Origin of the sequence: Bradyrhizobium sp. AZCC 2176 (assembly GCF_036924645.1) — a bacterium.
Lineage (GTDB): Bacteria > Pseudomonadota > Alphaproteobacteria > Rhizobiales > Xanthobacteraceae > Bradyrhizobium.
Window position 1 is genome coordinate 3,887,127 of record NZ_JAZHRX010000001.1, and the last position, 54,194, is coordinate 3,941,320.

Below are 54,194 nucleotides of genomic sequence, written 5' to 3' on the forward strand. Positions count from 1 at the left end.
GGATGTCGCGAATCCTTCCGCGAGAAGACTTTCATACGCGACCGTCACCGTCGATCGTGAAACCGTCAGCGCGGCGGCCAGTTCTCGCGTGGATGACAGGCGCTCTCCAGGCCGAAGGCGCCCGTCCAGAATTGCCTGCCGGATCTGACGGTAGATCTCGCCACTGAGGTCAGTTCGGCCAACAAGACTGACATGAAAAGCCACCGTCATGGGCTTTCGTTCCTTCGCATTGGACTGGCAACTTTACACAAAGATGAATGTTCCATCATGCCGCTTCACGGGTGTGGTGATGCAACCGCAGGTTCCGCGAGCGAGCGTTCGCGGAAGCCCGGAACAAGTCATCGCGATGCCATGATCGTGCACGTCGATGAGGTCACCATCCACGCGCAGCACCTGGCCCGAGACAAACACGCCGAGCGGTTCTGCAAACGCCTCCACGACCCGCGCGATTTCGTCGACGGTCGCGATGCGGTCGAGCGTGCCGGTGTTTCGACGATTCGGTTTTCGTCCACCGCGCGCGTTCCGATGAGCCGTCCGGCGCTGATGTCGCCGGGCTCATGCTCAAATCAATTGAACTGCACTCCGACGCGATACTCTCTGCGCCATACAACGCGGCATGGAAGCCGCAAGCGGTCATCTGGGATGATCAATGTGAATTCATCGGGAATGCGGAGAAGATCGGAAAATTCCAGCGCTGCACCGGTGCTGGATATGTCGCGAACAATGCATGGATATTTGTCGCCGCCATAATCCATCTTGGCAGCTTTCATAATTTTAACGCGTGGCGCAATCCGAGTTTCGACCACCGCAATATTCCTGATCCCAATACTCCGTGTGTAGCATGGTTACGTTAATCAGCTCCTAAACGACTTCGTCGACGGTAGCTATGCGGTCGAGCGTGCCGGTTTCGACCATTCGGTTTTCGTCTACCGCGCGGCGGCACCGAGGCCTGCGTGCCGTTCGGCGAAGGCCCGGTCAAGCCCGCGGCCCGCGTGAAAGGCAAGTCTGCGGCGGGATCGAGGCGTATCGCAAGCGATCGCGGGGCCATAGCCGGTTGAATCGGCTTTGCAATCCGGCCGGGCTTCGATCATAAAGGCGCCTGATCTTCAGCCGGCCCATTCGCCATCCGGCGACAATAAAAGAGGGAGCAAGTCTCGTGGCATATTCCAATACCCAATTGTTCATCAACGGCAAATGGCGTCCGAGCCAGTCGGGCAGGACCATCGCCGTGCTCAACCCGGCGACGGAGGAAACCATCGGCACCGTCGCGCATGCCGATCGCGCCGATCTCGACGAGGCGCTGGAAGCAGCCGCCAAGGGGTTCAAGGTCTGGCGCGCGGTGGCGCCGTTCGAGCGCTGCAGGATCATGCGCAAGGCGGCCCAAATCATGCGCGAGCGCAATGACGAGATCGCGCCACTACTCACGATGGAGCAGGGCAAGACGCTGGCGGAAGCCAAGATGGAAGCGATGGCCGCCGCCGACGTCATCGAATGGTTCGCCGAGGAAGCCAAGCGCGCCTATGGACGGGTGATCCCGGCGCGCGGCCCCGGCATCTACCAGATCGCGGTCAAGGAGCCGGTCGGCCCGGTTGCGGCCTTCACGCCGTGGAATTTCCCGATCAATCAGGTCGTCAGAAAACTCTCCGCAGGCCTTGCGGCCGGCTGCTCGATCATCGTCAAGGCGCCGGAGGAAACGCCGGCATCGCCGGCGCAACTGATCAAGGCGTTCGCCGATGCAGGCGTGCCTGATGGCGTGATCAATCTCGTTTACGGCGTGCCGTCGGAGATTTCGGAATATCTCATTCCGCATCCGGTGATCCGCAAGATCTCCTTCACCGGATCGACCGTCGTGGGCAAGCAGCTCTCCGCGCTGGCGGGCTTGCACATGAAGCGCGCCACTATGGAGTTGGGCGGCCATGCGCCGGCCATCGTGTTCAAGGACGCCGACGTATCCTCGGCAGCGAAGATTCTGGCGGCGGCGAAGTATCGCAATGCCGGTCAGGTCTGCATTTCGCCGACCCGCATGCTGGTGCAGGACGACGTGTTCCGTGAGTTCGTCGACAAGTTCGTCGAGGGCGCGAAGTCGATGAAGGTCGGCAATGGCCTGGATCCGGATTCCAAGATGGGGTCGCTCGCCAATCCGCGCCGCGTCACCGCTATCGAAGGCATGGTGCAGGATGCCGTAGGCAAGGGCGCCAAGCTCGAGACCGGCGGCGCCCGCGTCGGCAACAAGGGCTACTTCTTCGAGCCGACCGTGGTCAGCGACGTGCCGAAGGACGCGCGTGCCATGAACGAGGAGCCGTTCGGGCCGCTGGCGCTGATCTCGCGGTTCTCCACCTTCGACGAGGTGGCCGAGGAAGCCAACCGCCTGCCGTTCGGTCTCGCGTCCTACGCCTTCACCAGTTCGACCAAGACGGCGACCGCGATCGGTGCGGCGATCGAAGCCGGCATGGTCTCGATCAACAGCTTTGGGCTCGCGCTGCCCGAAGTGCCGTTCGGCGGCGTCAAGGATTCCGGCTACGGTTCGGAGGGCGGCACCGAGGCGATGGACGGATATTTCAACACCAAGTTCATCACCCAGACCGGGGTGTGAGCCAGATTGCGAAGCCAACGCGGTTGGTTTCGCTGATGTGACATGGTCCGGCGCTCCACCGGAGCGTCGGGCTAATGTCGCACCGACCATGCCAGAAGCAGGATGACGAGCACGATCAGGCCTGCGGACAGGCTCTTCCAGAAGACGAGCGGATCGCGCTCGTAGAGCGAGCGCCGTGATGCGACGGCCGGCTTCGCCCACATCGCGCCGTTCTCGAGCTCGTGCGAGAACTCGATGACATCGCCGTAGCGTTGCGCCGGATCGACGTTGAGCGCCTTGCCGATCACCGCGTCCAGCCAGGCCGGCAGGTCGGGGCGATGGCGGGCGAGGGAGGCGGGCTTGCCGAAGCGGGGCCGCGAGAATGGCTCGATCTCGCCATAAGGGTAGGCGGCGGTGAACATCCGGTACACGGTGACGCCGAGCGCATAGAGATCGGAGAACTCGTCGCCGGGCCGGCCGCCGAACAGCTCCGGCGCCATGTAGCTCGCCGTGCCCGGAATATCCTCGGCCGGAAAGTCCTCGAGCAGCGGAACGCGGGCGACGCCGAGGTCGACCAGCCGCAATCCGCCGGCCTTCAGCAGGATGACGTTGTCGGGCTTGATGTCGCGATGGATGATGCCGGCACGATGCAGGGTGGCGACCGCGCGCGCAAGCTTGGTCGCGATCCCGATGCCTTCAGCCAGCGAAAGCTGCGGCGAGCGGTTGAGCCGCTGTTCCAGCGTCTCGCCTTCGTAGAGCGGCATCACCGAGTAGAGGCGGGTTTGCCGTTCGGCAGGCAGTTCGACGATTTCTCCGATCCACAGGCTTCGCACGCGCGCCGCGACCCATGCCTCGCGGACGAAGGCGAGGCGGTAGGAGCCCTCGCTGGCCACGCGCGGATGCGGAAACTTCAGCACGAGCTCGCGGCCCTGCCGCTTGTCGATCGCCTTGAACAGCCGGCTGTAGCGACCGTCAGACAATATTTCGCCGAGCGTGAAGTCGTCGATGACGTCGCCGGTTTCGGGCAAATCCAGGATCGGAAGCGTTGCGATCGAGTGGGTGAGTTCGTCGCGGTCGGCGGGCGGCAGGTCGACGACGTCGAGCACCAAAGCGGTCATGTTATCGCTGGAGCCGGCATCGAGCGCCGCGTCGACCAGTGCGCGCGCCGATTCTTCCGGCGAGGTGCGCTCGCTCAACAATAGCTGCAGACGGTGATCGGCCAGCACGCCATGAACGCCGTCGCTGCAGATCAGGAGCCTGTCGTGCTGCCGCAATCCGACAGTCGCGTAATCGAAGCGGGCAAAATCCTCGAAGCCGATGGCGCGGTTGAGCAGATGCGCGAGATCGCCGCGGCCTGCGATGTGGTCCGTGGTCAGCCGCTCCAGGCGCCCCTCGCTCAGGCGATAGGCGCGGGTGTCGCCGATGTGAATGATGTGGCACATCCGCCGCGACAGGATGATCGAGGAGAAGGCGCAGCTCATGCCGCTGAGCAGGGGATCGGTGCGGCCTTGCGTATAGATCCAACTATTGGCGGCTTCCAGCGAACGCGATGCCCGGCGACGCACGCCGAGCGTTTCGGGTAGGGAATAATAGGCGTCGATGAAACAACGCACCGCGAGCTCCGCGGCTTCGCGCCCGCCCTTGTGTCCGCCGACGCCGTCGGCAACTGCGGCGACGATGTCACGGTTGCTCCCGCCGGACCGGCCGAGGCAGGTCCCGACGTAATCCTCATTGCCGGAGCGCTTGCCGGTCTCGCTGACGAAGCCGACGCGAACCCCGAGATTTCGTTGCGAACCGATCGTCACCCGCAAGACCTGCCGAGGTTGCAGCGCCGGTCGTTAGACCCGCGCTCCCGATGCGGCGCCCCAGGTGGTGCGCCAGCGCACCTTGACCATGGCAAGTCCGAGGAACCCAAGCAACGCCAGCAGGCCGAAAAACACGAAGCCCGCACCAAACCCGCCGGTCATTCCCTTGGCGATGCCGAGCGCCTTGGCCAGGAAGAAGCCGCCGATGCCGCCGGCGCAGCCGACCATGCCGGTCATCAGGCCGATCTCCTGACGGAAGCGGAGTGGAATGAGCTGGAACACGGCGCCATTGCCCATGCCGAGCGCGAGGACGCCGATGGAGAACAGCAACACCGAGATCCAGGCGATCCGCGGCATCTCGGTGAGCGCCCAGCCCGCAGGCGCAGGCGCGGCCGGCCCTTCCGGCATGAAGGCGATGACGAGATATGCCGCCACGACGACGCCAAAAAACATCGACAATGAGCGAATGCCGCCGATGCGGTCGGCGATCAGTCCGCCGACCGGGCGGAAACCCGAACCGAAAGCGACGATCAAGGAAACCAGCAATCCCGCCGCGACGCCTGACACGTGATATTGCACCGAGAAATACAACGGCAGCGCGTTGGCCAGTCCGACAAAGCCGCCGAAGGTGATGAAGTAGAAGAACATGAACCAGCGGCTGTCGGGATCGCGCAGCAAAGCACCGTAAGCCTTCAGCGAAACCGGTTTGCGCTCTCCGGGCGCATCCTTGGCGGCGTAGGCGTAGTAGGCGAGGATCAGCAACATCGGAACGAGCAGCACGCCGAACACGGCCTGCCAGCCCCAATGTTCGGCGATCGACGGTGCGAACATCGTGTCGAGCACAACACCCATATTGCCGGCGCCGGCGATTCCCATCACCACGCCCTGATATTGCGGCGGATACCATCGGCTTGCCTGCGGCAGCGCGACCGCGAACGAGGCGCCTCCGATACCGAGCGCGAGACCGAAGATCTCCACCGACAGCTTGCTCGGAAGGCCGAAGTAGCAAACCCACGCGGTCGCGGCGATGACGACGATTTGCGCGACAATTCCGGTCCGCTTGGCACCGTACAGATCGGCGAGAAGGCCCATCGGAACCCGCAGCAACGCGCCGGCCAGAACCGGGATGGCGACAAGCGTGAACTTCTCGTCAACGGCGAGGTTCATGTCGCGCACGATGTAGACGATCAGCGGACCGAGCGCGACCCAGGCCATGAAGCTGATGTCGAAATAGAGGAAGGCGGCGAGCAGCGTGGGCCAGTGGCCAGCCTTCTTGAATTCAGCAAACTTCATCGAGCAGCCTCGAGCATCGGCGCGTGACACCGCGCAAGCGCGGCGATCTCGGCACAAAGAGATGGATTTTTTGAAAGCGAGAGGTCGTCTCGTCGTTGAGACACACACTCCGTGCCGTAACGTCAGCAATTCGTGTGCCAGAAAAGCGAGCGCGCCACTTTGCCTGTATTTGCAGGGCCTTGCTGCGCGTTGATAACCAGCCTCGAACGCGCTCGCTGCTCCGTTTGTTGGCAAAAACAGCCGTTCGAACGTGCAGTGTGGTGTTTTATTATGCGGTGCTGGCTATTGGCGGAAAAATGCGCCTGAAAAGCCGCTTGTCGGTGTCGTGCTATTTCCGCGGGCAAATTGACGCCGGGTCATGGTTAAACATTCGTGTTGTGCACAATGGATAGCCCGAGAGGGTGATTTTTTGGGCATTCATGCACGCGCCGGTGCAGCCAATGAAAGATTCATCGTGCGTTGCGCCCGAAAAACTACGGGACTGGCGTTGGCACGTGTCTTGAATACAGAAAATCATCGATCGTCATAGTCGACGATTATCTGCCCGCCGATGGGCACTCCCAATCATTCGATATTTCTTGCCAATCGACGATGCAGAACTGCGTCGCCGAGTGAGACCATCGGAACCCGGATTAGAAGGCAGAGCATGCTCGAGAAAATAAACAAGCAAAAGTTGGTGGTGATCGGCAACGGTATGGCCGGCATCCGCACGGTAGAAGTGCTGCTGGATCGTGCCCCCGACCTTTATGACATCACCGTCTTCGGTTCCGAGCCCTACGGCAACTACAACCGGATTCTGCTGTCGCCCGTGCTCGCCGGCGAGAAGACGGTCAATGACATCATGCTCAACACGGAGCAGTGGTACGAGGATAACGGGATCACGCTGCGCAAGGGCGAAATGATCGAGATGATCGATCGGCGTACCTGCGAAGTCGTCACCGCGGAAGGCGCGCGGGTGCCTTACGATCGCCTGCTGATCGCTACCGGCTCGAACCCGATCATGTTGCCGCTTCCGGGCAAGGACCTTCCGGGCGTCATCGGCTTTCGCGATATTCAGGACGTCGAGCGCATGGTTCAGGCCTCGACGAGCTACAAGAACGCCGTTGTGATCGGCGGCGGTCTGCTCGGCCTCGAAGCCGCCAACGGATTGATGAAGCGCGGCATGAACGTCACCGTCGTGCATCTGCTCGATACGTTGATGGAGCGCCAGCTCGATCAGGTCGCGGGCGGATTGCTGCGCAAGTCGCTGGAAGAGCGCGGCATGGTATTCAAGATGCCCGCGCAGACGGAAGCGATCCTGGGTGAGGACCGCGTGACCGGCGTGCGCTTCGCCGACGGCGAGGAACTCCCCGCCGATCTGGTCGTGATGGCGGTCGGCATCCGTCCGAATGTCGAGCTGGCGCGCAAGGCAGGGCTCTACTGCGAGCGCGGCATCGTCGTCTCCGACACCATGCAGACCTATGACGGGCGCATCTATGCGGTCGGCGAATGCGTGCAGCATCGTCGCCAGACCTACGGTCTGGTGGCTCCCCTGTTCGACCAGGCCAAGGTTTGCGCCAACCACCTCGCCATGAAGGGCTTTGCCACCTATGACGGTTCGGTCGTTTCGACCAAATTGAAGGTGACCGGGATCGACCTGTTCTCCGCCGGCGACTTCGCGCCGGGTGCGGACAAGGAAGAGATCGTCATGCAGGACGCTTCCCGCGGCGTCTACAAGCGGATCATTCTGCGCGACAAGAAAATTGTCGGCGCTGTGCTCTATGGCGATACCATCGACGGCCCATGGTACTTCCAGCATCTGCGCGACGGTACCGACGTTTCGCAAATGCGCGAGCGGCTGGTGTTCGGCGCCGCCAATCTCGGCGACGGCGGCCACAGCGGCAAGAACTCGGTCGCCGCCATGAGCGACGACGCGGAAATCTGCGGATGCAACGGCGTCTGCAAGGGCACGATCGTCAAGGCGATCAGCGAAAAGAAGCTGTTCACGATCGACGACGTGCGCGCCCACACCAAGGCATCGTCGTCCTGCGGCTCCTGTACCGGCCTGGTCGAGCAGGTTCTCGCCTTTACGCTCGGCGGCGACTATTCGGCGGCCCCGAAGGTCAAGCCGATGTGCGCGTGCACCGATCACAGCCATGACGACGCGCGCCGTGTCATCATCGAGAACTCATTGAAGACCATCCCCGATGTCATGAGGTTCATGGACTGGAAGACGCCGAACGGGTGCCATTCCTGCCGGCCTGCGCTGAACTATTACCTGCTCGCCACCTGGCCCGGCGAGTATCGGGACGATCAGCAGTCGCGCTACATCAACGAACGCGTTCACGCCAATATCCAGAAGGATGGGACGTATTCGGTCGTGCCCCGGATGTGGGGCGGCGTCACGACGCCGGATGAATTGCGCGCCATCGCCGATGTTGCGGACAAGTTCAAGATTCCGACCGTCAAGGTGACCGGTGGACAGCGCATCGATCTTCTCGGCGTGAAGAAGGAGGATCTGCCCGCGGTCTGGGCCGACCTCAATAATGCGGGGATGGTGTCCGGCCACGCCTATGCCAAGGGCCTGCGCACGGTGAAGACCTGTGTCGGTTCGGAATGGTGCCGTTTCGGCACGCAGGATTCGACCGGTCTCGGGATCAAGATCGAAAAGTTCATGTGGGGCTCGTGGACGCCGGCCAAGGTGAAACTTGCGGTGTCCGGTTGTCCGCGCAACTGCGCGGAAGCAACCTGCAAGGATGTCGGCGTCGTCTGCGTCGATTCCGGGTTCGAGATTCATTTTGCCGGCGCCGCCGGTCTTCACATCAAGGGGACCGAGTTCCTGACCAAGGTCGCGACCGAAGAGGAGACGCTCGAAATCATCGCCGCATTGACCCAGCTTTATCGCGAGCAGGGCTGGTATCTGGAGCGCATGTACAAGTGGTGCGATCGGATCGGTCTCGATGCGATCCGCAAGCAGGTGGTCGAAGACGTCGTCAACCGCAAGGCGCTGTTTGGCCGCTTCGCCCATTCGCAGCAATTCTCGCAGAGCGATCCGTGGGCGGCGCGCGCCCAGCGCGGCGTTGACCGCAACGAATTCACCCCGCTGGCGGAGCTGGAACTCGCATGAGCACCTGGATTGAAATCGGGGCGCTGAACGATATCCCCGTTCTCGGTTCGCGCGTCGTGCGAACGGCGTCCGGAGACATCGCGGTGTTCCGGACCGCCGATGACGAAGTGTTCGCGCTCGACGATCGCTGTCCGCACAAGGGCGGACCGCTGTCGCAAGGCATCGTCCACAACAAGCGCGTCACCTGTCCGCTGCACAATTTCGTCATTGAGCTCAAGAGCGGTACGGCGGTCGCGCCGGATGAGGGATGTACGCGCGCGCATCCGACCAAGGTGGAGAATGACATCGTCTGGCTTTGCGTCCAGACGGCGGCGGCCGTGCCCGCCGAGTGAGGGTGATCGCCCGTGCCAGTGAAGACAACCTGCCCGTATTGCGGCGTCGGCTGCGGCGTCATCGCTGACAGAGATGCCTCGGGCGCGGTAACCGTTCGGGGCGATCCGCTTCATCCCGCAAATTTCGGGCGGCTGTGCGCGAAAGGCTCGGCGCTCGCCGAGACCATCGGCCTCGAGGGGCGGTTGCTGGCGCCCGTCGTCAATGGGCAGGAAGCGACCTGGGATGCGGCGCTCGATCATGTCGCGGAGGGGTTTGGCAGAGTCGTCCGCGAGCATGGGCCGGATTCGGTCGCCTTCTATGTCTCCGGCCAGATTCTGACCGAGGACTATTACGTCATCAATAAGCTCGCCAAGGGCTTCATCGGCACCGCCAATATCGACACCAATTCCCGGCTGTGCATGGCGTCGAGCGTGGCGGGGCACAAGCGCGCGTTCGGCAGCGACACTGTTCCGGGCTGCTATGAGGATCTCGAAAGCGCCGATCTTCTGGTCCTCGTCGGCTCCAATGCCGCCTGGTGCCATCCGATCCTTTACCAGCGCATGGTGGCGGCCAAGGCCAACAACCCTGAGTGCCGTATTGTCGTCATCGACCCACGGCGGACTGCGACATGTGACGGCGCCGATCTGCACCTGCCGCTTCGCTCGGGCAGCGATTCGGTGCTGTTTAACGGATTGCTCGCGCATCTTGCGTCGCGCGACGCCATCGACAGCGCGTTCGTGGATGGCTCCACTACCGGCGCCGAAGCCGCGTTGCAACAGGTCGCCGGCCAGACGGTTGCGCAGACCGCCGAAATCTGCGGCCTCGCCGAGGGCGCGGTGGCGTTGTTTTTCGACTGGTTTGCCAAAATCGAGCGGGTCGTCACGCTCTATTCGCAGGGCGTCAACCAGTCGAGCAGCGGCGTCGACAAGGTCAATGCAATCATCAACTGTCATTTGTTGACCGGCCGTATCGGGCGGCCCGGCATGGGCCCGTTCTCGCTGACCGGACAACCCAACGCGATGGGTGGACGGGAAGTCGGCGGGCTGGCCAATCAACTCGCCGCCCACATGGAGATCGAGAACCCGCGACACCGCGATATCGTCCAGCGCTTCTGGCAGTCGCCAATCATCGCGGGCAAGCAGGGCCTCAAGGCCGTCGACATGTTCGACGCGATCGCCGACCGGCGCATCAAGGCGGTCTGGATCATGTCCACCAATCCACTGGTCAGCCTGCCGGATGCCGATCGCGTCCGTCGCGCGCTCGATGCGTGCGAACTTGTCGTTGTCTCCGATTGCATGCGCGATACCGACACGACGCGTCATGCCCACGTATTGCTGCCTGCGCTCACCTGGGGCGAAAAGGACGGCACCGTCACCAACTCCGAACGCCGCATCTCCCGGCAGCGGCGGTTCCTGCCGGCGCCCGGCGCTGCAAGGGCCGATTGGCAGACGGTCTGCGACGTCGCCCGGCGCATGGGTTTTTCGGGGTTCGACTATCCGAACGCTGCCGCGATCTTCCGCGAGCACGCGAGACTCTCCAGTTTCGAGAACGACGGGACGCGCGATTTCGATCTGTCGGCCCTGAATACGCTCGACGATCGCGCCTATGATGCGCTTACGCCGATCCAGTGGCCGGTGACGCGCGAATATCCGACCGGCACGCCGCGGATGTTCGAAACCGCAAACTTCTTCACGGCAGACCGCAAGGCCCGTTTCGTGCCGGTGACGCCGCGTGCCGCCGTCAACGCGACCAGCCGGGACCATCCGCTGGTGCTCAACACCGGGCGGGTCCGCGATCAGTGGCACACCATGACGCGGACGGGAAAATCGGCGCGGCTGCTGGCGCATGTTTTCGAGCCATGCGCTGAATTCCATCCCGACGATGCGCGCATGGCAGGCGTCGAGAATGGCGGGCTTGCGCGACTGACCAGTCGCTGGGGCGAAATGGTGGCGCGCGTTGTCGTCACCGCCGAACAGCGGCGCGGCTGTGTCTTCGTGCCGATGCACTGGAACGGCGAATACGCCGGCGACGGCCGGGTCAACGCGCTGGTCAATCCAGCGACCGATCCGATCTCCGGGCAGCCGGAGTCCAAGCACACGCCGGTCAAGGCGGCTGCTTACCTGCCGAAATGGCATGCCTTCATCCTTAGCCGGCAGGAGATCGAGCGTCCTGCTGCGGGCTACTGGGTTGGTGGGCTGTCAGGCACCTGCTGGCGGATGGAACTCGCTGGCGACGAGCGGCCGCCGAGCTGGCGCGATTGGGCGCGGGCGCAGCTTCGCGTCGGGTATGACGACATCGAGTGGATCGCCTATCGCGATCCGAAGGCCGGCCGTTTCCGCTACGCGGCCGTTCGCGCCGGCCGGCTGGAAGGTTGCGTATTTATCGCTCCCGATCACAAGCTGGTCTCGCGGTCGTGGTTATCAGGGCTATTCGCCGAGCAGGCAATATCGCCGAATGCGCGGATGTCGCTGCTGACAGGGCAGCCGCTCGATGCCAGCCAGGATGTCGGGCCGATCGTGTGCTCGTGCTTCGGCGTCGGACAGCATCAGATCTCGGCCGAAATCCAAAGGGGGGCGGCCAGCGTCGAAGACGTCGGCCGGCGTCTGAAGGCCGGTACCAATTGCGGTGCCTGCAAGCCGGAGATCGGCAAGCTGCTGCGCGGCGCGGCCGTGCGGGACTCGCAGCCGGCATGAACCGCTAATTCTTGATCACGTAGAGCGGCGTTCGCAGCGTTAGCTGGTACGACGGCTTCGGTGCCCATGCGATCTGCGCAGTAATACCGAACAGACGATTATCGTTGTCGTCCATGCGGTCGAGGTCGAACCGCACGATCGGCTGCGTGAAGGCTGGAAACGGCGTCAGGTTCAGAAGCTGCGCGCCGCCGAAGTGCTGCACGCCGAAGCGGCCGGTGAATTTCCAGTTGTTGTCCCACTGATAATAGCCGCCGACATAGCCCATGATATCCGGGCTGACGCGGGCGAGCGGGGTATCCACCAGGACCCTGGTGTATTGCGCGCCAGCGAGCAGCCCGCGCGTCTGATCCGCGTTCAGCGCATAGTCCGCTTCGAGAATGGCGTTGTAAGCCGTCGTAGCCAGCGGGGCGTCCGAAATCGACCGCGTCACGTTGGACTGAACGGTGATGGTTGGAAACATGCCACCGTTCTGCTGATAGATGTCGGCCTGGAATCCGACGGTAAAGGCGTAGACCGAGAACGTCGTCCAGGGATCGCTACCGGCCTGTGATGTGGCTCCGCTGACGCCGCCATAGACTGAGAGCCGATCGTTGACATCGACGGTCAAAGGCAGGTCGACCGAGAGGCTTTGGCTGGACGGCGAGGTAAGGCTTCGGAGCGAGGAAAGGTTCGAAAGCCTCGACAGCAAGGGTGGCGCGCTGAATCCGATCGAGAGCGAGCCGGCGGGCAGCGTCGCGTAGATGGTTCTCATATCGAGATAGAAGTTCGGCAGGGTTGGCTTGGTTGTTGTCTCCATCTCATCGTCGTCATCGTCCTTTCCAAGGGCTGCGCCGGAAAGGCAGAACGACAACAGCACGCCCAGCGCTATGCCTCTGGCGGATCGCGCCGGGGAGAATGGCAGACCGCGCGGTGCAGTGGATCTGGTAAAATTCGTGCTCAATCGACGCCGCCTTTGATCGGCCAAGATGACCACTTGGCCGCGGCGGACACAAGAAGCCACGACTACGCGGGCTCCGATCTCATGACGGGTGTGGCGCGTTTGCGCCGGTGCGTCGTCGTCGTTTTCGCGGGCTGACTCCTTATCGGGGAGGTGAAGTTCTGCTCGACCGCGAGATCGCCGAGAACACCAGCGCAGCGACGATACCAGACAGCAGCGAAGCCATGAGAACGCCAAGCCGGACTTGCTTAAGGACCGCTTCGTCGTCGAACGCCAGCGTGCCGATGAAGAGGCTCATGGTGAAGCCGATGCCGGTCAGGACGGCCATTGCATAGAGTTTTGTAGTCGTGGTCCCTTCCGGCATCGCAGCCAGGCCCAGCCTGATCGCAAGCATCGAAGCGACAAACACCCCGACCTGCTTGCCGACGAAAAGCCCTGCGATAATGCCAAGCGTTATCGGCTCCGCCAGCTTTGACAAGGTCAATCCGTGAAGCGATACGCCGGCATTCGCGAAGGCGAAAATCGGCACGATGGCGAAAATCACCCACGGTCTCAACGCGTGTTCGGTATCTTCGAGCAGGCTATGCCCGTCGCGTCTGGTCAGCGGCATCGCAAGGCCGACAGCGACGCCGGCCAGCGTCGCATGCACGCCGGATTTCAGAACGCAGACCCAGGTGAACAATCCCGCGATCAGATAGAACGATGGCCTGCGCACATCGAGCAGGTTGAGAACCGCGAGCGCCACGACGCCAAGTGCGCCGAGCGCCAGTGCCAGAACCGAAAGGTCGGCGGTATAGAAGATCGCGATGACGACGATCGCCATCAGATCGTCGATAATCGCGAGCGCCAACAGAAAGGTCTTCAGCGAAGCCGGCACCTTGCGTCCCAGCATGGCGCAAACACCCAATGCAAAGGCGATGTCGGTCGCCGCCGGTATGGCCCAGCCGCGCAACGCGTGGGCATCGCCCCAGTTCACCGCGGCAAAGATCGCGGCCGGTGTGACGAAGCCGCCGAACGCGGCGATCACGGGCAATGCGGCCTGCTTTGCGCTCGACAGCGCGCCCTCGATCGCCTCGCGCTTGATCTCGAGCCCTACCAGCAGAAAGAACACCGCCATCAAGCCGTCATTGATCCAGTGATCGACGGTCTTGCTCAGTCCGATCGATCCGATCCGGACCTCGCCGGTGGTCCGCAACAGCGCCTCGTATTGCGGCCCAAGGGGCGAGTTTGCAACGATGAGAGCGGCGATGGCGGTAAGGCCGAGAACGACGCCTCCATAGAGACCCGCGTTGTCGGATTCGCCAGATGCCGGAGCCTTGGCCGTCATGAACCAGCCTTCATGAACCAGCCTTGCCGGCCGTATTGATGGCGACCGACAGCGCGAGCTTGGTTTCCTCGACAATATCCTCGACCAGTTCTTCCCGGCTGACATGGGCAACCTGGCCGGTGAGCAATCCCTGTTCGGCAAGCATGATCACGCCGTGCAGCGAAGCCCAGACCTTCAGGGCGCTACGCTCGCGCAACAGCCCCACGGCGGGGACCTCCAGCGCTTCCACCAGGAGTTCGAAGGTTTCCATTGCCGCGCTGTGCAGCTCGCTGCCTTTCGGCGCACATGCCATGGTTCGCGAAGCGAACATCAGGCGATAGATGCCGTTGCGGCGCAGGCCGAAATCAAGCGTGAGCTGCGCGAAGCGCGACAGCTTCGATTGCTTCGACGGCTTTTCGATCGCAGTACGCATCATCGCGCTGAACTGGCGGAACGCTTCGGCCGTGACGGCGGTCAGCAGCGTCTCGCGATCGGCAAAATGCTTGTAGGGCGCCGGCTGCGAGACGCCGAGTTTCTTGGCAAGCGCGCTGATGCTGATCGCTTCGGGGCCGCCGAGCTCGACTTCGTGCAACGCGGCCTGAACCAGGGCATCGCGGAGATCCCCATGGTGATAGGCGTTGAGCGCTTTGCGTGCGGGTCGAGGCGGCATTTCAATGTCATGATCTATAACTTTTGACTTGACAGCACAACGGCAGCGCGAATGTAATATGATATAACTTCGCGGGTAGGCCGGCGGGTCTGTGCCGCCGTGCCGAAGGATGCCGACAGAAGAACACCGCGCGGCAAAGCGCGCCGCCAAAAGGGAAACGCTGCGATGGCTGGAAAGCTGAAAATCCGCGTCGACCAGGACAAATGTCAGGGCCATGCGCGCTGCAAATCACTGGCGCCCGAACTGTTCGACCTCGACGAATTCGGCAACGCACACGAAGTCGGCGACGGCTCCGTGCCCGCGGGCCTGGAAGACAAGGCATGGCTCGCTCAGAGCAACTGCCCCGAGATCGCCATCGAGGTGACCGAGGAATAATGCGCTCGCGCGATCTTTACTCCATCTGGATCTGAACGAACCAAGCAGAGGAATTGCTCCGATGTCCGATTCCGCCAGCATCATGCCCGAACATCCCCCGGTCACCGATTGGGTCAACGATTTCGACCACACCGATCCGACATGGACGGAAAACCCGTTCCCGATCTGGGAAAAGCTGCGCGCGGCGTCGCCCGTCGTTCACACCGATCGGTTTCTCGGCTGCTACATGCCGACCACCTACGAGGCGGTAAAGGAAATCGCCTACGACACCGACCATTTTTCGTCGCGGCGCGTCATCGTGCGCGACGTGCGGCCGGAGATCACGGCGAGGGCGCCGCCGATCACCTCCGATCCGCCCGAGCACAAGCCGGCAAAGCAATTGCTGCTGCCGCCGTTCACGCCGGATGCGATGAAGAAGCTCGAGCCGCGGGTGCGCGCGATCTGTAACGAGCTGATCGACGAGTTCATCGCCGACGGAAAATGTGACGCTGCCGCTCGCTACACCAAGCACGTTCCGGTTCGCGCCATCGCGCATATGCTCGGGATTCCCGAGAAGGACGGCGATCTCTTCATCAGGTGGATTCACGGTATCCTCGAACTCGGTATCAAGGATGACAACGCGCTGATGGAGGCGGTGAGGGAGATGACCGGCTATTTTGCCGGCCATATCGAGCATCGCAAGAAGCATCCGACCGACGACCTGATCTCGACGCTGATGAATGCGAGGGACAAGGACGGAAACCCGCTGGCGGACGAGCATGTGCTGGGTTCGCTGCGGCTGCTCCTGATCGCCGGCATCGACACCACCTGGAGCGCGATCGGCTCCTCGCTGTGGCATCTGGCGAAGACGCCGGCGGACCGCGAGCGCCTCGTCGCGGAGCCCGAACTGATGCCGCTTGCGGTCGAGGAATTGCTGCGGGCCTATTCGCCGGTGACGATGGCGCGCGAGGTGATGAAGGAGACGACCGTCAGCGGCTGTCCGGTGAAGCCCGGCAACATGGTACTGTTGTCGTTCCCGGCCGCGAACCGCGATCCGGCGATGTTCCCAGATGCCGAAAAGGTGGTGATCGACCGCAAGGAAAATCGCCACGCTGCGTTCGGCCTCGGCATTCACCGCTGCGTCGGCTCCAACCTGGCGCGCATGGAAATGACCGTTGCGATCGAGGAGTGGCTGAAGCGAATTCCGGATTTCAGGCTCGATCCCGCCGGCAAGGTCACCTGGTCGGAAGGCACCGTGCGCGGCCCGCGCCAGTTGCCTGTTCTGTTCGGCAAGGCGAGCTGAGCATTCGACGAGTACAGCGGGGAGGGCCGATCGTCTCGGCCCTCCTTTTGAGTTCTACTTGATCTCGATCTTGGCGGCGTGCCGGGAGGCAATTGCAGCGTGCAGATCATTTCTTCGAGCAGGTTGTAGGCCTGCTCGGTCAGACTTTCGGCTTCCGCCGTTTCTGACCCGGGTTGCTTGGATTTCTTCGCAGTTTTGGGCAAGGCGGCTGATCCGTCGCTCCGACGCGGGTTGGCGCGGATGGACGAGGAAGCCCTGATCGGGCTCGAGAATATCAAGCAGAACGTCGAGAAGCGTTTCGCCAAAGCCGGTCAGGCCTGACGCATGGCCGGAAATCGCGGGCTCGTCGTCCGAATCGGTGTGAAGAAGTGCCAGGGGCACGCACGTTGTCATGCGCTGGCGCCCGAGCTGTTTGAGCTTGATGAATTCGGCAACGCGCGTGTCCGCGGCTGTGGCCAAGTCTCCTCCGCTCTCGAAGACAAGGCCTGGATCGCCAGAGCCAATTGCCCGGAACTGGCGATCGAGATCGTCGAGGAGACGCATGTGGCAGGCTGATGGATTGACCGCGCGGCCGGTTGCAGCGATCATCGGGCGGTTCAAGGGCAACGATAGCGCGGAGCGTGCAATGACGGGTGAGCCGGAGACAGGCGGTCCGCGACCGTTACGCGAGATCGCGAGCTACCACGCCCATATCTATTACGATCCGGCGGCGTCGCGGGCCGAGGCCGAGCAGTTGCGAACCTGGATCGGTGAGCGCTTCTCGGTCACGCTCGGACGCTGGCACGACGTCAAGGTCGGCCCGCACGATCAGGCCATGTACCAGGTCGCCTTTGGGCGGGAGATATTCCCCGAGTTGGTGCCCTGGCTGATGCTCAACCATGGCAAATTGAGCGTTCTGGTCCACCCGAATACGACCAACCCGCGCCGAGACCATCTCGCCGATCCGATCTGGATCGGGCCGGCGCTCGCCGTGCATGCCGACAAGCTACCGGAGCACGCCGAGATGGAAGAGGCGCCTGCGCCGAATACCAATCCGATTCTGCGGCCCTGAGCGCGGTCGCGCTGGGGAATCCCGGCCCGGTTTACCATTACAGCGCTTGAATCCGTGGATTCGGCCGGTCATGATGGCAGCGAGCGCCTGTCTCGATTATGCCTTACTTTGGTTTGCATTATGGTGGGACTTATTCGGTGAATCCATTAGGAATCAGACGTGATTCCGAAGCGCCGAGCCGGGGACGGATGGATAGAAGGACGACCAGCAAAGCCGGGCTTGCTTCGAGCCGCGGTACCCGTTTGCTCCGCGAAGCGGCATTCGGCACAGCGGCGCTTGCCATGGCGCTGGGGCTGGCCGCTTGGGTGACCGATTTCGACCTGGCCGCCTGGATCAATCCCGCATCCGCGAATGTCGGCAGCACATCCTCATTCGACGAGCGCTTCGGCCCGGCCTCGGTGCGCCGTTCGCTGGCCATCAACTACCCCTGGCGTCCTGCCGCCCGCTCGGAGCGTTCGAATTTCGATGCGGAGTTCGGCCACATCGAAAGCCAGTTGGGCGGACCATTGCGTGAGGAGCAGAACGTCCAGCCCGAGCCGTCCGCCTCGACAGCCGAGGCGGCAATCCCGCTGCCGAGAGCCCGGCCGGTGCTGGCCAATCTTCAGTCGGTGAGAAGCGACCCAGCGCCGGTTTCGTCTGACAACCGCACCATGTTCGAGAAGCTCGCCGATCTGGTGCCGATGCGCTTCTCGCTGGCATCGCTGACGCCGGGGGACGGGCTGCTCGGCGAGCGCAAGGATCTGCCGGCGCTCGGCTATGACAGCCAGACGGCGGTCTACGACATTTCGGCCCGCGCCGTTTACTTGCCGAACGGCACCAAGCTCGAGGCACACTCCGGGCTCGGCGGCCTGATGGACAATCCGGCCTATGTCGACCAGCGCATGGTCGGCGCGACGCCACCGAACGTCTACGACCTCAAGCCGCGTGAAAAGCTGTTTCATGGTGTCGCGGCGCTGCGCATGACCCCCGTGGGCGAAAGCGAAATGCACGGGCGAACGGGCCTGCTGGTGCACAGCTATCTGCTCGGCCCCAACGGCGATTCCAACGGCTGCGTTTCGATCAAGGATTATGACAGGTTCCTGGCGGCGTACCGGAACGGCGAGGTCAAGCGCCTTGTCGTGGTGCCGAGCTTGCGCGAGGGCCTCACTGCGTCGCGGCGTTCACCGTCCCCGTCATGAGCGCAGTCGCAGGCGATGCCGCCGCTTCCGACACGCCGCTGCGTGCGGTTTTCAAGATCAACCTGAACGGCAAGACGGTGTCGATCGCAACGGTTGGCCAGGCCTATCGATTCATCACCAATCTCAGCGCGATCGAGTGGATCGAATTCCGCGCGCTGCACGCCGATGCCGTGAGGTCCCTGCAGGGCGCCGCTGATAATGCGATGCTGACCGTGCAGGCGACCAATGCCCTCCGTATGCTGTTCGTCCGCGCGAAGCTTCTGTGAAGGCGCTCACAGGCGCTTGAGAAATACGTCCGAAGGAAACCTCCGCAATGCCCGGAAGTCGCGCCGAGATTGAAGATGACCGCCTGATCCGCGAATTGCTGCAGAACTGGGCGATCTGGCGCGATGCCGGCGACTGGGAGCGTTTTCGCACCGTCTGGCATCCGGACGGCCGCATGATGGCGACCTGGACGCAGGGCACCGGCGACGAGTTCATCGAAATCAGCAAGCAGGCCTGGGCCAAGGGGATCAGCATCCTGCATTTCCTCGGTGGTATCTCGGTCGACCTCGCCGGACACCGCGCCATCTCGCAGACCAAGATGACGATCTCGCAGCGCGCTGAGGTCGAGGGCGTGCTGTGCGACGTGCTCTGCACCGGGCGGTTCTACGATTTCCTCGAAAAGCGCGACGGGCGCTGGGGCATCGTGCTGCGCCAGCCGATCTATGAGAAGGACCGCATGGACCCGGTCACACCAGGCGCAGCGCCTGTCCTCGACAAGGCGCTGCTCGAACAATTTCCGCCGGGCTACCGGCACCTCGCCTATTTGCAAACCCGCATCGGTTACGCTGTGAAGCGCGACATGCCCGGCCTGAAGGGGCCCGAAGTCGAGGCTTTGTACGCCCGGGGTACGGCGTGGCTGCAGGGCAAGCCGCTTAGCTGATCTCCCTTTAGCTGATTTCCTTGCGCACCGTGGCGGCTGCGTCGCACATCGCCTTCAGCTTTCCGAACGCGACGTGGCGCGGCATGTATTTCATGCCGCAATCGGGGGCGACGACAAGGCGATCGGCGGCGACATGGTTTAGCCCGTTGCGAATTCGATCCGCGACGACCTCGGCCGGCTCGATCTCGGGATTGCCGAGGTCGAGCACGCCGAGCATGATTTTCTTCGACGACAGATCCTTGAGCACGCCGAGGTCGAGTTTCGGCTGCGCCGCCTCGATCGAGATCTGCTCAGCCTTGGTATCGGCGAGCTCGGCAAGGAAGGAATAGCCGGCCGGCTTGGTCGAGCCGAGCACGACCGCGGCATAGCCGAAGCACAGATGCACCACGGTCGGCACGGTGATGCCCTCGAGCGCGCGGTTGATCGCTTTTACGGCATAGCGGCGGGCAAGGTCCGGATTGTTGCGTACCCAGGGCTCATCTAGCTGGATCACGTCGGCGCCGGACTTTTGCAGGTCGAGCGCCTCGGCGTTGACGGCGGCAGCGAACGCCATCGCCAGTTCCTCGTCGTCCTTGTAGAATTCGTTCTTGGCCTGCTGGCTCATCGTGAACGGGCCGGGCAGGGTGATCTTGGCCGCGCGATCAGTGTTCTGGCGCAGGAATTCCATGTCGCGCAGTTCGACCGGGCCGCGGCGTTTCACCGGGCCCGTGACGCGCGGCACCGGCGTCTGGTGCCCACTTCGCGAGGTGATCATCGCCGGATTTTCGTCATCGATGCCTTCGAGTGCGGTGGCAAACCGGTTGGAGTAGCTTTCGCGGCGGATTTCGCCATCGGTCACGATGTCGACCCCGGCGCGCTCCATGTCCCTGATCGCAACGATGGTAGCGTCGTCCTGCGCCTCCTCGAGATGTTGGGCCGGCAACCGCCACATCGCATGCATGCGCGTGCGCGGCACCACCTTCGACAGCATCGCGCGATCGACCAGCCATTCCGGCTGCGGATAGCTGCCGACAACGGTGGTCGGCAGCAGGTGCTTTGGCAGGTTCATGATCGTCTCCTTGCTCTTGCTATTTTGATTGCCATAGCGTTTTCGAGCGAAGTGGGTACCGGTTCGCGTGAAGAAAACGCGTCAACAGAAAACTGGTTCAGGCGGCGCGTGTCGCAGCAGCCGCAACCTCGTCCTTGACCGGATTGCGCAGCACGCCGATGCCGGACACCTCGACCTCGACCACGTCGCCATCCTTCATCCAGAGCGGCGGCGTGCGGTAGGCGCCGACGCCGCCGGTGGTGCCGGTCACGATGACGTCGCCGGGGACAAGTTCGGTGAAGGTCGAGCAGTAGGCGATCAGGGCAGGAACGTCGAACACAAGGTCGGAGATCGGCGCGGCCTGCACCTCGACGCCGTTGAGGCGGGTGGCGATGGTCTGCTTGCCGATGTCGGGGATCTCGTCCGTCGTGACCATCCACGGTCCGAATCCGCCGGTGCCGACGAAATTCTTGCCGGGCGCGAATTGCGAGGTGTGGCGCTGCCAATCGCGGATGCTGCCGTCATTGTAGCAGGCATAGCCGGCGACATGCGCCAGCGCCGTCTCGCGCGAAATGCGGCGGCCGGCCTTGCCGATGATGACGGCCATCTCGCCCTCATAGTCAAAGCGCTCCGACTCCAGCGGCCGGATCATCGGCTGGCCGCCGCCGACCTGGCTGTTGGCAAAGCGGGTGAAGATCATCGGATGCGGCGGGGTGGGATGGCCGCTTTCGGCGAGGTGCGTGGCGTAGTTGACACCGATACAGAAGATCTTGTCGGGATCTGGAATGGTCGGCAGCAGCTCGATTTCGGCGAACGCGTAGTCCGGCCGTTCGTTTTGCAGCGCGCTCAAGGCATTGAGCGCTCCGTCCGCGAGCAACATCTTCAGGGTCGGCCACTCCTTCAGCCGCTTGCCGGCGTCGATGACGCCGGCATTTGTCACCAGTCCGTAGGTTGCCGTCTGACCTGCCTTGAAACTCGCGATCTTCATTCTTCGGTACCTTCTTCGATCGAGGAAACATAGGGTTCGATGGATCGTACGATTTCGCCCGAACGGATCGGAACGCAATCGGGCGGAAAGTCCTGACGGAAACGTGCGCCTGCTTTCCCGGCGCGGTCGATAAAGTGTTCGAGATGGTTCATCGCGCCGCTGGGCAGGTCGTGCAGAACCATGAGGCTCCACGGCTGCGACCGGCACTGCTCCAAGGCCCGGTCGGCCCAGCCGTCGGGGTCGTCCCAGTCGCGCGGGATCGCGTTCCAGAGCACGCAGCTATGCTTGTTGCGCGTGAGATATTCGACCACGGAAGGTTTCAACAGCCGCTCGTCGAGATGGCCGCCGCCGCCGAACGGCCGGAACCAGCGATTGGCATGCGCGAGATCGCCGATCGCATCCTGCGTCCGGCCGATCTCGTGCTGTGCCGTTGCGGGATCGCGTTGCTGTCCGAGTGGCACCGTGTGCGTAAACGTGTGATTGCCGATCCAGTGGCCTTCGTCATGCGCCCGCGCCGCAAGTCGGCGGCGTTCGGGGTCGCCAAGCTTTTCGCCGATCACGAAGAAGGTCGCCTGGATGCCGCGTTCGCGCAGAACGTCGAGCACGCGCGGCGTCACGCCAGGCTCGGGACCGTTGTCGAATGTCAGCGTCAGGTCGAACACGCGTACTCCGTCAGGTCGCAGGCTGGATGGCGCCGGCGGTGATCTCGTCGGCGGCGCGCTGGCCGGCACGTGACCCCGTCTGCCAGATCGCGGCCCTGCGCTCGATCGATTTGATGACGGCGTTGAAGGCAATCGCCATCGCCAGCACCAGCAGCACGCCCGCGAACACATGCGGGCTGTCGAGAATGGTGCGGTAGCGGGAAATCAAGTAGCCGATACCGGCGGACGAAATCAGCATCTCCGACACGACAACGCCGACGATCACGAGCGCACCGCCGACGCGCAGCCCCGACAGCACGGTCGGGATTGCCGCCGGAATGATCACGCGAACCAGCCGCTGGCCCAGCGTCGCGCCCATGCTGCGCGCGGCCAGCAGTAATTGCGGATCGATGGTCTGGATCCCGGCCGCTGTGGCAAGCATCGTCGGCAGGAAGCCATAGATCGAGGCGAAGGCGATCTTGGATTCCGAGCCGATGCCGAGCCACACCGTGAAGACAGGATAGAGAATGACCAGCGGCACCGCATAGAGGCTCGATACCATCGGCATGACCAGGATGCGCGGCCGCGGCAGGCTGCCGACGATGGCGCCCAGCAAAATGCCGCCACCACAGGCGAACGCCATCGATATTGCGACCTCGTAGAGCGTCACGGCGAGCGCGTGGCCGTATTCGCTTGCCTCGTTCCAGCCGGCCGCTAGCGTTGACGACAGCGAGGGCAGGAACAATTCCGGAATGAACCCGGCGCGCGGCAGGATCTCCCACAGCACGATGAGGCCGATCACGATCAATCTGCGAAGCGTCGCTGAAGTCATCTCTGCCTCACGCTGATTTGCGGATATGCCGCCAGATGCGGTCGCGCAGGGTGCCGAACGTGTCGCCACTCAGCATTTCATATGTACGCGGGCGGGGCAGCGCGACCTGCAGATGATCGACAATGCGGCCGGGGCGCGGCGACATCACGATCACCTCGTCAGCGAGATAGACCGCCTCCGTCAGGCTGTGGGTGACGAACACCACCGTCTTGCCGGTGGCCGCCCAGATCCGCAGCAGTTCGTCGCCCATGGTCATGCGGGTCTGTTCGTCCAGCGCCGCGAATGGCTCGTCCATCAACAGCACCGGCGGGTCCTGCACCAGGCCGCGCGCGATCGAGACGCGCTGCTTCATGCCGCCGGACAATTCATGCGGATGGCGCCTGCCGAAGCCGTCGAGGCCGACAAGTTTCAGTGCATCCTGCGCCCTGGTGCGACGATCGCTTTTCGTGACGCCGCGCAGCGCGAGCGGAAATTCGACGTTTTCTTCCGCCGTCAGCCAGGGAAACAGGCTGGCTTCCTGAAACACTACGCCGACGCGATTTGGATCGGGCTCGGGGATGGGTGCGCCGCTGATGGTGATGGTGCCGGAGGTCTGCTGGCGCAAGCCCGCCATCATCATCAGAAGCGTCGACTTACCGCAGCCGCTCGGGCCGACCAGCACGACGAAGCGGCCGGGCTTGACGTCGAGCGAGACGTCGTCCAGCGCGACGACGTCCTGCGTCGTGGTCTTGAAGATCTGACCGACATTGCGGACCTCGATCGCGCCGACCGGTTTCAGCGGGGTTATGTTCGCCAATGGCTGCATCGTGTTTCCACCCATCTGACCAGTTCATTGAAGGCGATCGCGATCACGGCGATCATCACCACGCCGGCCAGCAACTGCTTCATCTGAAAATTCTCGCCCCACGTCGCGATCTGATGGCCGATGCCGTCGCGCGAGGCGTACATTTCGGCGAGGATCACGCCGGTGAGATTGAAGATCATCGAGATCCGCAGCGCCTCCAGCAGAACGGGGAGCATGCTCGGCAGATAGACGCGAAACGCGGTCTGCATCGGTGTCGCGCCATAGGAGCGAGCGACGGTCAGATGCTCGACCTTGACAGACTCCACCGCCGTCGTGGTCGACATGATCACGATGAAGATGGTCGAGAAGAAGCCGAAGCCGACTTTCTGCGCAAAGCCGACGCCGAACACCAGGATAAACATCGGCAGGAAGATCGACTTTGGAATGCTGAACGCGAAGAACAGCAGCGGCTTTGCCACATCGGAGAAATAGCGGTTCTCCGCGATCAGGAAGCCGATCAGCGCGCCGAACGGGACGGCGAGCGCGAACGCGGTCAACACTTCGGTCGCGGTGACCGCCAGATCCTTGCGCACGCTCGCCCGCTGCAGGAGATCGCCGAGTGTTGCGAGTGTGTCGGAGGCAGAAGGGAGCAGGCGCGGGTTGACGATGCCACTGCGCGACAGAATTTCCCATATCGCAAACAGCGCCACCACAATGGCGACCCGCGCCGCCTTTACGCCTAGCCCGCTTCGCATCGTGCCAACTCAGAACTTGGTCGGAACTGGCTTGAACTGCGTCGAGATGATCTCGGCGGCAGGCCCAAGGTCCTTCATGCCGCCGGCCTTGGCCATGTCGAGCGCGAGCTGAAGCTGCTCCGAGATCTTCGGGCCATCCATGCTGCCGTCGGTCTCCAGCTTTATGATCGTGTTCTCATATTCCAGCGCCGCGATCTCGGCCGGAATTTCGTAGAGTTCGGTGATCAGCTTGACGGAGGCATCCTTGTTGGCGCGCATGAACATCAGCGCGCCGTAGAGCGCGTTCAGCGTCTTCTGCACCATCTGCGGCTTGTCCTGCGCGTATTTGTCGAGCGCGATCCAGCCGGCGGCGAGGTTCGGCGGCACTTCCTTGGAGAAGTCGAGGATGGTGCGCGCTTCGCCCGATTTGGAGATCTGGAAGCTCAGCGGCGAGTAGACCACGGCCGCATCGACATTGCCGGCGAGCAGGTTCGGCACCAGTCCGCCGCCGCCGACGGGCACGCGCGTGAATTCGATCTTCTTGTCTTGCTGGGTCCACAGCGCCAGCAGGTCGGAGCCGGAGCCCGCGGAGGTGATCGCAACCTTCTTGCCGGCCAAATCCTTGACGCCGAGCGTCGATTTCGAAAGCGTCATCAACTGCCAGCCGTAATAGCCCGTGGCGGCACTGGCGAGCACCTTGGAGTTCACGCCTTTCTTGCGTCCGGCCGAGACCAGCGAGGTGGCGTCGAGAATGACGTCGGCGGCACCCGCCGCCATCGCCTCGAACGTCTCGGCGCCGCCGCGATAGATCGTGAGCTCCGCCGCGATGCCTTCCTTCTCGAACAGCTTTTGGCGTACCGCGGTTTCCGCGATCGTGGTCGGCCAGTAGGTCTTGGTGGGAAGGCCGATGCGGACGGTGTCAGCGGCATGCGCCATGCCTGATACTCCAAGCACGGTGGCTGCGGTGATCGTTGCCAGGATGTGGCGTCGCGTGATCTTCATTGTGACGTTTCCCTTTTGCTTTTTCTTGATTGGTTTGGTCTTCGAGCGGTCGATCAGGCGGTGTCACCACCTCCGAACGTGTTCGGCGTGGCGAGTTCGACGAGTTGCATGGTCGCCATGAAGTGCTTCGCGAGCGCTGCAACCGCCGCGTCGGCATCGCGCTTGAGCGTGGCGCGCACAATCGCTCCGTGTTCTGCCTCGACGTTGCGCGATTTTTCGTTGTTGCGCCGGATCGCGAGCCTTCGATAGCGCTCGCTCTGCTCGTGCAGCACATCGCGGAAGCCGAGCAGCCATTGCGAACCGCAGGCATTCACTAGCGTACGGTGGAAGACGCGGTGCCGCACCACCCATTCCTCATAGTGATGGGTCGGATCGTCGGGATAGGTGTGGGGAACGGCGCAGAGCGCGGCGAACGATTTTTCCACCGAGGCAAGCCATGCCGCGTCGCCGTGCTCGATCGAACGCCGCAGCGCCAGACCTTCGATATCGACGCGGGTTTGCGTCACGTCGCGAAGATCGGCTGATGATACCGGGCTGACACGAAAGCCGCGCTGGTCGGACGCCTGCACCAGCCCGTCGGCGACCAGCCGCGACAGCGCCTCGCGCACCGCGGCGAGGCTGACCGAAAACCGTTTTGCGAGGCCGGCGATATGCAGCTTCTGGCCCGGCAATAGCCGGGTCGAAAGAATATCCGCACGCAGCCGCTCCTGAACGGCGGACGTCAGGCTTCGAGGCCGTTCGTCGGCAAGGCTCTCACCAAAACTCAACCCGATATTGCTCATGGCGGCGGAGATTGGCGAGAGAGGGCGATGTCGTCAATCGAAAATCGATTTTTCCTCTAACCTGCTGCCTTCGCTACGATTTAAGGTGGAGCGGTTCACACGATAGCGGTCCCTTACATGCTTGGCGTCGCACGCCGCCAAAATCGTCGTGACAATCTGGCGGGAGCGACGTAAATAGATCGCATGAATAGTTCGCATGCGAAATAAAATGGCTTTGTCGAAATGACTCCACGCCGCGAGCACCGGCTTGTGTTCCTGCTCAACGTCGCGCAGCGCCGGCTGCAGCGCTGGATGGCAGCGCGAACCCAGTACAGCGGGGTAACGGCAGCGCAGTCCGGACTGCTGTTCATCCTCGGGCAGCGCGACGGCGTGCTGATGGGCGAGGCGGGCGCGGCGCTCGATCTGAGGCCACCCGGTATCAGCGGACTCGTTGACCGGATGACGGCGGCGAACCTGATCAAGCGGCGGGCCGATCCGGATGACGGGCGCGCGTGGCGGCTCTGGCTGACGCCGGCCGGGCGCGCGGCGATGGCGCAGTCGAAAGCTGGGCTCGCCGAGGTCAACGCGCGCCTCACGGACGGATTTACCGACGCCGAGGTCGATGTCGTCGCGCGCTGGCTTACCAGCTTGCAAAGCAGATTTCCCAGAGGAGAAGATGAATGACAGATCACATCAAGATCGAGAAGAGCGACGGCATTTTGAGCCTGACGATGGCGCGACCTGACAAGAAGAACGCGCTGACCAACGCGATGTACGGCGCGCTGGCCGACGCCATGGAAGCAGCCGAAACCGACGTTTCTGTCCGCGTCCTGCTGATCAGGGGCGAGGGCGACATGTTCACCGCCGGCAACGACGTCGGCGAGTTCGCCATGATGGCGACAGGCGCTTTTCAGGGCGAGCGGCATGTAGGCCGCTTCCTGCAGGCGCTCGCAAAATCGAGCCGTCCGCTGGTCGCCGCCGTCCAGGGACGCGCCGTCGGCATCGGCACCACGATGCTGCTGCATTGCGATCTGGTCGTGCTGGCCGAGAATGCGCTGCTGTCGACGCCGTTCGTCAATCTCGCATTGGTCCCGGAAGCGTCGTCCAGCCTGCTGATGCCGCTCCGCATCGGCTATGCGCGCGCCTATGAGATGTTCGCGCTCGGCGAAGCGGTGGATGCCAAGTCCGCGTTCACCTGGGGGCTCGCCAACCGGGTGGTGCCGCTCGATAAGCTCGATACGGAAGCGAGGGGGCTTGCATCACGGCTGGCGAAACAACCGGCGGGAGCCGTCAGTGCGACGAAGCGGCTGATGCGCAATCCGGAACTGCTCATGGCGCAGATCAATGCGGAAAGCGAACAGTTCGCGGCACGCCTGAAAACCGTGGAGGCGCGCGAGGCTTTCATGGCTTTCGCCGAACGCCGGCCACCGGACTTTTTGAAACTCGCCGCAAGCTGACCGGAGGAATTTCCGCAGGCGGCCGCTATTCGCAAACGTGCTCGGAGTGATGATGCGAAGGCGTCGTCATTCCGGGATGCGGCAGATTGCCCGACGATGTTGCTGCCTTCGCAATTGAAAGTCGTTTTTCCAGTACCTGCGACCGGGAGGCAATTGACCGGCTGGGGCGGCCCCGCTACCTCTTTTGAGCGCGTACGGGGAAACAAATGAAAAACAATAATGATGCGTCCGAATTCGACTACGTCATCGTCGGCGCCGGCTCTGCCGGGTGCGTGCTCGCCAATCGCCTGAGCGCCGACGGCAAGCATTCCGTGTTGCTCCTGGAGGCCGGGCCGAAGGATACCAATCTCTGGATCCATGTGCCACTCGGCTATGGAAAACTGTTCAAGGAAAAATCCGTCAACTGGATGTACCAGACCGAGCCGGAGCCGGGCCTGAATGGCCGTCAGGTATTCCAGCCGCGCGGCAAGGTGCTCGGCGGCTCCAGTTCGATCAACGGCCTGCTCTATGTGCGGGGCCAGCACGAGGATTACGATCGCTGGCGCCAGCGCGGCAATGCCGGCTGGGGCTATGACGACGTGCTGCCCTATTTCAAGAAGGCCGAGAACCAGCAGCGCGGTCCCGACAAATACCACGGCACGGACGGGCCGTTGCCGGTATCTGACTGGCGTCACCACGATCCGCTATCGGAGGCCTTCGTCGTCGCCGCCGCCGAGTCCGGCATTCCGACCAATCCCGATTTCAACGGCGCGACCCAGGAAGGCGCCGGATTTTTCCAGACCACGACAAGACGCGGTCGCCGCGCCAGCACGGCGTTTTCGTATCTGCGCCCGGCGAAGAGCCGCAGCAATTTGCACATCGAAACGTCTGCGCTGGCGCAGCGCATCCTGTTCGAAGGCCGCCGCGCCAAGGCGGTCGAATACAAGCAGGAAGGCCGCCTGCGAACCGCGCGAGCGCGCAAGGAAATCCTGGTTTCCAGCGGCGCGTATAACTCGCCGCAATTGCTGCAGCTCTCGGGCGTGGGACCGGCGGATCTATTGAAGCAGCACGGGATCGAGATCGTGCTCGATGCGCCGGGCGTCGGCAATGATCTGCAGGATCACATGCAGGTCCGCCTGATCACGCGCTGCGCGCAGAAAGTCACGCTGAACGATGTCGTCAATCATCCGATACGCAAGATGATGGCGGGCCTTCAATACGCCGCCTTGCGCAAGGGACCGCTGACGATCGCCGCAGGCACCTCGGGCGCATTCTTCAAGACCAGCCCGCGGCTGGCCTCGCCCGATATTCAGATTCATTTCCTGCCGTTCTCGACCGACAAGATGGGCGAGAAGCTTCACGCGCTTTCCGCGTTTACCGCGTCGGTCTGCCAGCTGCGCCCCGAAAGCCGCGGCTCGCTGCGCATCAGGAGCGCCGATCCCTCTGTGCCGCCGGAAATCCGCATCAACTATCTCGCGACCGAAACCGATCGCCGCGCCTTCATCGATGGCATCCGCATGCTGCGCCGGATTCTCGCAGCACCCGCGCTGAAGGCCTATGCGGTCGCAGAAGTCGATCCCGGTCCGAAAGTGCAGAGCGACGACGAATTGCTGGAGTTCTGCCGCCGCACCGGCAGCACGGTCTATCACCCGACCTCGACCTGTCGCATGGGGAGTGATGCGCTCGCTGTCGTCGACCAGCGGTTACGCGTCCGCGGCATCGAAGGCCTGCGCGTGGTCGATGCGTCCATCATGCCGGACCTGATGTCCGGCAATACCAACGCGCCGACCATCATGATCGCGGAGAAGGCATCCGACATGATTCTGGAAGACGCGCGGTAGCGAGTGACGGGCTACAAGGGCTACGAAGCTAGCCCTTATACGCCCGCACCCGCTTCAGCATCCGTTCGACATGGGCGATCGGCGTTTCCGGCTGGATGCCGTGGCCGAGGTTGAAGATCAGCCGCCCTTGCGCATAGTTCGCCAGCACGTCGTCGACGGCGCGGTCGAGTGCGGCGCCACCCGCGATCAGCGCCAGCGGGTCGAGGTTACCCTGCACCGCGACGCGGCTTTGCACACGCTCGCGGATCAATGACGGCTCGGCCGCCCAGTCGATGCTGACGGCATCGACATTTGTCGCTTCCACATAGGCCGGCAGCAGTGCGGCCGCGCCGCGCGGAAAGCCGATGATCTTCGCGTCAGGCGCTTTCGCGCGCACGCCGGCGACGATGCGTTTCGCAGGCTCGATCGACCAGCGCTCGAATTCGCGTGGCGGCAGCACGCCGGCCCAGGTATCGAAGATCTGCAATGCGTCCGCGCCGGCCTTGAGCTGGCCGAGCAAATACTGGATCGAGTTCTCCACCAGCACGTCGATGATTTCAGCGAACGCCTCGGGATGTCGATAGGCCATCATTCGCGCCGGCGCCTGGTCCGGCGTGCCTTGTCCCGCAACCATGTAGGTCGCGACCGTCCACGGCGCGCCGCAGAATCCGATCAACGCGATATCGGGAGCAAGCTCGCGGCGCACGCGGCGCAGCGCTTCATAAACCGGCTCAAGCTTGCCGAAATCGGCCGCGCGCGAGAGGCTCGACACTTGCTCCGGCGTGTCCAGCGGATCGAGCCGTGGGCCTTCACCGGCCTCGAAGTGCACGGAGCGGCCGAGCGCATAGGGGATGACGAGAATGTCGGAAAAGATGATCGCGGCGTCGAAGTTGAAACGGCGGATCGGCTGCAGCGTCACCTCGGCGGCATATTCCGGCGTGAAGCAGAGGTCGAGAAAGCTCCCGGCCTTGGCACGCAGCTCGCGATATTCCGGGAGATAGCGGCCGGCCTGGCGCATCATCCACGCCGGCGGCACCGTCTGCCTGCGGCCGGACAGCACTTCGATAAAAGGTTTCACGGCGGATTTCTGGGACAATCGAAAGGTTCCTACGGGACGGCGGAGATTTGCGCCTCTGATACACGCAGGTTCCCCCCGGGCCAAGGACGGATACCGGGGACGAGACATGGAACTGGCGTAAAACCGGGCCGTTGTCTCATCCACGGAGGTATCTCATGGCTGAGAAATTCAATCCTGCGCCGCATGACAAGCACGCTGAAGATCCCCGTGAAGCGCAGAAGGCCGACCGGGAGACCCGCGAGAAGCTCGAGGCCGGGCTGGTGGACACGTTTCCGGCGTCCGACCCCGTGAGCGCCGCGCAACCGGCGCCGACCAAAGCCGATGGCGATCGCGCAAACAAAACGCTGTGGGACAAGGTCCGTGCCGTCTTCCGCTGACGCAAATCTCAGTAATGCGGCGGCGGCTCGTTCACCGGGCCCGGCGCGTTGCTTTCGGCTTCCTGAAGGCGCTCCTTTAGTTCAGCGACCCGGCGCGTCAGCCTGTCGATCTCAACCCACTGCGCCGTGATCGTCTGGTTCAGCGTCTCGATGGTCACATCCTGATAGGTCAAGCGTATCTCCAGCGCCTCGACCCGTTCGCTCAGCGCGTTGACATCACTCATGGGAGCCATCGTTCATCTTATGCTCCCGCAGGCCATGGCCCAGCGCCACGCGTTCGTCGAATACGAAACACTCGCCGCGCCAGCGGCTTTCTTGTTCCGGCACGCCTTCCAGATAGCGGAGGATGCCGCCCTTGAGGTGGTAGACCTTGGTGAAGCCTTGCGCCAGCAGATAGGCGCTGGCCTTCTCGCACCGGATGCCGCCGGTGCAGAACATCGCGATCCGCTTGTGCCTGGCCGGGTCGAGTTGCTGCGTGGCGAATTCCTTGAACTGCCCAAAGCTCTTGAGGCCGGGATCGACCGCGCCCTCAAAGGTGCCCATCGCCACCTCGAAGGCGTTGCGGGTGTCGATGACAAGCGTGTCGGGCGCGGCGATCAGTTCGTTCCAGTCCGACGGCTCGACATAGGTGCCGACCTGTCGCGTCGGATCGACGGCTATATCTCCGAGCGTGACGATTTCCTTCTTCAGGCGGACCTTCAACCGCTGGAACGGCATCTCGGAAGCGCCTGAAAACTTGAGTTCGAGGTTATCGAGCCGGCCGCCGAAAAGGGCGCCATGCTGCAACTCGCGGACAAACGCGTCGATACCCTCGTCGCCGCCCGCAACCGTGCCGTTGATGCCCTCATGCGCCAGCAGCACGCTGCCCTTCAGACCGAAGCCTGCGGCAAGCGCGCGCAACGGCTCGCGCAGCTCCCGGAAGTCCGGCAGCGCGGCGAATTGGTAGAACGCGGCGACCTTGAGCGGCATGGCGATCGTTTATCAGGCCGGCCGGGGAGGGGAAACCCCGCAAAGCCCTGCATATTCCGCGCATTGCCTCTGACGCCCGCTTGGCATGCCAGCCATTGCCTCGCCGGGGATGAATATGCCAAGAACCGTCTGTAAGCCCGCCCGATGCCCTCCCTGCGGGATGCCCAAGAAATATTGAAGAAACGCTGAAAAGAAAGCACTCGCGATGAGGAATTTCCATTTCGCCGGCCGCTCGACGGTCCATGCCCAGAACGCGATGGTGGCTACCTCGCATCCGGAGGCCGCGCTGACCGCGATTGACGTGATGCGGGCGGGCGGCACGGCGGCGGACGCCGCAGTCGCGGCCTGCGCGCTGCTCGGCGTTATCGAGCCGCAATCGACCGGCATCGGCGGCGATTGCTTTGCGCTGATCCAGCCCAAAGGTGAAGGCAAGATCGTCGCCTATAACGGCTCCGGCCGCGCGCCGATGGCCGCCACGGCCGAATGGTACCTTGAGCGCAAGATCCATTCGGTGCCGCTGACCTCGGCCCACGCGGTGAGCATTCCCGGCGCGATCGATGCGTGGGCCACGATCCTGCGCGACCACGGCAAGATGGGGCTCGACACCCTGCTGCAGCCCGCGATCAAAGCGGCCGAAGAAGGCTATGTCGTCGCTCCTCGCATCGCCTTCGACTGGAAGAACCAGTTCGAGAAGTTGAAGAACGGCACCAACACCGAGCGCTATCTGTTGCCGCACGGCAAGCCGGCGGTAGCCGGCGACGTGATCCACCAGCCGGAATTGGGCAAGACGCTACGCGCCATCGCCAAGCACGGCCGCGACGCGTTCTATACGGGCGAGATCGCCGCCGACATGGTCGAAACCCTGCGCGGCATCGGCGGCCTGCACACGCTGGAAGACTTTGCCGCGCATTCGACCGAGACGACGTCGCCGATCGGCACGATGTACAAGGGCCACGATGTCTGGCAGTGCCCGCCGAACGGCCCTGGCATCACCATGCTGGTGATGCTGAACATCCTCTCCCGATTCGACTTGACGAAATTCCCCGCGCTCAGCATCGAGCGCTTCCATCTCGAGGCCGAAGCCGCCCGCATCGCCTACATGATGCGCGAGCAGTATATCGGCGATCCGCAGCAGGTACATGTCGACGTCGCCGGCATCCTCGCCAAGGAATTCGCCGAGGAGCACATCAAGAACATCAGGATGGACCGGCTGCTCGATTTGCCCAATGTGGCGCCGCCGATGAATCCGTCCACGGTCTACATCACCGTGGTCGACAAGGATCGCAACGTCTGCTCGTTCATCAATTCGATTGCGCATTCGTTCGGCTCGGCGATCGTGTCCAACAAGACCGGCATCCTGCTGCAGAATCGTGCCGGCGGCTTCCGGATCCAGCCCGGCCATCCCAACTGCATCGCGCCGGGCAAGCGGCCGCTGCACACCATCATTCCGTCACTCGCCACCAAAAACGGCCGCGCAGTGATGCCGTTCGGCGTCATGGGCGGCCAGTATCAGCCAGTGGGGCAGACCCGTGTGCTGACCAACATCCTCGACTACGGCTGCGACGTGCAGGAAGCCATCGATATGCCGCGCGGCCTGCATTACGAGGGCATCTATCAGCTCGAGGACAGCGTGCCGGCTGCCATCGTCGAGGGCCTGAAGAAGATCGGCCACAAGACTACCAGCGTGGTCGGTCCGCTCGGCGGCGGCCAGGCGATCTGGATCGACTGGGACAAGGGCACGCTGACCGGCGGCTCCGATCCCCGCAAGGACGGTTGCGCGCTGGGGTACTGAGCGTCTAGAAGCTCCGTCTCTCCAAGAAGAGGTTCAACAGATGCGCTTCTCCCGACGCACGATCATCCGGACCGCATTCGCCGCCGTGGCGGCCGCGGTTGCCACGCCCGTTGCCATCAGGATGGCTTCGGCCCAGACCGCAGGAAAACCCATGACCACAGCTTCAGGCTTGCAGATCATCGACAGCAAGGTCGGCACCGGCGCCTCGCCGAAGCCCGGCCAGACTTGCGTCATGCATTATACCGGATGGCTCTACGAGAATGGCCAGAAGGGCAAGAAATTCGATTCCTCCGTGGACCGCAACGAGCCGTTTGAGTTTCCGATCGGCCAGCGCCGGGTGATCGCGGGCTGGGACGAGGGTGTTGGCTCCATGAAGGTCGGCGGCAAGCGCACGCTGATCATTCCGCCTGAACTCGGCTACGGCGCGCGCGGCGCCGGCGGCGTCATCCCGCCGAATGCGACGTTGATGTTCGACGTCGAATTGCTGGCGGTGAAGTGACCGCGCACTGACAGGGGGAGCGCATCGTGAAGGTCTCGATCCTCGACGATTATTTCGACACGCTGCGCACCCTTGATTGCTTTGGGAAACTGTCCGGGCATGACGTCACGATCTGGAACGATCATGTCCAGGACGTCGACGTGCTGGCCGAACGCCTGCAGGATGCCGAGGCGCTGGTCCTGATCCGCGAGCGCACGCAAATACGCTCGCCGCTGCTGGAGCGCCTGCCGACACTGAAGCTGATCAGCCAGCGCAGCGTCTATCCGCATATCGACATCGAAACATGCACCCGGCTCGGCATTGTCGTGTCATCCAGCCAGCATGCCGATACGCCGTCTTATGCGACCGCCGAATTCACCTGGGGCCTGATCCTGGCCGCGATGCGCGCCATCCCGCAGCAGATGGCAGCGCTGAAAGCCGGCAAATGGCAGATCGGCGTCGGCCGCACGCTCCGCGGCAAGACGCTCGGTATCTACGGTTATGGGCGGATCGGTGCCGTCGTCGCCGGCTACGGCAAGGCGTTCGGCATGAACGTGCTGGTATGGGCGCGCGATCCGGCCATGGCGAAGGCCCGTGCCGACGGCTACGCGACCGCCGCCAGCAAGGCTGATTTCTTCGAACGATGCGACGTGCTTTCGCTGCACATGCGCCTGGTCGACGCCACGCGCGGCATCGTCAAGGCGGAAGATCTCGCGCGCATGAAACCCTCCGCGCTCCTGGTCAACACCAGCCGCGCGCCGTTGATCGAGCCGAATGCGCTGGTCAATGCGCTGCGCGCCGGCAGGCCCGGCATGGCGGCAATCGATGTCTATGAAAGGGAACCGCTCCGCGACGTCAACGATCCCCTGCTGACCATGGACAACGTGGTCTGCACGCCGCACCTCGGCTACGTCTCGCGCGACGAATACGAAATCCAGTTCACGGATATTTTCGACCAGATCCTGGCCTATGCCGCGGGCGCGCCGACGAATGTCGTTAACACGGATGTGATGTCCAGACGGCGCTGAGGCTCGGCAGGCACCAGGGCGTGGATCGTCGAGCAACGAGCCCGGCCATGACGAAAACCGGGGCGCCCATGCGCCGCCGGCTCGCTTAATCTTCTGGTTTGCGGCCCTGATTTTCGATACCGTTCGGACGAACGATTTTCCGGGAAGGCGCACAATGACCGGCACGCACGACCACACCCATTCCCACGATCACGATCATTCGCACGGCGATGCTGAGCGCTGGAAACATGACGGCGTCCGCGTCATTCCCGGCAATCAACTCGATCCCAACGTGCCGTCTACGGCGGGCATGGACCGCAAGGCTGCGATCAATTTCGCGCGCGTCGGCGCACAGAAATTATGGGCGGGCACCGTGACGATCCGGCCCGATGCCAAGACTGGCGCGCATCATCACGGCCATCTCGAAAGCATCATCTATGTGGTGAAGGGCAAGGCGCGGATGCGCTGGGGCGAGCATCTGCAGTTCACCGCGGAAGCCGGCCCCGGCGATTTCATCTTCGTGCCGCCCTACGTGCCGCATCAGGAGATCAACGCCAGCCGCGATGAGGTGCTGGAATGCGTACTGGTGCGGAGCGACGGCGAGGCGGTGGCGATCAACCTCGACATCGAGCCGGTGGAAAAGCCGGAAACCGTGCTGTGGGTCGATCCGGTGCACCGGGATCCCGCCGAGAAGAAGTAATAACAAAGGCCGCCTTCGTGCGGATGTCGCGGGGAATACCATGACGCTTGTTCGCTACGAGAGCACGGGTCACGTCGCCACCATCACGATGGACCGCGCATCCTCGCACAACGCGCTCAACAACGCGCTGTGTGACGAACTTAGGCAGGCCTGGCAGCGTTTCCACGACAGCGACGATCGCGTGGCGGTGCTCGCATCGTCGGAGGACGCGTATTTCTCTGTTGGCGCCGACGTGAAGGATCTCCCTGTCAATATGTGGCACGCGGTGCCCGGCCTGGGCGTCGAACTCGACAAGCCGGTCATTGCCGCGACGTCAGGATGGGTCGTCGGCGGTGCGTTCGTGCTGGTGCAGATGGCGGACATGTGCGTGGCATCGGAGACGACGCGCTTCATCTATCCCGAGGGCAAGATCGGCACTACCGCCGGCGGCATCTCCTCGGTGATGGCGCGCATGCCGCACAAGATCGCCATGGAGTTTCTTCTGGTCGGCGAGGAAATGTCGGCGGAGCGCGCCTACCAGATCGGCTTCGTCAACAAGGTCGCGCCGAAGGGCCAGCATGTCGCACTCGCCCAGCAGATGGCGGCCAAGATCGCCGCCAACGCGCCGCTGGTGGTCCGCGCGCTGAAGAAACTGGCCCGCGACGCCATGCCGAAGGGACCGCTGGAAGGGGTCGCCGAGGTGCGCCGACTGCTCGATGTCATCAGGGACAGCGAAGACCTGAAGGAAGGCGTCAAGGCGTTCGCCGAAAAGCGCAAGCCCGACTTCAAGGGCAGATAGCGGCCATTCGCCGCCGGATACCGGCGACCGCACGCCACTTCGCTGCCCGAAAAATAATTTGAAAGAGGATGTCGGATCCGCCGCGGCGGGTTCGTCCTTGGCTCGAGCCCTCCAAAAAAGGAACCCGATGATGGCCAAAATGATCTTCGTCAATCTGCCGGTCAGCGATCTCGCCCGCTCGACCGCCTTCTATCAGGCGATCGGCGCCGAAAAGAACCCGCAATTCTCCGATGACACGGGGTCCTGCATGGTGTTTTCCGACACCATCCACGTCATGCTGCTGACGCACGACAAGTATCGGCAGTTTACCTCGAAGAAGATCGCCGACGCCAAGGCCACGAGCCAGGTCCTGATCTGCCTTTCCGCCGACAGCCGCGACGCGGTGGACGATGTGGTTGGTAGGGCGAAAGGCGCGGGCGGCGGTGCCGATCCGGGTCCGAAGCAGGATTATGGCTTCATGTATGGCCGCAGCTTTGAAGATCCTGATGGGCACCACTGGGAAGTGATGTGGATGGATGTCGCTGCCGCCCAATCCGCCATGGCTCAAGCCTGACCAGTTCAAGCCTGTCGCAATCCGGAGTTCTCCGATGTCCAAGATTTCCCCCTGCCTGTGGTTTAGCAGCGAGGCCGAGGAGGCCGCAAACCTGTACGTCTCACTGCTGCCCGATTCCCGGATCGAGAAAGTCCAAAAGAACACCGTTGATAGTCCTGCCGGCAAGGCCGGTTCGGTGCTGGTGGTCGAATTCACGTTGGCCGGCCAGCGGTTCATGGCGCTGAATGGCAACAAGCCACTCGACTTCACCCACGCCGTCTCGTTCAAGATCGACTGCGCCGATCAGGCCGAGGTCGATCGGCTCTGGGACGCATTGCTAGCGGACGGCGGCAAGGCCGTGCAATGCGGCTGGCTGAAGGATCGCTACGGCGTGTCATGGCAGATCGTGCCGACCGCGGCAATGAAATACATCGGCGGTTCCGACACAGCCGGGGCGCAGCGCGCGATGCAGGCGATGATGGGCATGGTCAAGCTCGACATCGAAAGCCTGAAGCGCGCATATGAGGGCAAGAGCGCGGCGTAGCGCAGGTTTCGTAGGGTGGGCAAGCGACAGCGTGCCCACCATTCACGATGACAGTCTGCCGAGAGATCGTGGGCACGGCGCAAAGCGCACCTTTGCCCACCCTACACATTTCTAATAACTGACCCTCAAACCCACGCCGCCGTGGAGCGTGTTGCCGACCGGCTGCGGGCCGGCGGTGCCGTTGAAACGCGTTCAATGCGGTGGACATAAAAATCCGGAGCCGCCACACTCAAATTTGCCGCGATGTCATCCAGTCCCTGATTCCGCACCAGATTGTCTGTGAAGCCAGCAGCCCCATCACATTATGTCCTGCCCGATTCGATGATGCGCGCGGGCATCATCGCAGCAGTGCTGTTTGTTCTCGCGCATTTCGCAATGCTGATCGGCGTCACCACGCCGGAGAAATTCTATTTCGACGAGGTGCATTACGTGCCGGCGGCGCGGCAGATGCTCGAGCCAATAATGCCGCAGCCGACGCTCAATCCGATGCACCCGCCGCTCGCCAAGCAGTTCATCGCGCTGTCGATCCATTCGTTTGGCGATGGGCCGTTGGGCTGGCGCTATCCGGGCGTCCTGTTCGGATCGCTCGCCATCGTCGCCATGTATCTGTGCGGCCTGGCACTGTTCGCGGCGCAGGGGCCGGCCATCGCAGCGAGCCTGCTTGCCTTCTTCAACCAGATGCTGTTCGTGCAATCGCGGATCGCGATGCTGGATATTTTCGCGCTTACCTTCGGCCTGTTCGCCATCGCGGCGTTCATGCACGGCTTTCGAAGACAGCGGCCGCATCTGTGGTTCGCGCTTGCCGGGATCGGCTTCGGCTTGTCGATTGCCTGCAAATGGAGCGGGCTGTTCGTGCTCGCGGTCTGCATCGTCATCGTCGCCGTGATCCGCCTGATGCAAAGCTGGCGCACCCAATTCGCCGATGCCCGGCCCGACGATTGGTACCGGCCCGATCTTTGGCCCGGCTTCAAGGCCTGGCACTTTGCAGCGTGCTTCATTCTGATTCCAGCCGCCGTCTACTTCGCGACGTTCACTCCGCTGTACGGATTTTCGGTTCCAGATATCCTGGAAGCGCAACGGCGGATCTTTGGCGATAACACCACGACTGCGATCGCAGGCCACACCTACATGAGTTCATGGCCGTCCTGGCCGTTCCTGGTGCGCCCGGTCTGGTATCTCTTTGACAAGATCGGTGACGACCAGATCGCCGCCGTGGTCTTCCTCGGCAACCCGCTGATCCTGTGGCCTGCGCTGATTGCCGTCGTGATCTGTCTGCGCGACTGGATCGTAACGCGGCGGGTCGATGCCTTCCTGGTATTGGCGTTCTATTTCGGCCCATACCTCGCATGGGCGTTGCTGCCGCGAACGCTGGGCTTCATCTATTACTACCTGCCAGCCGCAACGACGGCGAACTTCGCGCTGGTGTATGCCTTGAAACGCGGCAGCATGCCGGGATGGCTGCTATGGACCTACGTTGCGGTCGGGTTTGCCGGCTTTGCCGCAATGTTGCCGGTATCGGCCGCGTTCATAGGTACCTCGATGGCGACGTTCAGCCGCCTGATGATCTTCCAGAACTGGATCTGAGCGGCACTGTGCCGATCGCCGAACGTGCAGCCGGATGACGATTGTGACGGCGGCGATGCTGTGGCCGCTGCTGCCGAAGGTGCTCGCGCTGCCGTCGCCGTCGCAGCTTAGTGCGGCGAGTCGCCCTCCCGCAGGAGGGTATGTATCGGCGCGAGGCCGAGAACATGCTTCGACAGTCGCAGAAGATGGAAGCGATCGGGCAATTGACCGGCGGCGTGGCCCACGACTTCAACAATCTGCTCACGATCATCAGCGGCAATCTGGAGATCGTCGATCGTTGTTGCAGTCGTGGAGCGAGGCCACCCGCGAACGGTCCGGCCTGAGGTCTTGTTCATGACCGGCTATTCGCGGGATGCGATCGTGCATCAGGGCCGGCTGGATCCCGGGGTGTCGTTGCTGCAGAAGCCCGTCACCCAGGCCTTGCTGGCGTCAAAGATCAGGGAGATTCTCAACAAGGTGTTGATTGCGAAGGATTGGCGAGCCGTTACGTCGCATATCGCGGCTGCGACGAATGGAGATCCGCCTGCCGCAAGCGGCAGGCGGATCGGTCTTCAAAAACCTCACTTCGAGGCGGTCTTGGTGTCCATGTTGACGACCTGAACGCGGCGGTTGGTCGGGTCCGTCGGCGCATTCGGATCCTTCGGCCTGGTCTCGCCATAACCGACGGTGACGAGATTGGCGCCGGCGATGCCGTACTTCTCGGTCAGGTACTTCTTGATCGTGTCGGCGCGGCGCTCGGAAAGATCCTGGTTATACGTCTCGCTGCCGATTGCGTCGGTATGACCGGCGACCACGAAGGTCGAACCCTTCAGGCTCGAATCGGAGAGCGCCTTGCCGAGCTCCTGCACCGCGGTCACTGAGCCCTTGCTGATGTCGGCCGAATTGTAGTCGAACTGGATTTCGAGATCGATCTTCGGCTTGCTCGCGGCAAGTTCCGCAATCTCCTGACGCTCGCCGAGCGACAGCGACCGGGTCTTGCGGTTGCGCAGCGTGTTGACGAAGCTGGTTTCCTTGGCCTGCACGGCGGCATCCACCGGCTGCTGCGGGCCGCTCGAAAGGCCGCGGGTCGCGCCCGGCTTCGGCTTCAAGGCGTCCAGGATCTTGTCGGCCGAGACGGTGTCGCCGGCGACCGCCAGGCCCGCTGTCATCGACAGCGCGGCGCCGATAGTCGTGATTGAAAGAAAGCGGGTCATTGTCCAATCCTCACTGTTAACGCCTGCATACTGGCGTGCATGACGTTTTGATGCTGCGATCATAGGATGGGTTCAAAGCGACGAATGTGATTCAAGTCACACTGGTAAACAAGACGCGCTACCGCGGGCCGGAATCGTCTCGGCCTCGACCGTCACTTCTGCTGCGACGTCGGACGTCGTCTGGCCGGTCTCGACGTCGGTATCAGGCTTTCGCCAAGTTTGATAAAGGCTACTCGCGCTGTGCAGCGATCCGAGCCGCAGCGATTCGGCGATCTCAATGTCCCGCAGCACAACGCACGGCAGTGACAGGACGGTGCCAGCAGGGTTGCATCCGGAGTTTTGCGGGATAAGCGACCGCTGCATTACTATCCGCAGTTCGCTTCAGAAAAGAAAAACTGTGTACCGTCGCGCCAGCGCCGATCTCTGGACAACAAATCGGCCAGATGCGCGCCTAGCAAATCGACTCACAAAAAAATCTGAAGAAGAATTCGTTCGGGGCAACCAAACGGGCGGGGCGGGTGTTACAGTCAGTCAAGCGTCAGCGTGAGTACCAAGGTTATCGTACCAGCGCATCGGAGCCTGCCGGTTCCGGAAGTTCAATGCCAACACTAATAGGAGCGGCGATGATCGCCGCTGCAATTTTGCTGTCGACGCTGATCAATTCGCTCGGCAGCCGCTATGTCGGGTTCGAAAGCCCGACAGAGGAGAGCGCGTGGCTGGTCGATCGTCTCACCGGGCACGTCTACAAATGCCATGCGCCCCAGCCCGGCCGCGCCTCCTGCGAGGCCGAGATCGCAACCGGCAGCGTGGGGGAGCGGCCGAAGCGGTAAGCTGAGTTCGCGCCGCGCTCCGGCGACCACGGAACCCGGGACTCCCCTCACGCGCGAATCCCGCTACATTGTCGCGCGATGCCCCGCGCGACTGAACCCCGACCCCTGACCAAAACCGAAGCCCGGCGAATCTGGCTGCAAGCCCAGCGGCTCGATACGCGCGAGCCGTTCGGTGCCGGACCGCAGGCGGTTGCGGCGGCGGTGGACCATCTCGGCTATGTGCAGATCGACACCATTCACGTCATCGAGCGCTGCCATCATCACATCCTCTATAGCCGAATCCCGGCCTACGCCCGCGCGGACCTGCGCCAGGCGCAGAGCGTCGACAAGAGCGTGTTCGAATACTGGACGCATGCGTTGTCCTATGTTCCGGCGAAGGATTTCCGCTTTTTCGTTCCGGCGATGCGGGAGCACCGGCGTGAGGGCCATCGATGGTTTGCTTCCGTAAAGCCCGAGGACACCCGCAAGGTGATGCGGCTGTTGCGGCGCGACGGCGCGCTGACCATCCGCGATATCGAGGACGACGTGCTGACCGAGAAGGAACATCTCTGGCAGAGCAGAAAACCCTCGAAGCGGGCGCTGCAGCTTGCTTTTTACACCGGCGAGGTGACGATCTCCGAACGCACCGGCATGCTGAAGACCTATGAACTGATGACGCGGCATTTCGGTTGGGACAAGCCGCCGAAGCCGGCCTCGACGGCTGAAATCACCGCCTACCTGCTCGACCGTGCGCTACGCTCGCAGGGCGTCGTCAGCCTCGATTCGATCTGCCATCTCGACGCGCCGAGCAAGGGAGCGGTCCGCCGCCTGATCGAGGCAAGGGTCCGGCGCAAGGAATTGGCGCCGGTCGCACTCGAGGGCGCCGGCAAGCAAGAGCATTGGGCGCGGCCCGAGGTGCTGGAAGCGGATGGATCTCTGTCGGCTGGCGAGGCTGCCAGTCCGGTGCACATCCTCTCCCCGTTCGATCCCCTGGTCATCCAGCGCAAACGCACCGAACTGTTCTTCGACTACGGCCACCGCTTCGAGGCCTATGTGCCGAAGGAGAAGCGCCTGTTCGGCTATTTCGCGCTGCCGGTCCTGGTCGGCGAAGACATCGTTGCCGTCATCGACCTCAAGACCGACCGCCCGAACAAAAAGCTCCTGATGCAGAAATGGAGCTGGGTCGGCAAGGGCGCGGCGAAGGGCGCGCGCAAGGACTACAAACGCCGCATCGAGGAAGAACTTGATCGCTTTGAGCGGTTTCAGTTGGCGGAGTGAGGTTTCCGTCCAGGAACCCGGTGCCGCCGGGTTGGTTAGTTCCATGTCGAGGAAGCTGAGGGAGACGACATGGCCAAGGACAAATCGATTCTGGAAAAGTTCACCGACAAGGTGAAAGGCATCGCCGGCACCGCGACGGAAGCCGCAAGCCAGGCGCTGAAGGCGGATGAGCCGGGCTTGAGGGCGGACGAACGCGCGCTGGCCTATGTACCGCTCGCCGCCGACGGGCTTGTTTCCGATCCGCTGATGGTATCGCCGGTCGCGGCCACGCCGGCACGGCGAACGCGCGTGGCAAAGAAAGCGCGGAGCGCGGCGACGGCCCGAACCACGAAAGCCAAGACACCGAAAGCCAAGGCTCCGAAAACAAAAGTCGCGAAGGCCAGAGCCAAGGCCGCGAAGACCACTAGCGCCCGGGCTGTGAAGAAGGCTGCGAAGAAATCCACCAGCCGGAGCAGCAAGCGGCCATTGCCGGCTGCACGAAGCGCGAAGAACACTACTCCCAAGACCACGCGCAGAAAGATGCGACGCGCGTAATACGCGACGTGGGCTTGCTCGCATGAGCGCAGCGACATGCGGCTGCAACCGCGGCCGTCGCGTCGCTCATCGGGGGCTAAAGCCCCGGTTTCGATCCGTTCGCCCTTCGGTTTCTGGGAAAGCAATTACCTCTTAACCTATTTCTCATCACGAAATGATGACCGATGACGAATGTTGACATTCGTCAGTGAGCATTCAATACTCTTCATCAGATCCTGCGATGGAGAGTCCGAATGTTCGCCCGTTCCATTTTCTCTAACTATTACAGGCTTTTGACGGGTGCATCGCTGGCCTTTGCAGTGTTCGCGCTGGCCGGCTGCAATGAAAAGGCGGCTGAAACGGCTGCTCCCGGACGTCCAGTTCTGATCGCCACCGTGCATTATGCGGCCGAGACGCCGGAACGCAGCTTTGTCGGCACCATCCGGCCCCGGATCGAGACCGACATGGGCTTCCGGGTTCCCGGCAAGGTCGCGAGGCGTCTGGTCGAGGTCGGCCAGACCGTCGATATCGGCCAGCCGCTGGCCACCCTCGACGAGGTCGATCTGAAGCTGCAGGCCGAGCAGGCGGAGGCCGAATTCCGCGCCGCCACCGGCGTGCTGGCGCAGGCTGGCGCCGCCGAGCAGCGTGCCAAGGATCTGCGCGCCAAGGGCTGGACCACCGACGCCCAGATGGATCAGAGCCGCGCCGCGGCCGATGAAGCGCGCGCCCGCCTTAATCGCGCCGAGCGGCAGGTCGAACTCACCAAGAATTCTCTGTCTTATGCGACGCTGCTGGCCGACAGCCGCGGCGTCGTCACCGCGACCCTGATCGATCCCGGCCAGGTCGTCGCCTCCGGCCAGACCGCGGTCCGCGTCGCGCGCTTTGCCGAGAAGGAAGCCGTGGTCGCTATCCCGGAGACACTGGTCGGGCGTGCCAAGGCCGGCACAGCGACCGTGACGCTGTGGTCGGATTCGGAAAAGAAATATGCCGCGAAGCTGCGCGAGATCGCGCCTTCGGCGGATCCAGCGACCCGAACCTATCTTGCGAAATTCTCGTTGCCGGAAGCCGACGACAAGGTTTCGCTCGGCATGACCGCGACGCTGACGCTCGCTGATGCCGCCACCGAGCGCGTGGCAAAGCTGCCGCTGTCGGCGCTGTTCAGCCAGGGCGCCAATCCCTCACTGTATATCGTTGATGATGCCGGCGCGGTGAAGCTGCAGCCGGTGGTCGTGAAATCTTATGAGAGCAATTCGGTCGTGATCGCAGGCGGCGTCAATGAAGGCGCCAAGGTGGTCGCGCTCGGCGTGCAGAAGATCGATCCGGCCCAGAAGGTCCGGGTGGTTTCCTCGCTGTCGTTCTAGTTCGTCATTGCGATCGCGATGACGGCCATGGCTACGTTTTTCGGATCTGGAGAGTGACATGAAGCGCTTCAATCTCTCGGGCTGGGCGGTGAGCCATCCGACGCTGATCCTGTTCCTGATGATCATGCTAGGCGCTGCTGGCTTCTTCTCCTACCAGCGGCTTGGCCGCGCCGAGGATCCGTTCTTCACGGTGAAGGTGGTCAACGTTTCGGCGATCTGGCCGGGCGCGACCGCGCAGGAAATGCAGACCCAGGTCGCCGATCCCATCGAGAAGAAGCTGCAGGAACTGCCGTTCTTCGAGAAGGTGCAGACCTATTCCAAGCCGTCGTTCACGGCGCTGCAGGTCACGTTCAAGGATTCGACCCCGCCGAAGGACGTGCCCTACCTGTTCTATTTGTTGCGCAAGAAGCTGGTGGACGTGCAGGGCCAGTTGCCCGCGGGCCTGCTCGGACCGAACGTCAACGACGAGTTCTCCGACGTCGATTCCATTCTCTATATGATGACCGGCGACGGCGCCGACTACGCGCAGTTGAAGAAGACTGCCGAGGGCATGCGCCAGCGGTTGTTGAAAGTGCCTGGCGTTACCAAGGTCAATCTCTACGGCAACCAGGACGAGCGCATCTTCGTCGAATTCTCGCATGCCAAGCTGGCGACGCTCGGCATCACGCCGCAGGCGTTGTTCGATTCGCTGGCCAAGCAGAACAACGTGACGCCCGCCGGCACGGTGGAAACCTCCTCGCAGCGCGTGCCGCTGCGCGTCACCGGTGCGCTCGACGGCGCCCAGGCGGTGGCCGAGACGCCGGTCGAAAGCAACGGCCGCGTGTTCCGGCTCGGCGATATCGCAACCGTCACCCACGGCTTCGTCGATCCGCCGACCTTCGTCGCCCGCCAGGAAGGCAAGCCTGCGATCGGCATCGGCGTAGTCACCACAAAGGGCGCCAACATTCTCGAACTCGGCAAGGAGGTCGAGAAGGCGACCAGCGATTTCATGAAGGCCGTGCCGCAGGGCATCGAGGTCGAGCAGATCGCCGATCAGCCGAAGGTGGTCGAGCGCGCCGTCGGCGAATTCGTGCACTCCTTCATTGAGGCGCTCGCGATCGTGCTGTTCGTCTCCTTCGTGGCGCTCGGCTGGCGCACGGGCATCGTGGTCGCGATGTCGGTGCCGCTCGTGCTAGCTATCGTCTTCGTCGTCATGAACGCGATGTCGATCGACCTGCACCGCATCACGCTCGGCGCGCTGATCATCGCGCTCGGTCTCCTGGTCGACGACGCCATCATCGCCGTGGAAATGATGGTGGTGAAAATGGAACAGGGCTGGGACCGCGTCCGCGCGGCGTCCTTTGCCTGGGAATCAACTGCGTTTCCGATGCTCACGGGGACGCTGGTCACGGCCGCTGGCTTCCTCCCCATCGGCTTTGCCAATTCGGCGGTCGGCGAATATGCCGGCGGCATCTTCTGGATCGTGGCGATCGCGCTGGTCGCCTCCTGGTTCGTCGCGGTGATCTTCACGCCCTATATCGGCGTCAAGCTGCTGCCCAACATCGCCGTCCACCACAACCACGACCCGCACGCGATCTACGAGACGCGGATGTATCGGGGCTTGCGCGCCGTGGTGCAGTGGTGTGTCGATCACCGGGTCAAGGTGGTGCTGGCAACCGTCGGCGTGTTCGTGCTCTCGATCGTGGGCTTCGGCCACGTGCAGCAGCAGTTCTTCCCGCTGTCGGAGCGGCCGGAGCTGTTCCTGCAGTTGCGCCTGCCGGAAGGCACCGCCTTCAACGTCACGGAGAAATCCGTGAAGAAGGCCGAGGCGCTGCTGAAGGACGACAAGGATATCGCGACCTACACTGCCTATGTCGGCCAGGGGTCGCCGCGCTTCTGGCTCGGCCTCAATCCGCAACTGCCGAACGAGGCGTTTGCCGAGATCGTGATTGTCTCAAAGGACGTCGAAGCCCGCGAGCGCATCAAGGCGCGGCTGGAGAAGGCGGTTGCGGAAGGTGATCTGAGCGAAGCGCGCGTGCGCGTCGACCGCTTCAATTTCGGCCCGCCGGTCGGTTTCCCGGTGCAGTTCCGCGTGATCGGCCCCGACGCCAACACCGTGCGCGACATCGCCTATAAGGTGCGCGACGTCATGAAGCAGAATCCCAACGTCGTGGAGCCGCAGTTCGACTGGAATGAGCAATCGCCTTACCTGAAGCTCGTCGTCGATCAGGACCGGGCACGGGCGCTCGGTCTGACCCCGCAGGACGTCTCGCAGGCGCTTGCCATGCTGATCTCGGGTGCGCAGGTTACGACCATTCGCGACGGCATCGAGAAGGTCGGCGTGGTCGCGCGCGCGGTGCCGTCTGAACGGCTCGATCTCAAGAGCGTCGGTGACCTCACTGTGACGTCACGCAACGGCGTTGCCGTGCCGCTGCAGCAGATCGCCAAGATCGAGTATTCCCACGAAGAGCCGATCATGTGGCGGCGCAACCGCGATATGGCGATTACGGTGCGCACCGACGTCGTTGACGGCGTCCAGGCGCCCGACGTCACCAATCAGATCTGGCCGAAACTGAAGGAAATCCGCGACCATCTCGAGCCGGCCTACCGGATCGAGCCGGGCGGCGCGTTCGAGGAATCCGAGAAGGGCAACGCTTCGATCGCCCTGCTGTTTCCGCTGATGGCGCTGGTGATGCTGACGCTGTTGATGATCCAGTTGCAGAGCTTCTCGCGTCTGATCCTGGTGTTCCTGACCGCGCCGCTCGGCATCGTCGGTGCCTCGCTCGGCCTTAACATTGCCAACCAGCCTTTCGGCTTCGTGGCGCTGCTCGGCCTGATTGCGCTCGCCGGTATGATCATGCGCAACGCGGTGATTCTGGTCGATCAGATCGAGGCCGACGTTTCCCAGGGCCTGACGCGCAAGGAAGCCATCGTCGAGGCCACCGTCCGGCGTGCCCGCCCGGTGGTGCTGACGGCGCTGGCGGCGATTCTGGCCATGATCCCGCTGTCGCGCTCCGCCTTCTGGGGCCCGATGGCGATCACCATCATGGGCGGTTTGTTTGTTGCAACCTTCCTGACCTTGCTGTACCTGCCCGGTCTTTATGCCCTGTGGTTCAGGAAGAGCCTGGAAGAAAGCGGTCAGGCCGAGCAGCCTGATCTTGCGCCGCAGCATTCGATCAAGGGGCCGCACGCAATTCCGCTTGCCGACGCGGCAGAATAATTGAACATTGAGAGCTGACATGACGCTGATTTCGGAACACATCGAGACGGACACCCGGGAAAGGATTCTCGTGGTGGCGGAGCGTCTGTTCCGGCAGATCGGCTACCAGAAGACCACGGTCGCCGATATCGCCAAGGAACTGCGGATGAGCCCCGCCAACGTCTATCGCTTCTTCGATTCGAAGAAGTCGATCCACGAAGGCGTGGCGCGAACCCTGATGGGCGAGGTCGAGGTCGAGGCGCAGCGGATCGCGCAGGCGCCTGGGCCGGCCTCGGTGCGCCTCCGCGAGATGATGAAGACCATCCACCGCATGAACACCGAGCGATATGTCGGTGACTCCAAGCTGCATGAGATGGTCGAGATCGCGATGGAGGAGGACTGGGACGTCTGCGTCGCCCATATGGAGTGTATCGCCGCGACCCTCGGCCAGGTGATCGGGCAGGGCGCGGCTTCCGGCGAATTCGAGGCGCCCGACCTGCAACTGGCCTCGCTCTGTGCCTGCACCGCGATGATGCGGTTCTTCCACCCGCAGATGATCGCGCAATGCGCCACCAAGCCGGGCCCCACGATCGATCAAATGATCGATTTCGTCATCGCCGGCCTCTCGCCGCGTGCCAAGGCGAATTGAACGCAATCGTCAGTTGACTTCCGTCATTGCGAGAGCTCTGTAGATGGGGTAACGGGCCCCGGTCTGCCTTCCAAGCAAGCCGCGCTTGCTACGGCGCTGTTGAATGCGCGCTTCGCGCGGCTTGCTTGGAAGGCGGGCGGTCGTCCCTCACATGGATGGTGTTACGGAGTCGAGGAATGGACCTCGCTCCCAGCATCAAGGAGAGACGACCATGGAGTATTATGCCGGAATCGACGTGTCATTGGAATGCTCGAGCGTGTGCGTGGTTGATGGGAGCGGCAAGATCGTCCGCGAGGGCAAGGTGGCAAGCGAGCCGGCGGCGCTGATCGGCTGGTTCAACTCGTTCGGGCTTGAGCTGACCCGGATCGGGCTGGAAGCTGGACCGCTGTCGCAATGGCTGTACGCGGCGATGAAGCAGGCTGGGCTCGCGGTTGAGCTGTTGGAGACGCGGCACGTGCACGATGCGTTCAAGGCGATGCCCGTGAAGTCGGACCGCAATGACGCACGGGGGATCGCGCAACTGATGCGGCTGGGCTGGTTCCGGCCGGTTCACTGCAAGTCGATAAATGCCCAGGAAGTACGTGCCGTGCTGACGGCGCGCAAGCTGGTCCAGAGCAAGCTTCTGGATGTCGAGAACAGTCTGCGCGGGATCTTGCGCGGCTTTGGGCTGAAGGTCGGCAAGACGACGGGAACCGGTTTTGCCGGACGGATCAACGAGTTGGTAAAGGGGCATCCGAACCTGGAAGGGATTGCAGAAGCGCTGCTGCGGGTGCGCAGCGCCCTGCTCAGTGAGTTCAAAGCCTTCGAGAAGCGGGCGGTCAAGATGTCGCGGATGGATGCCAAAGCCAGGTTGTTGATGTCGACGCCTGCGGTGGGACCGATCATCTCGCTGACCTGTGCCGCGGCGATCGATGATCCCGCGCGGTTTACATCCTCCAAGCAGGCCGGGTCGCATTTCGGGCTGACGCCGAAGAAGCACCAGTCCGGCGAGACCGACCGATCGGGGCGGATCAGCAAGATCGGGGACGCCTCCGTGCGCGAGGCGCTCTACCAGGCCGCTCACCTCATGCTGACGAAGCCGGTCAGGGGATGTTCGCAGCTCAAGAGCTGGGCGATGCGGATCGCCAAGCGTGCCGGCATGAGCAAGGCCAAGGTCGCGCTGGCCCGCAAGCTCGCCGTGATCATGCATCGCATGCTCAAGGACGGCGCGCCTTTCAATCCGCTCGCCAAGGCAAACGCTGCAACGGCTTAAGGAGGAACAACAAGGTTTCGGGCGGGTCACGACACCAGCCTTCCCGAAGCGAAGTCCCTTCGCCGGGACGATGGATCAGGTCAGGCCGACATCCGGGTTGTCGACATATCGAGCGATATGATCACGCTTTCCGTAGATTGGCCGACCTATCCTCTCACGAACCCCATCAGGCGACGGCCTTGCGCCGATCCCGTACAGAAGCAAGTTCCCGGCGAGCGGATGACGCAAAAGGGATTGACTAACCAAGGCCCGTTACAGAAGCCCCCGGATGGAGCGTAAGCGTAATCCGGGACGACTCCGGCCGCTTGCGCCGTTCCCCGGATTGCGCTTCGCGCCATCCGGCTACGCGTAACAAGGAAAATTCCGGCGTGACCACCAAAGATCTTCACTATTACGAGCCGAAGAGCGGCCACGGCCTCAAGCACGATCCCTTCAACGCCATCATCGCACCGCGCCCGATCGGCTGGATTTCTTCCCGCGACAGCAGCGGCAACATCAATCTGGCGCCCTACAGCTTCCCGTAGGTGTCGAAATTTTAGTAGCACTAACCCCTTGTTCTGCAAGCATTTGTTCGGTGCTGCGCATCGTCGGAAACATTTCGAAACCTAAGATCGCCGACAGCCGGGCGTATGGCGTCACCATCGGCAAGGTCCGCTTGGCGGTAGGATGGACAACGATCTGTTCAAAGACGTTGTAGAAGGCTTGGCGGAACGGCGCATATTCCACGTCGTCAATGTCGCTGGTGAGGGCCTTGTGCATTTCCTCCATTGCGGCGCTAAACGTGTCGATTGCGGCGGGGTGCAGGGTTACGACATTGCCCTCGGCCTCGATCAGCTTGACCCTTTCGGCTAGGCCCGCGCGTTGCACTTCCAAGATGTTAAGTTTATCAACCAGCCCCTTCACGGGCGCGTCGCTGTCGCTGATTGCCGAAACGATGCGGTCAATCGCGACGGTCACGCGGTTTAGCTCTTTCTGTGCGGCATCGCTTTGGGCGCGGATTTCCTTTTGCCGCTCGATAGACCGAGCGTGATAAGCCTTTGTCATTTCAAGCAACGCCTTGCGATCCGTCAGCTTGGTTTTGATGCCCTCGAAAACCGTCCGCTCAATCTCTTTAAGGCAATAGCTCTTGCGATGCGTGCAATTGATCCGGCGTTGCGCGAATGTGCAGACGATGCGCGGGGAACCATCCATATTGGCTTGGCCGATCATCATGCGCCCGCCGCACACCGCGCACTTCAACAGGCCCAACATCATGCGGCTCTTTTCGGCATGTCGATAAACGCGCGGGCCTTCGCTCTTGGCCTTGCGGCGGCTTTCGCGCACGGCTTGCGCGGCGTCCCATAGGCTTTGCGGGACGATCCGCAGATGTGGAACATCTACCTCAATGTGTTCTGACTTGTCGGTTCGCCGGTTGTTGCGCTTGCCAGTGTCAGGATTTTTGACCTGCTTGAACACGTTCCAAACCAGCTTGCCGATATAGAGCGGGTTGCCAAGCAACCCACCGTTTGCGCCGCCCGTGATTAGCTTCGTGTAATTCCAAGTGCCTCCTGTTGGCCCCATGATCCTTTCAGCCATCAGGCGTTCGCAGATTTCGCGCGGGGCAACACCGGCAGCGTATTCTTCGAAAATGCGGCGGACGATCTTCGCTTGCGCTTCATTGATGGTTCGCTCGCCCGGCTTGTCGGGCACGATGCTATAGCCATAGGCGGCCTTGCCGGGGATAAGGCCCTCGCGGACGCGGGCGTCCCGGCCACGCTTGACCGATGTCGCTAGGTTTTTGAGGAACTGCGAATTGACGATAGCGCCAACGCCAATGTGAACGTCGCCGACTTCGCCATTGGTATCGATAATGCTGATTTCGTTGAACTTGAGACGCTTGTAGATCGCCGCTGTATCTTCCATGTCGCGAGAGAGGCGCGAGAGACTTTCGGAAATGACGAAGTTAAATTCGCGCTTCTTGGCGGCGGTCATCAAACCTAGAAGTCCATCGCGTTCGAACATGCTTGCGCCGGACAAGCCGCGATCTGTGTAAATCTTAGTGACCGTCAATCCTTGTCGCTCTGCGATCTGCTTGCAAAGCGCGATCTGGTCATCAATGGAGCGATCCTTTTGAAGATCGCTCGAATACCTAGCGTAGACGACGGCGTTCTTTGCGTAGATGGCTGCCTTCTTCATCTTTTCCCCTTGCCCTTTGTTGGCGCTCAAAATCACGATCTGCTAATGCGCGTCCCAGTGCTCGGGCTACTTCAAGCCATGCATCATCATGGCTTGGGTGCTCCGGGTTGCGTGGATCGTCGGCTGGTAACGGCCTAACTATTCCGACACGCATAGCAAATCACTCCCGATTATAGGGGGAATTCCTTAAAAGTCGCAATTATTTCGACACAGCCCCGTGCCTCGACCGGGATAGCTCCGGCTCGGGAAGTATGCCGGCGCGAAGGGCTTCCTCGCCCTTGGCCGTTACGCAGTAGGCCGGGGGGTCGAATCGGTTGCGATCTGGGGCGAAGGCAATCAGGCCTTCCTGTACCAGGGCGATCCGCGTCTTGGTGGTGGGCGCTCCGGGCGTCAGGCGACTCATGACGGCCGGCTGGTTGGCTCGCACCCATAGCAGGGCGCGGCGTTCTTCAAGGCTCAGTAGGCGGGTTGAGGAATTCATGGCTGGCATCCCGGCAAGTTCCCGCTGCGGGGACGAACTCAATCACGCGCGCGGGGTTCGGATATTGGTTCTCTCGCAGGTGACGGCGAACGGTGGCGCGATCCATCTGCGCCACCATCGTTTCGTAAATGATGGGGCCTTCCGGGCGATCACAGATCACGAGGTAAAAGGCCCGATGGTTCACGGCCGGATATCCTGGGCCAGCGCCTTTAGTTCGGTGACGATTTCCTGATTGTGGGTAATCTCGTCATTGAGCCGAACGCACAGCATGACCTGATCGCCCAGGGCGCCCTTGGCGTTGGCGGCGCGCTCCAAAACGATCTGCTCGATTTCGTCTAGCTGTTTGCGCAGGGCGCCGACGCGCGAACAAAGATCGTTGGTCAGGCTATCCACTACGCTGGCAATCGCCTCGCGCTGGGCTTGGCCGTAGCTCGGCGGCTTCAATTCGTTGGCGGGTAGGACGGTGGTATTACCTTTAGCGGCGCTTCCATGCATGGGCTTTCCCCTTGTCTGGTGTTGATGCCCGACAAGGCTAGTCCTAATGGTTACGACCGATCAACCGAAAATTTTTCTATTACGAACGACAGCCCGGAATCCGAACACACGCGAAAAAATGTCAAGCGGTCGAAAAAATTCGGCGCAAATGCTTTGGCGAAGTCTTAACATTGTGGTTTGATGATGGGTCTTGGGGCAAGTTCCAACAGATAAGAACAAGGTGAGTGGAAATGCCGGAAAAGTACGACCGTGAGCGCCAAGCCCTCTATCTTGTCTCGCTCATGCCGGACAACTTGAATGAAGCCCGCAGATTGCTTGTTGTCTGCGGCAAGCTGTTGGAGACGCTGGCGAGCGCACGCAACGCCCGGTCAGCGAATCGTCGCAGGGGTCAGCGCCGCGTCGCACGGCGGCGGTGAAGCGTAGCCTTAGCCTTATCCTTCGCTAGACCTTCCAAAGCCTTGGCGCGTTGCTTGGCAATGTCGTTAAGGCGCAGTTGCGCCTTTTCGACAGCCGCCTGGGCGTGTGCAGTCTCGCGCGCGAGCGTTTCGGCGATCTTGATCCGTTCGCGGTAGTGTTCGGATAGGTTGCCCGTGTGGCCGAACCATAGCCATTCTACGGACATGCCGGGGAATTTGTGCATGATTAGGAAGGCGGTTTCTCGTGGCACGGGATAGCCGCGTTCGTAATTATTCCACCGCTTGAACGGCACTCCCAGGCGCTCGGCGAATTCGGCTTGATTTTCGCCGGAAACAATTTCCCTCAACATCGTCAAACGTCGCTTGTAGGCCTCTACGTCGAAACCTTCGATCTTCTTCATTGTCCCCTCGGGTGATGCCTGCCCCGCAATGCTTATAAAACTATTACACGATTTGTGTGTTCAAAAACATACGTAGGTTGCAGGACTGTAGAAAAAATTTTGCCCGCTATCAACAAACTGCCGGTTGATAGCTTAGAGGCGTTCTGCCCAAATTTTGCTCCTAACCGTCCATAGGAGTAATAAATACGACAAGCCAGATCGGACGGGCTTCCTATGAAAAGACTTCGAACGGCTGACGACGTGATCCGCGCCCTGGGCGGGATCGAAGTCGTTTTGCAATTGACCGGCGCGAACGCCAAGCAGGCCTGGAATTGGACCGGGCGCTTCGGGGCGTTTCCGGCCAACACCTACGTTTGCCTGATGCGCGCCCTCAATCGGCGTGGATACACCGCGCCCGCGCGACTCTGGAACATGAAAGGAATTTCGACCGACGAAGCGGCCTGAAATGAAAGGGGACAACCATGGATCAAATCGTTCACGACAACAGCCTACTGCACGGCGCTGACGCCTTCATGCGGTCAAACCGCCCGATGCTGGCGGAAATCCTGGGCGCCGTCTGCGAACTGTACCGGGTCGATCCTGACGAGATTGAGCAGCGGGCCGGCATCCAGGCGCGGCGGGCTT

General features: G+C 62.5%; 58 protein-coding genes and 2 pseudogenes (2 of these 60 cut by a window edge). 36 read left to right on the forward strand and 24 right to left on the reverse strand.

Annotated elements, in window-relative coordinates:
* Both pdxR and V1288_RS18200 read right to left on the reverse strand, forming a co-directional pair.
* Positions 1-210 carry the start of a MocR-like pyridoxine biosynthesis transcription factor PdxR gene (gene pdxR, locus V1288_RS18195; protein ID WP_334358334.1) on the reverse strand. Its footprint begins 1,254 nt before the window's first position, so the window shows 210 of its 1,464 coding nt (coding positions 1-210); the start codon lies at positions 208-210; its stop codon lies off the left edge, out of view.
* 356 nt (positions 211-566) lie between these two features.
* Positions 567-806 carry a PilZ domain-containing protein gene (locus V1288_RS18200; protein ID WP_334358335.1) on the reverse strand — a complete coding sequence of 80 codons (240 nt, stop codon included), beginning with the start codon at positions 804-806 and terminating at the stop codon, positions 567-569.
* Between the two features lie 350 nt (positions 807-1,156).
* Here V1288_RS18200 and V1288_RS18205 point away from each other — a divergent pair, with 350 nt between their 5' ends.
* Positions 1,157-2,593, forward strand: coding sequence for an NAD-dependent succinate-semialdehyde dehydrogenase (locus V1288_RS18205; RefSeq protein WP_334358336.1), 1,437 nt, complete (start codon positions 1,157-1,159; stop codon positions 2,591-2,593).
* A gap of 71 nt (positions 2,594-2,664) precedes the next feature.
* On the opposite strand, the gene V1288_RS18210 is transcribed toward V1288_RS18205, so the two are convergent.
* Both V1288_RS18210 and V1288_RS18215 read right to left on the reverse strand, forming a co-directional pair.
* Positions 2,665-4,377, reverse strand: coding sequence for a protein kinase domain-containing protein (locus V1288_RS18210; RefSeq protein WP_334358337.1), 1,713 nt, complete (start codon positions 4,375-4,377; stop codon positions 2,665-2,667).
* Between the two features lie 33 nt (positions 4,378-4,410).
* A complete protein-coding gene (locus V1288_RS18215) occupies positions 4,411-5,670 on the reverse strand; it encodes an MFS transporter (RefSeq protein ID WP_334358338.1) in 1,260 nt (419 codons plus the stop codon).
* Positions 5,671-6,316: 646 nt separating this feature from the next.
* Between V1288_RS18215 and nirB the strand changes: the two genes are divergently transcribed.
* Genes nirB through V1288_RS18230 form a run of 3 tightly spaced genes read left to right on the forward strand, consistent with a single transcriptional unit; the run spans position 6,317 to position 11,781 of the window.
* A complete protein-coding gene (gene nirB / locus V1288_RS18220; RefSeq protein ID WP_334358339.1) occupies positions 6,317-8,776 on the forward strand; it encodes a nitrite reductase large subunit NirB in 2,460 nt (819 codons plus the stop codon).
* Positions 8,773-9,108, forward strand: coding sequence for a nitrite reductase small subunit NirD (nirD, locus tag V1288_RS18225; protein WP_334358340.1), 336 nt, complete (start codon positions 8,773-8,775; stop codon positions 9,106-9,108). The genes nirB and nirD overlap by 4 nt, the downstream gene beginning before the upstream one ends.
* A 12-nt stretch (positions 9,109-9,120) precedes the next feature.
* On the forward strand, positions 9,121-11,781 hold the full coding sequence (locus V1288_RS18230) for a nitrate reductase (RefSeq protein ID WP_334358341.1): 2,661 nt from the start codon (positions 9,121-9,123) through the stop codon (positions 11,779-11,781).
* A gap of 4 nt (positions 11,782-11,785) precedes the next feature.
* Here V1288_RS18230 and V1288_RS18235 read toward each other — a convergent pair whose 3' ends face one another.
* From V1288_RS18235 to V1288_RS18245, 3 genes are all read right to left on the reverse strand, one after another.
* A complete protein-coding gene (locus tag V1288_RS18235) occupies positions 11,786-12,577 on the reverse strand; it encodes a hypothetical protein (protein WP_334358342.1) in 792 nt (263 codons plus the stop codon).
* Between the two features lie 283 nt (positions 12,578-12,860).
* Positions 12,861-14,045 (reverse strand): Na+/H+ antiporter NhaA, encoded by a 1,185-nt coding sequence (gene nhaA, locus V1288_RS18240; protein WP_334358343.1) that lies wholly within the window; start codon positions 14,043-14,045, stop codon positions 12,861-12,863.
* A gap of 10 nt (positions 14,046-14,055) precedes the next feature.
* Positions 14,056-14,694 (reverse strand): TetR/AcrR family transcriptional regulator, encoded by a 639-nt coding sequence (locus V1288_RS18245; protein WP_334358344.1) that lies wholly within the window; start codon positions 14,692-14,694, stop codon positions 14,056-14,058.
* A gap of 165 nt (positions 14,695-14,859) precedes the next feature.
* On the opposite strand from V1288_RS18245, the gene V1288_RS18250 reads away from it, so the two are divergent.
* The 8 genes from V1288_RS18250 to V1288_RS18285 all read left to right on the forward strand — a co-directional run bounded on the left by V1288_RS18250 (position 14,860) and on the right by V1288_RS18285 (position 19,505).
* Entirely contained in the window at positions 14,860-15,069 is a 210-nt protein-coding gene (locus V1288_RS18250; protein ID WP_057853801.1) for a ferredoxin, read from the forward strand.
* A 61-nt stretch (positions 15,070-15,130) separates the two neighbouring features.
* A complete protein-coding gene (locus V1288_RS18255; protein ID WP_334358345.1) occupies positions 15,131-16,351 on the forward strand; it encodes a cytochrome P450 in 1,221 nt (406 codons plus the stop codon).
* A 177-nt stretch (positions 16,352-16,528) separates the two neighbouring features.
* The gene (locus tag V1288_RS18260; RefSeq protein WP_334358346.1) at positions 16,529-16,672 is read left to right on the forward strand and encodes a hypothetical protein; all 144 of its coding nucleotides are present in this window, start codon (positions 16,529-16,531) and stop codon (positions 16,670-16,672) included.
* Positions 16,673-16,675: 3 nt separating this feature from the next.
* Positions 16,676-16,906, forward strand: coding sequence for a ferredoxin (locus V1288_RS18265; RefSeq protein WP_334358347.1), 231 nt, complete (start codon positions 16,676-16,678; stop codon positions 16,904-16,906).
* Between the two features lie 70 nt (positions 16,907-16,976).
* Positions 16,977-17,402: a DOPA 4,5-dioxygenase family protein gene (locus tag V1288_RS18270; protein ID WP_334361347.1), complete on the forward strand. Its 426-nt coding sequence runs from the start codon at positions 16,977-16,979 to the stop codon at positions 17,400-17,402.
* A gap of 188 nt (positions 17,403-17,590) precedes the next feature.
* Positions 17,591-18,580 carry a DUF2778 domain-containing protein gene (locus V1288_RS18275; RefSeq protein WP_334358348.1) on the forward strand — a complete coding sequence of 330 codons (990 nt, stop codon included), beginning with the start codon at positions 17,591-17,593 and terminating at the stop codon, positions 18,578-18,580.
* Complete coding sequence (locus V1288_RS18280) at positions 18,577-18,846, forward strand: hypothetical protein (RefSeq protein ID WP_334358349.1); 270 nt, start codon at positions 18,577-18,579, stop codon at positions 18,844-18,846. Before V1288_RS18275 ends, V1288_RS18280 begins: the two co-directional genes overlap by 4 nt.
* 47 nt (positions 18,847-18,893) lie before the next feature.
* Positions 18,894-19,505, forward strand: coding sequence for a nuclear transport factor 2 family protein (locus tag V1288_RS18285; protein WP_334358350.1), 612 nt, complete (start codon positions 18,894-18,896; stop codon positions 19,503-19,505).
* 7 nt (positions 19,506-19,512) lie between these two features.
* Here the strand turns inward: V1288_RS18285 and V1288_RS18290 are convergent, their stop codons facing one another.
* From V1288_RS18290 to V1288_RS18325, 8 genes are all read right to left on the reverse strand, one after another.
* A complete protein-coding gene (locus V1288_RS18290; protein WP_334358351.1) occupies positions 19,513-20,553 on the reverse strand; it encodes a 5-methyltetrahydropteroyltriglutamate--homocysteine methyltransferase in 1,041 nt (346 codons plus the stop codon).
* A gap of 97 nt (positions 20,554-20,650) precedes the next feature.
* Positions 20,651-21,520 (reverse strand): fumarylacetoacetate hydrolase family protein, encoded by an 870-nt coding sequence (locus tag V1288_RS18295; RefSeq protein WP_334358352.1) that lies wholly within the window; start codon positions 21,518-21,520, stop codon positions 20,651-20,653.
* Complete coding sequence (locus V1288_RS18300) at positions 21,517-22,182, reverse strand: polysaccharide deacetylase family protein (RefSeq protein WP_334358353.1); 666 nt, start codon at positions 22,180-22,182, stop codon at positions 21,517-21,519. The genes V1288_RS18295 and V1288_RS18300 overlap by 4 nt, the downstream gene beginning before the upstream one ends.
* 10 nt (positions 22,183-22,192) lie before the next feature.
* Complete coding sequence (locus tag V1288_RS18305; RefSeq protein ID WP_334358354.1) at positions 22,193-22,993, reverse strand: ABC transporter permease; 801 nt, start codon at positions 22,991-22,993, stop codon at positions 22,193-22,195.
* 7 nt (positions 22,994-23,000) lie between these two features.
* Positions 23,001-23,798, reverse strand: a complete 798-nt coding sequence (locus V1288_RS18310) for an ABC transporter ATP-binding protein (protein WP_334358355.1) — start codon at positions 23,796-23,798, stop codon at positions 23,001-23,003.
* Complete coding sequence (locus V1288_RS18315) at positions 23,777-24,532, reverse strand: ABC transporter permease (protein ID WP_334358356.1); 756 nt, start codon at positions 24,530-24,532, stop codon at positions 23,777-23,779. Before V1288_RS18315 ends, V1288_RS18310 begins: the two co-directional genes overlap by 22 nt.
* 9 nt (positions 24,533-24,541) lie before the next feature.
* Positions 24,542-25,513, reverse strand: coding sequence for an ABC transporter substrate-binding protein (locus tag V1288_RS18320; RefSeq protein ID WP_334358357.1), 972 nt, complete (start codon positions 25,511-25,513; stop codon positions 24,542-24,544).
* Between the two features lie 53 nt (positions 25,514-25,566).
* Entirely contained in the window at positions 25,567-26,295 is a 729-nt protein-coding gene (locus tag V1288_RS18325; protein WP_334358358.1) for a GntR family transcriptional regulator, read from the reverse strand.
* Positions 26,296-26,517: 222 nt separating this feature from the next.
* Between V1288_RS18325 and V1288_RS18330 the strand changes: the two genes are divergently transcribed.
* The 3 genes from V1288_RS18330 to V1288_RS18340 all read left to right on the forward strand — a co-directional run bounded on the left by V1288_RS18330 (position 26,518) and on the right by V1288_RS18340 (position 29,551).
* The gene (locus V1288_RS18330) at positions 26,518-26,958 is read left to right on the forward strand and encodes a MarR family winged helix-turn-helix transcriptional regulator (protein ID WP_334358359.1); all 441 of its coding nucleotides are present in this window, start codon (positions 26,518-26,520) and stop codon (positions 26,956-26,958) included.
* Positions 26,955-27,731 (forward strand): enoyl-CoA hydratase, encoded by a 777-nt coding sequence (locus tag V1288_RS18335; protein ID WP_334358360.1) that lies wholly within the window; start codon positions 26,955-26,957, stop codon positions 27,729-27,731. The genes V1288_RS18330 and V1288_RS18335 overlap by 4 nt, the downstream gene beginning before the upstream one ends.
* A gap of 206 nt (positions 27,732-27,937) precedes the next feature.
* Entirely contained in the window at positions 27,938-29,551 is a 1,614-nt protein-coding gene (locus tag V1288_RS18340) for a GMC family oxidoreductase (RefSeq protein WP_334358361.1), read from the forward strand.
* Between the two features lie 28 nt (positions 29,552-29,579).
* Here the strand turns inward: V1288_RS18340 and hemE are convergent, their stop codons facing one another.
* Positions 29,580-30,626: a uroporphyrinogen decarboxylase gene (hemE, locus tag V1288_RS18345; RefSeq protein ID WP_334358362.1), complete on the reverse strand. Its 1,047-nt coding sequence runs from the start codon at positions 30,624-30,626 to the stop codon at positions 29,580-29,582.
* Positions 30,627-30,763: 137 nt separating this feature from the next.
* Between hemE and V1288_RS18350 the strand changes: the two genes are divergently transcribed.
* On the forward strand, positions 30,764-30,985 hold the full coding sequence (locus tag V1288_RS18350; RefSeq protein WP_334358363.1) for a hypothetical protein: 222 nt from the start codon (positions 30,764-30,766) through the stop codon (positions 30,983-30,985).
* Positions 30,986-30,993: 8 nt separating this feature from the next.
* Here V1288_RS18350 and V1288_RS18355 read toward each other — a convergent pair whose 3' ends face one another.
* Positions 30,994-31,209, reverse strand: coding sequence for a SlyX family protein (locus V1288_RS18355; RefSeq protein WP_334358364.1), 216 nt, complete (start codon positions 31,207-31,209; stop codon positions 30,994-30,996).
* Positions 31,202-31,954 (reverse strand): oxygen-dependent tRNA uridine(34) hydroxylase TrhO, encoded by a 753-nt coding sequence (gene trhO / locus V1288_RS18360; RefSeq protein ID WP_334358365.1) that lies wholly within the window; start codon positions 31,952-31,954, stop codon positions 31,202-31,204. Before trhO ends, V1288_RS18355 begins: the two co-directional genes overlap by 8 nt.
* 205 nt (positions 31,955-32,159) lie before the next feature.
* Here trhO and ggt point away from each other — a divergent pair, with 205 nt between their 5' ends.
* The 10 genes and pseudogenes from ggt (at position 32,160) to V1288_RS18410 (ending at position 39,969) form a co-directional block, all read left to right on the forward strand.
* A complete protein-coding gene (ggt, locus tag V1288_RS18365; protein ID WP_334358366.1) occupies positions 32,160-33,746 on the forward strand; it encodes a gamma-glutamyltransferase in 1,587 nt (528 codons plus the stop codon).
* Between the two features lie 40 nt (positions 33,747-33,786).
* Complete coding sequence (locus V1288_RS18370; RefSeq protein ID WP_334358367.1) at positions 33,787-34,245, forward strand: FKBP-type peptidyl-prolyl cis-trans isomerase; 459 nt, start codon at positions 33,787-33,789, stop codon at positions 34,243-34,245.
* 26 nt (positions 34,246-34,271) lie between these two features.
* On the forward strand, positions 34,272-35,252 hold the full coding sequence (locus V1288_RS18375) for a D-2-hydroxyacid dehydrogenase family protein (protein ID WP_334358368.1): 981 nt from the start codon (positions 34,272-34,274) through the stop codon (positions 35,250-35,252).
* A gap of 154 nt (positions 35,253-35,406) precedes the next feature.
* Positions 35,407-35,931 (forward strand): cupin domain-containing protein, encoded by a 525-nt coding sequence (locus V1288_RS18380; RefSeq protein ID WP_334358369.1) that lies wholly within the window; start codon positions 35,407-35,409, stop codon positions 35,929-35,931.
* 40 nt (positions 35,932-35,971) lie between these two features.
* Positions 35,972-36,709, forward strand: a complete 738-nt coding sequence (locus V1288_RS18385; protein ID WP_334358370.1) for an enoyl-CoA hydratase/isomerase family protein — start codon at positions 35,972-35,974, stop codon at positions 36,707-36,709.
* 130 nt (positions 36,710-36,839) lie between these two features.
* Positions 36,840-37,262 carry a VOC family protein gene (locus V1288_RS18390; RefSeq protein WP_334358371.1) on the forward strand — a complete coding sequence of 141 codons (423 nt, stop codon included), beginning with the start codon at positions 36,840-36,842 and terminating at the stop codon, positions 37,260-37,262.
* Positions 37,263-37,296: 34 nt separating this feature from the next.
* Complete coding sequence (locus tag V1288_RS18395) at positions 37,297-37,785, forward strand: VOC family protein (protein ID WP_334358372.1); 489 nt, start codon at positions 37,297-37,299, stop codon at positions 37,783-37,785.
* 321 nt (positions 37,786-38,106) lie between these two features.
* A complete protein-coding gene (locus V1288_RS18400) occupies positions 38,107-39,369 on the forward strand; it encodes a phospholipid carrier-dependent glycosyltransferase (protein ID WP_334361348.1) in 1,263 nt (420 codons plus the stop codon).
* 37 nt (positions 39,370-39,406) lie between these two features.
* Positions 39,407-39,682 (forward strand): annotated as a pseudogene (locus V1288_RS34075) (hybrid sensor histidine kinase/response regulator); the annotation flags it as partial.
* Positions 39,683-39,696: 14 nt separating this feature from the next.
* Positions 39,697-39,969: a hypothetical protein gene (locus V1288_RS18410; protein WP_334358373.1), complete on the forward strand. Its 273-nt coding sequence runs from the start codon at positions 39,697-39,699 to the stop codon at positions 39,967-39,969.
* Here V1288_RS18410 and V1288_RS18415 read toward each other — a convergent pair.
* Together V1288_RS18415 and V1288_RS18420 are read right to left on the reverse strand one after the other, a co-directional pair.
* Entirely contained in the window at positions 39,930-40,562 is a 633-nt protein-coding gene (locus tag V1288_RS18415; protein WP_334358374.1) for an OmpA family protein, read from the reverse strand. The two genes, V1288_RS18410 and V1288_RS18415, sit on opposite strands and share 40 nt — an antisense overlap.
* Positions 40,563-40,658: 96 nt before the next feature.
* On the reverse strand, positions 40,659-40,925 hold the full coding sequence (locus V1288_RS18420) for a hypothetical protein (RefSeq protein WP_334358375.1): 267 nt from the start codon (positions 40,923-40,925) through the stop codon (positions 40,659-40,661).
* A 236-nt stretch (positions 40,926-41,161) separates the two neighbouring features.
* Here V1288_RS18420 and V1288_RS18425 point away from each other — a divergent pair, with 236 nt between their 5' ends.
* The 8 genes and pseudogenes from V1288_RS18425 to V1288_RS18460 all read left to right on the forward strand — a co-directional run.
* The gene (locus tag V1288_RS18425) at positions 41,162-41,392 is read left to right on the forward strand and encodes a hypothetical protein (protein ID WP_334358376.1); all 231 of its coding nucleotides are present in this window, start codon (positions 41,162-41,164) and stop codon (positions 41,390-41,392) included.
* A 78-nt stretch (positions 41,393-41,470) separates the two neighbouring features.
* Positions 41,471-42,649 carry a winged helix-turn-helix domain-containing protein gene (locus tag V1288_RS18430; RefSeq protein WP_334358377.1) on the forward strand — a complete coding sequence of 393 codons (1,179 nt, stop codon included), beginning with the start codon at positions 41,471-41,473 and terminating at the stop codon, positions 42,647-42,649.
* 69 nt (positions 42,650-42,718) lie between these two features.
* Positions 42,719-43,183 (forward strand): hypothetical protein, encoded by a 465-nt coding sequence (locus V1288_RS18435; RefSeq protein WP_334358378.1) that lies wholly within the window; start codon positions 42,719-42,721, stop codon positions 43,181-43,183.
* A gap of 233 nt (positions 43,184-43,416) precedes the next feature.
* The gene (locus tag V1288_RS18440; protein ID WP_334358379.1) at positions 43,417-44,523 is read left to right on the forward strand and encodes an efflux RND transporter periplasmic adaptor subunit; all 1,107 of its coding nucleotides are present in this window, start codon (positions 43,417-43,419) and stop codon (positions 44,521-44,523) included.
* Between the two features lie 58 nt (positions 44,524-44,581).
* Positions 44,582-47,722 (forward strand): efflux RND transporter permease subunit, encoded by a 3,141-nt coding sequence (locus V1288_RS18445; protein WP_334358380.1) that lies wholly within the window; start codon positions 44,582-44,584, stop codon positions 47,720-47,722.
* 19 nt (positions 47,723-47,741) lie between these two features.
* Entirely contained in the window at positions 47,742-48,350 is a 609-nt protein-coding gene (locus V1288_RS18450; RefSeq protein WP_334358381.1) for a TetR/AcrR family transcriptional regulator, read from the forward strand.
* Positions 48,351-48,561: 211 nt separating this feature from the next.
* On the forward strand, positions 48,562-49,602 hold the full coding sequence (locus V1288_RS18455; RefSeq protein WP_334358382.1) for an IS110 family transposase: 1,041 nt from the start codon (positions 48,562-48,564) through the stop codon (positions 49,600-49,602).
* Between the two features lie 368 nt (positions 49,603-49,970).
* Positions 49,971-50,120: pseudogene (locus V1288_RS18460) on the forward strand (flavin reductase family protein); the annotation flags it as partial.
* Here V1288_RS18460 and V1288_RS18465 read toward each other — a convergent pair.
* From V1288_RS18465 to V1288_RS18480, 4 genes are all read right to left on the reverse strand, one after another.
* Positions 50,098-51,777, reverse strand: coding sequence for a recombinase family protein (locus tag V1288_RS18465; RefSeq protein WP_334358383.1), 1,680 nt, complete (start codon positions 51,775-51,777; stop codon positions 50,098-50,100). The pseudogene V1288_RS18460 and the gene V1288_RS18465 sit on opposite strands and share 23 nt — an antisense overlap.
* 449 nt (positions 51,778-52,226) lie before the next feature.
* Positions 52,227-52,442, reverse strand: coding sequence for a hypothetical protein (locus tag V1288_RS18470; RefSeq protein ID WP_334358384.1), 216 nt, complete (start codon positions 52,440-52,442; stop codon positions 52,227-52,229).
* A complete protein-coding gene (locus V1288_RS18475; protein WP_334358385.1) occupies positions 52,439-52,753 on the reverse strand; it encodes a hypothetical protein in 315 nt (104 codons plus the stop codon). Before V1288_RS18475 ends, V1288_RS18470 begins: the two co-directional genes overlap by 4 nt.
* 388 nt (positions 52,754-53,141) lie before the next feature.
* Entirely contained in the window at positions 53,142-53,570 is a 429-nt protein-coding gene (locus tag V1288_RS18480; RefSeq protein WP_334358386.1) for a helix-turn-helix domain-containing protein, read from the reverse strand.
* A gap of 240 nt (positions 53,571-53,810) precedes the next feature.
* Here V1288_RS18480 and V1288_RS18485 point away from each other — a divergent pair, with 240 nt between their 5' ends.
* Both V1288_RS18485 and V1288_RS18490 read left to right on the forward strand, forming a co-directional pair.
* A complete protein-coding gene (locus tag V1288_RS18485) occupies positions 53,811-54,014 on the forward strand; it encodes a hypothetical protein (RefSeq protein ID WP_334358387.1) in 204 nt (67 codons plus the stop codon).
* A 17-nt stretch (positions 54,015-54,031) separates the two neighbouring features.
* Positions 54,032-54,194, forward strand: partial view of a hypothetical protein gene (locus V1288_RS18490; protein WP_334358388.1) — the 5' end (the start) only. Its footprint extends 209 nt past the window's final position; 163 of the gene's 372 nt are visible here — the first part of the coding sequence; the start codon lies at positions 54,032-54,034; its stop codon lies beyond the right edge, outside the window.

What these genes read in the sequence shown, in the direction of transcription:
- V1288_RS18330 (WP_334358359.1), top strand. Translation starts at nt 26,518, where the DNA reads ATGACTCCACGCCGCGAGCACCGGCTTGTGTTCCTGCTCAACGTCGCG.
- V1288_RS18255 (WP_334358345.1), top strand. Translation starts at nt 15,131, where the DNA reads ATGTCCGATTCCGCCAGCATCATGCCCGAACATCCCCCGGTCACCGAT.
- V1288_RS18320 (WP_334358357.1), bottom strand. Translation starts at nt 25,513, where the DNA reads ATGAAGATCACGCGACGCCACATCCTGGCAACGATCACCGCAGCCACC.
- V1288_RS18440 (WP_334358379.1), top strand. Translation starts at nt 43,417, where the DNA reads ATGTTCGCCCGTTCCATTTTCTCTAACTATTACAGGCTTTTGACGGGT.
- V1288_RS18275 (WP_334358348.1), top strand. Translation starts at nt 17,591, where the DNA reads ATGGATAGAAGGACGACCAGCAAAGCCGGGCTTGCTTCGAGCCGCGGT.
- V1288_RS18325 (WP_334358358.1), bottom strand. Translation starts at nt 26,295, where the DNA reads ATGAGCAATATCGGGTTGAGTTTTGGTGAGAGCCTTGCCGACGAACGG.
- V1288_RS18480 (WP_334358386.1), bottom strand. Translation starts at nt 53,570, where the DNA reads ATGAAGAAGATCGAAGGTTTCGACGTAGAGGCCTACAAGCGACGTTTG.
- V1288_RS18385 (WP_334358370.1), top strand. Translation starts at nt 35,972, where the DNA reads ATGACGCTTGTTCGCTACGAGAGCACGGGTCACGTCGCCACCATCACG.
- V1288_RS18370 (WP_334358367.1), top strand. Translation starts at nt 33,787, where the DNA reads ATGCGCTTCTCCCGACGCACGATCATCCGGACCGCATTCGCCGCCGTG.
- V1288_RS18310 (WP_334358355.1), bottom strand. Translation starts at nt 23,798, where the DNA reads ATGCAGCCATTGGCGAACATAACCCCGCTGAAACCGGTCGGCGCGATC.
- V1288_RS18290 (WP_334358351.1), bottom strand. Translation starts at nt 20,553, where the DNA reads ATGAACCTGCCAAAGCACCTGCTGCCGACCACCGTTGTCGGCAGCTAT.
- V1288_RS18435 (WP_334358378.1), top strand. Translation starts at nt 42,719, where the DNA reads ATGGCCAAGGACAAATCGATTCTGGAAAAGTTCACCGACAAGGTGAAA.
- ggt (WP_334358366.1), top strand. Translation starts at nt 32,160, where the DNA reads ATGAGGAATTTCCATTTCGCCGGCCGCTCGACGGTCCATGCCCAGAAC.
- V1288_RS18215 (WP_334358338.1), bottom strand. Translation starts at nt 5,670, where the DNA reads ATGAAGTTTGCTGAATTCAAGAAGGCTGGCCACTGGCCCACGCTGCTC.
- V1288_RS18270 (WP_334361347.1), top strand. Translation starts at nt 16,977, where the DNA reads ATGACGGGTGAGCCGGAGACAGGCGGTCCGCGACCGTTACGCGAGATC.
- nhaA (WP_334358343.1), bottom strand. Translation starts at nt 14,045, where the DNA reads ATGACGGCCAAGGCTCCGGCATCTGGCGAATCCGACAACGCGGGTCTC.
- V1288_RS18445 (WP_334358380.1), top strand. Translation starts at nt 44,582, where the DNA reads ATGAAGCGCTTCAATCTCTCGGGCTGGGCGGTGAGCCATCCGACGCTG.
- V1288_RS18335 (WP_334358360.1), top strand. Translation starts at nt 26,955, where the DNA reads ATGACAGATCACATCAAGATCGAGAAGAGCGACGGCATTTTGAGCCTG.
- V1288_RS18475 (WP_334358385.1), bottom strand. Translation starts at nt 52,753, where the DNA reads ATGCATGGAAGCGCCGCTAAAGGTAATACCACCGTCCTACCCGCCAAC.
- V1288_RS18295 (WP_334358352.1), bottom strand. Translation starts at nt 21,520, where the DNA reads ATGAAGATCGCGAGTTTCAAGGCAGGTCAGACGGCAACCTACGGACTG.
- V1288_RS18265 (WP_334358347.1), top strand. Translation starts at nt 16,676, where the DNA reads ATGGCCGGAAATCGCGGGCTCGTCGTCCGAATCGGTGTGAAGAAGTGC.
- nirB (WP_334358339.1), top strand. Translation starts at nt 6,317, where the DNA reads ATGCTCGAGAAAATAAACAAGCAAAAGTTGGTGGTGATCGGCAACGGT.
- V1288_RS18285 (WP_334358350.1), top strand. Translation starts at nt 18,894, where the DNA reads ATGCCCGGAAGTCGCGCCGAGATTGAAGATGACCGCCTGATCCGCGAA.
- V1288_RS18430 (WP_334358377.1), top strand. Translation starts at nt 41,471, where the DNA reads ATGCCCCGCGCGACTGAACCCCGACCCCTGACCAAAACCGAAGCCCGG.
- trhO (WP_334358365.1), bottom strand. Translation starts at nt 31,954, where the DNA reads ATGCCGCTCAAGGTCGCCGCGTTCTACCAATTCGCCGCGCTGCCGGAC.
- V1288_RS18465 (WP_334358383.1), bottom strand. Translation starts at nt 51,777, where the DNA reads ATGAAGAAGGCAGCCATCTACGCAAAGAACGCCGTCGTCTACGCTAGG.
- V1288_RS18450 (WP_334358381.1), top strand. Translation starts at nt 47,742, where the DNA reads ATGACGCTGATTTCGGAACACATCGAGACGGACACCCGGGAAAGGATT.
- V1288_RS18355 (WP_334358364.1), bottom strand. Translation starts at nt 31,209, where the DNA reads ATGAGTGATGTCAACGCGCTGAGCGAACGGGTCGAGGCGCTGGAGATA.
- nirD (WP_334358340.1), top strand. Translation starts at nt 8,773, where the DNA reads ATGAGCACCTGGATTGAAATCGGGGCGCTGAACGATATCCCCGTTCTC.
- V1288_RS18455 (WP_334358382.1), top strand. Translation starts at nt 48,562, where the DNA reads ATGGAGTATTATGCCGGAATCGACGTGTCATTGGAATGCTCGAGCGTG.
- V1288_RS18305 (WP_334358354.1), bottom strand. Translation starts at nt 22,993, where the DNA reads ATGACTTCAGCGACGCTTCGCAGATTGATCGTGATCGGCCTCATCGTG.
- V1288_RS18415 (WP_334358374.1), bottom strand. Translation starts at nt 40,562, where the DNA reads ATGACCCGCTTTCTTTCAATCACGACTATCGGCGCCGCGCTGTCGATG.
- V1288_RS18425 (WP_334358376.1), top strand. Translation starts at nt 41,162, where the DNA reads ATGCCAACACTAATAGGAGCGGCGATGATCGCCGCTGCAATTTTGCTG.
- V1288_RS18350 (WP_334358363.1), top strand. Translation starts at nt 30,764, where the DNA reads ATGGCTGAGAAATTCAATCCTGCGCCGCATGACAAGCACGCTGAAGAT.
- V1288_RS18390 (WP_334358371.1), top strand. Translation starts at nt 36,840, where the DNA reads ATGGCCAAAATGATCTTCGTCAATCTGCCGGTCAGCGATCTCGCCCGC.
- V1288_RS18400 (WP_334361348.1), top strand. Translation starts at nt 38,107, where the DNA reads ATGATGCGCGCGGGCATCATCGCAGCAGTGCTGTTTGTTCTCGCGCAT.
- V1288_RS18280 (WP_334358349.1), top strand. Translation starts at nt 18,577, where the DNA reads ATGAGCGCAGTCGCAGGCGATGCCGCCGCTTCCGACACGCCGCTGCGT.
- V1288_RS18420 (WP_334358375.1), bottom strand. Translation starts at nt 40,925, where the DNA reads ATGCAGCGGTCGCTTATCCCGCAAAACTCCGGATGCAACCCTGCTGGC.
- V1288_RS18245 (WP_334358344.1), bottom strand. Translation starts at nt 14,694, where the DNA reads ATGCCGCCTCGACCCGCACGCAAAGCGCTCAACGCCTATCACCATGGG.
- V1288_RS18235 (WP_334358342.1), bottom strand. Translation starts at nt 12,577, where the DNA reads ATGGAGACAACAACCAAGCCAACCCTGCCGAACTTCTATCTCGATATG.
- V1288_RS18340 (WP_334358361.1), top strand. Translation starts at nt 27,938, where the DNA reads ATGAAAAACAATAATGATGCGTCCGAATTCGACTACGTCATCGTCGGC.
- V1288_RS18250 (WP_057853801.1), top strand. Translation starts at nt 14,860, where the DNA reads ATGGCTGGAAAGCTGAAAATCCGCGTCGACCAGGACAAATGTCAGGGC.
- V1288_RS18395 (WP_334358372.1), top strand. Translation starts at nt 37,297, where the DNA reads ATGTCCAAGATTTCCCCCTGCCTGTGGTTTAGCAGCGAGGCCGAGGAG.
- V1288_RS18315 (WP_334358356.1), bottom strand. Translation starts at nt 24,532, where the DNA reads ATGCGAAGCGGGCTAGGCGTAAAGGCGGCGCGGGTCGCCATTGTGGTG.
- V1288_RS18380 (WP_334358369.1), top strand. Translation starts at nt 35,407, where the DNA reads ATGACCGGCACGCACGACCACACCCATTCCCACGATCACGATCATTCG.